The 57,671-nt window shown below is 35.1% G+C and carries 53 protein-coding genes, 2 pseudogenes and 1 riboswitch; of the genes and pseudogenes, 21 read left to right on the plus strand and 34 right to left on the minus strand.

Annotated features, from left to right (window positions below):
* Positions 1 to 245 precede the first annotated feature (245 nt).
* Positions 246 to 1,469: an IS110 family RNA-guided transposase gene (locus tag AC1DCY_RS02400; RefSeq protein WP_477347117.1), complete on the plus strand. Its 1,224-nt coding sequence runs from the start codon at positions 246 to 248 to the stop codon at positions 1,467 to 1,469.
* Between the two features lie 530 nt (positions 1,470 to 1,999).
* Here AC1DCY_RS02400 and ltaS read toward each other — a convergent pair.
* From ltaS to AC1DCY_RS02415, 3 genes are all read right to left on the minus strand, one after another.
* Entirely contained in the window at positions 2,000 to 3,955 is a 1,956-nt protein-coding gene (ltaS, locus tag AC1DCY_RS02405; RefSeq protein ID WP_477347119.1) for a lipoteichoic acid synthase, read from the minus strand.
* A gap of 1,001 nt (positions 3,956 to 4,956) precedes the next feature.
* On the minus strand, positions 4,957 to 6,498 hold the full coding sequence (locus AC1DCY_RS02410) for a thiol-activated cytolysin family protein (RefSeq protein WP_477347121.1): 1,542 nt from the start codon (positions 6,496 to 6,498) through the stop codon (positions 4,957 to 4,959).
* A gap of 753 nt (positions 6,499 to 7,251) precedes the next feature.
* Positions 7,252 to 8,424: a PepSY-associated TM helix domain-containing protein gene (locus AC1DCY_RS02415; protein ID WP_477347122.1), complete on the minus strand. Its 1,173-nt coding sequence runs from the start codon at positions 8,422 to 8,424 to the stop codon at positions 7,252 to 7,254.
* A gap of 548 nt (positions 8,425 to 8,972) precedes the next feature.
* Between AC1DCY_RS02415 and AC1DCY_RS02420 the strand changes: the two are divergent.
* From AC1DCY_RS02420 to AC1DCY_RS02430, 3 genes and pseudogenes are all read left to right on the plus strand, one after another.
* Positions 8,973 to 9,065 (plus strand): annotated as a pseudogene (locus AC1DCY_RS02420) (YjcZ family sporulation protein); the annotation flags it as partial.
* Positions 9,066 to 9,288: 223 nt separating this feature from the next.
* Positions 9,289 to 9,396: a YjcZ family sporulation protein gene (locus tag AC1DCY_RS02425; RefSeq protein WP_376070299.1), complete on the plus strand. Its 108-nt coding sequence runs from the start codon at positions 9,289 to 9,291 to the stop codon at positions 9,394 to 9,396.
* 649 nt (positions 9,397 to 10,045) lie between these two features.
* On the plus strand, positions 10,046 to 10,228 hold the full coding sequence (locus AC1DCY_RS02430) for a gamma-type small acid-soluble spore protein (RefSeq protein ID WP_477347125.1): 183 nt from the start codon (positions 10,046 to 10,048) through the stop codon (positions 10,226 to 10,228).
* Positions 10,229 to 10,824: 596 nt separating this feature from the next.
* Here AC1DCY_RS02430 and AC1DCY_RS02435 read toward each other — a convergent pair.
* Both AC1DCY_RS02435 and AC1DCY_RS02440 read right to left on the minus strand, forming a co-directional pair.
* Positions 10,825 to 11,169, minus strand: coding sequence for a DUF4097 family beta strand repeat-containing protein (locus AC1DCY_RS02435; protein WP_477347428.1), 345 nt, complete (start codon positions 11,167 to 11,169; stop codon positions 10,825 to 10,827).
* A complete protein-coding gene (locus tag AC1DCY_RS02440) occupies positions 11,070 to 11,402 on the minus strand; it encodes a hypothetical protein (RefSeq protein ID WP_477347127.1) in 333 nt (110 codons plus the stop codon). The genes AC1DCY_RS02435 and AC1DCY_RS02440 overlap by 100 nt, the downstream gene beginning before the upstream one ends.
* Before the next feature lie 274 nt (positions 11,403 to 11,676).
* Here AC1DCY_RS02440 and AC1DCY_RS02445 point away from each other — a divergent pair, with 274 nt between their 5' ends.
* From AC1DCY_RS02445 to AC1DCY_RS02455, 3 genes are all read left to right on the plus strand, one after another.
* Positions 11,677 to 11,820, plus strand: coding sequence for a hypothetical protein (locus tag AC1DCY_RS02445; RefSeq protein ID WP_477347129.1), 144 nt, complete (start codon positions 11,677 to 11,679; stop codon positions 11,818 to 11,820).
* Positions 11,821 to 11,885: 65 nt separating this feature from the next.
* Entirely contained in the window at positions 11,886 to 12,644 is a 759-nt protein-coding gene (locus AC1DCY_RS02450) for a MerR family transcriptional regulator (protein WP_477347131.1), read from the plus strand.
* Between the two features lie 10 nt (positions 12,645 to 12,654).
* Positions 12,655 to 13,314: a GAP family protein gene (locus tag AC1DCY_RS02455; protein ID WP_477347133.1), complete on the plus strand. Its 660-nt coding sequence runs from the start codon at positions 12,655 to 12,657 to the stop codon at positions 13,312 to 13,314.
* 298 nt (positions 13,315 to 13,612) lie between these two features.
* Here AC1DCY_RS02455 and AC1DCY_RS02460 read toward each other — a convergent pair whose 3' ends face one another.
* The gene (locus AC1DCY_RS02460) at positions 13,613 to 15,583 is read right to left on the minus strand and encodes a S9 family peptidase (protein WP_477347135.1); all 1,971 of its coding nucleotides are present in this window, start codon (positions 15,581 to 15,583) and stop codon (positions 13,613 to 13,615) included.
* Positions 15,570 to 16,055 (minus strand): DinB family protein, encoded by a 486-nt coding sequence (locus tag AC1DCY_RS02465; protein WP_477347137.1) that lies wholly within the window; start codon positions 16,053 to 16,055, stop codon positions 15,570 to 15,572. The genes AC1DCY_RS02460 and AC1DCY_RS02465 overlap by 14 nt, the downstream gene beginning before the upstream one ends.
* A gap of 159 nt (positions 16,056 to 16,214) precedes the next feature.
* On the opposite strand from AC1DCY_RS02465, the pseudogene AC1DCY_RS02470 reads away from it, so the two are divergent.
* A pseudogene (locus AC1DCY_RS02470) lies at positions 16,215 to 16,697 on the plus strand (CatB-related O-acetyltransferase); the annotation flags it as partial.
* Positions 16,698 to 16,919: 222 nt separating this feature from the next.
* On the opposite strand, the gene add reads toward AC1DCY_RS02470, so the two are convergent.
* The 13 genes from add to AC1DCY_RS02535 all read right to left on the minus strand — a co-directional run bounded on the left by add (position 16,920) and on the right by AC1DCY_RS02535 (position 33,212).
* A complete protein-coding gene (gene add / locus AC1DCY_RS02475) occupies positions 16,920 to 17,912 on the minus strand; it encodes an adenosine deaminase (protein ID WP_477347139.1) in 993 nt (330 codons plus the stop codon).
* A 65-nt stretch (positions 17,913 to 17,977) separates the two neighbouring features.
* Positions 17,978 to 18,076: riboswitch (purine riboswitch) on the minus strand.
* Positions 18,077 to 18,850: 774 nt separating this feature from the next.
* Positions 18,851 to 19,603, minus strand: a complete 753-nt coding sequence (locus AC1DCY_RS02480; protein WP_477347141.1) for an iron ABC transporter ATP-binding protein — start codon at positions 19,601 to 19,603, stop codon at positions 18,851 to 18,853.
* Positions 19,600 to 20,664: an iron chelate uptake ABC transporter family permease subunit gene (locus AC1DCY_RS02485; protein WP_477347143.1), complete on the minus strand. Its 1,065-nt coding sequence runs from the start codon at positions 20,662 to 20,664 to the stop codon at positions 19,600 to 19,602. Before AC1DCY_RS02485 ends, AC1DCY_RS02480 begins: the two co-directional genes overlap by 4 nt.
* Positions 20,661 to 21,677 (minus strand): ABC transporter permease, encoded by a 1,017-nt coding sequence (locus AC1DCY_RS02490; RefSeq protein ID WP_477347145.1) that lies wholly within the window; start codon positions 21,675 to 21,677, stop codon positions 20,661 to 20,663. The genes AC1DCY_RS02485 and AC1DCY_RS02490 overlap by 4 nt, the downstream gene beginning before the upstream one ends.
* Positions 21,678 to 21,696: 19 nt before the next feature.
* Complete coding sequence (locus AC1DCY_RS02495; protein ID WP_477347147.1) at positions 21,697 to 22,728, minus strand: siderophore ABC transporter substrate-binding protein; 1,032 nt, start codon at positions 22,726 to 22,728, stop codon at positions 21,697 to 21,699.
* A gap of 397 nt (positions 22,729 to 23,125) precedes the next feature.
* On the minus strand, positions 23,126 to 23,803 hold the full coding sequence (locus tag AC1DCY_RS02500) for a response regulator transcription factor (RefSeq protein ID WP_477347148.1): 678 nt from the start codon (positions 23,801 to 23,803) through the stop codon (positions 23,126 to 23,128).
* Between the two features lie 784 nt (positions 23,804 to 24,587).
* The gene (locus tag AC1DCY_RS02505) at positions 24,588 to 25,856 is read right to left on the minus strand and encodes an MFS transporter (protein WP_477347150.1); all 1,269 of its coding nucleotides are present in this window, start codon (positions 25,854 to 25,856) and stop codon (positions 24,588 to 24,590) included.
* A 359-nt stretch (positions 25,857 to 26,215) separates the two neighbouring features.
* Positions 26,216 to 27,403 (minus strand): MFS transporter, encoded by a 1,188-nt coding sequence (locus AC1DCY_RS02510; RefSeq protein WP_477347152.1) that lies wholly within the window; start codon positions 27,401 to 27,403, stop codon positions 26,216 to 26,218.
* 624 nt (positions 27,404 to 28,027) lie between these two features.
* On the minus strand, positions 28,028 to 28,897 hold the full coding sequence (locus AC1DCY_RS02515) for a metal ABC transporter permease (RefSeq protein WP_427559470.1): 870 nt from the start codon (positions 28,895 to 28,897) through the stop codon (positions 28,028 to 28,030).
* Positions 28,894 to 29,766 (minus strand): metal ABC transporter permease, encoded by an 873-nt coding sequence (locus AC1DCY_RS02520; protein ID WP_477347155.1) that lies wholly within the window; start codon positions 29,764 to 29,766, stop codon positions 28,894 to 28,896. The genes AC1DCY_RS02515 and AC1DCY_RS02520 overlap by 4 nt, the downstream gene beginning before the upstream one ends.
* Positions 29,767 to 29,777: 11 nt before the next feature.
* Positions 29,778 to 30,506, minus strand: a complete 729-nt coding sequence (locus AC1DCY_RS02525; protein WP_477347157.1) for a metal ABC transporter ATP-binding protein — start codon at positions 30,504 to 30,506, stop codon at positions 29,778 to 29,780.
* A gap of 9 nt (positions 30,507 to 30,515) precedes the next feature.
* Positions 30,516 to 31,430, minus strand: a complete 915-nt coding sequence (locus AC1DCY_RS02530) for a metal ABC transporter solute-binding protein, Zn/Mn family (protein ID WP_477347159.1) — start codon at positions 31,428 to 31,430, stop codon at positions 30,516 to 30,518.
* Between the two features lie 834 nt (positions 31,431 to 32,264).
* Positions 32,265 to 33,212, minus strand: coding sequence for a bile acid:sodium symporter family protein (locus AC1DCY_RS02535; protein ID WP_477347161.1), 948 nt, complete (start codon positions 33,210 to 33,212; stop codon positions 32,265 to 32,267).
* Positions 33,213 to 33,423: 211 nt separating this feature from the next.
* On the opposite strand from AC1DCY_RS02535, the gene AC1DCY_RS02540 reads away from it, so the two are divergent.
* Positions 33,424 to 34,449, plus strand: coding sequence for an S-layer homology domain-containing protein (locus tag AC1DCY_RS02540; RefSeq protein WP_477347162.1), 1,026 nt, complete (start codon positions 33,424 to 33,426; stop codon positions 34,447 to 34,449).
* Between the two features lie 366 nt (positions 34,450 to 34,815).
* On the opposite strand, the gene AC1DCY_RS02545 is transcribed toward AC1DCY_RS02540, so the two are convergent.
* The 5 genes from AC1DCY_RS02545 to AC1DCY_RS02565 form a co-directional block, all read right to left on the minus strand.
* Positions 34,816 to 35,052, minus strand: a complete 237-nt coding sequence (locus tag AC1DCY_RS02545; RefSeq protein ID WP_477347164.1) for a hypothetical protein — start codon at positions 35,050 to 35,052, stop codon at positions 34,816 to 34,818.
* Entirely contained in the window at positions 35,052 to 35,372 is a 321-nt protein-coding gene (locus AC1DCY_RS02550) for a YbjQ family protein (RefSeq protein ID WP_402758604.1), read from the minus strand. Before AC1DCY_RS02550 ends, AC1DCY_RS02545 begins: the two co-directional genes overlap by 1 nt.
* 734 nt (positions 35,373 to 36,106) lie before the next feature.
* The gene (locus AC1DCY_RS02555) at positions 36,107 to 36,451 is read right to left on the minus strand and encodes a YxlC family protein (RefSeq protein WP_477347167.1); all 345 of its coding nucleotides are present in this window, start codon (positions 36,449 to 36,451) and stop codon (positions 36,107 to 36,109) included.
* Complete coding sequence (sigY, locus tag AC1DCY_RS02560) at positions 36,438 to 36,968, minus strand: RNA polymerase sigma factor SigY (RefSeq protein ID WP_477347169.1); 531 nt, start codon at positions 36,966 to 36,968, stop codon at positions 36,438 to 36,440. The genes AC1DCY_RS02555 and sigY overlap by 14 nt, the downstream gene beginning before the upstream one ends.
* A gap of 613 nt (positions 36,969 to 37,581) precedes the next feature.
* Complete coding sequence (locus AC1DCY_RS02565; RefSeq protein WP_477347170.1) at positions 37,582 to 38,472, minus strand: LysR family transcriptional regulator; 891 nt, start codon at positions 38,470 to 38,472, stop codon at positions 37,582 to 37,584.
* 113 nt (positions 38,473 to 38,585) lie between these two features.
* Between AC1DCY_RS02565 and AC1DCY_RS02570 the strand changes: the two genes are divergently transcribed.
* Complete coding sequence (locus AC1DCY_RS02570; protein ID WP_477347172.1) at positions 38,586 to 39,143, plus strand: flavodoxin family protein; 558 nt, start codon at positions 38,586 to 38,588, stop codon at positions 39,141 to 39,143.
* A 286-nt stretch (positions 39,144 to 39,429) separates the two neighbouring features.
* Here AC1DCY_RS02570 and ade read toward each other — a convergent pair whose 3' ends face one another.
* Positions 39,430 to 41,190: an adenine deaminase gene (ade, locus tag AC1DCY_RS02575; RefSeq protein ID WP_477347174.1), complete on the minus strand. Its 1,761-nt coding sequence runs from the start codon at positions 41,188 to 41,190 to the stop codon at positions 39,430 to 39,432.
* A 104-nt stretch (positions 41,191 to 41,294) separates the two neighbouring features.
* Positions 41,295 to 41,717 (minus strand): pyridoxamine 5'-phosphate oxidase family protein, encoded by a 423-nt coding sequence (locus AC1DCY_RS02580; RefSeq protein ID WP_477347176.1) that lies wholly within the window; start codon positions 41,715 to 41,717, stop codon positions 41,295 to 41,297.
* A gap of 159 nt (positions 41,718 to 41,876) precedes the next feature.
* Here AC1DCY_RS02580 and AC1DCY_RS02585 point away from each other — a divergent pair, with 159 nt between their 5' ends.
* From AC1DCY_RS02585 to AC1DCY_RS02595, 3 genes are all read left to right on the plus strand, one after another.
* Complete coding sequence (locus AC1DCY_RS02585) at positions 41,877 to 42,503, plus strand: YczE/YyaS/YitT family protein (RefSeq protein WP_477347178.1); 627 nt, start codon at positions 41,877 to 41,879, stop codon at positions 42,501 to 42,503.
* A 145-nt stretch (positions 42,504 to 42,648) separates the two neighbouring features.
* The gene (locus AC1DCY_RS02590) at positions 42,649 to 42,936 is read left to right on the plus strand and encodes a PadR family transcriptional regulator (RefSeq protein WP_477347430.1); all 288 of its coding nucleotides are present in this window, start codon (positions 42,649 to 42,651) and stop codon (positions 42,934 to 42,936) included.
* A complete protein-coding gene (locus AC1DCY_RS02595; protein WP_477347180.1) occupies positions 42,923 to 43,528 on the plus strand; it encodes a DUF2812 domain-containing protein in 606 nt (201 codons plus the stop codon). The genes AC1DCY_RS02590 and AC1DCY_RS02595 overlap by 14 nt, the downstream gene beginning before the upstream one ends.
* 47 nt (positions 43,529 to 43,575) lie before the next feature.
* Here the strand turns inward: AC1DCY_RS02595 and AC1DCY_RS02600 are convergent, their stop codons facing one another.
* Both AC1DCY_RS02600 and AC1DCY_RS02605 read right to left on the minus strand, forming a co-directional pair.
* Complete coding sequence (locus tag AC1DCY_RS02600; protein WP_477347182.1) at positions 43,576 to 44,211, minus strand: 50S ribosomal protein L25/general stress protein Ctc; 636 nt, start codon at positions 44,209 to 44,211, stop codon at positions 43,576 to 43,578.
* A gap of 187 nt (positions 44,212 to 44,398) precedes the next feature.
* Entirely contained in the window at positions 44,399 to 45,100 is a 702-nt protein-coding gene (locus AC1DCY_RS02605; protein ID WP_477347184.1) for a YjjG family noncanonical pyrimidine nucleotidase, read from the minus strand.
* 266 nt (positions 45,101 to 45,366) lie between these two features.
* Here AC1DCY_RS02605 and yfkAB point away from each other — a divergent pair, with 266 nt between their 5' ends.
* Positions 45,367 to 46,479: a radical SAM/CxCxxxxC motif protein YfkAB gene (gene yfkAB / locus AC1DCY_RS02610; RefSeq protein WP_477347186.1), complete on the plus strand. Its 1,113-nt coding sequence runs from the start codon at positions 45,367 to 45,369 to the stop codon at positions 46,477 to 46,479.
* A gap of 109 nt (positions 46,480 to 46,588) precedes the next feature.
* Here the strand turns inward: yfkAB and AC1DCY_RS02615 are convergent, their stop codons facing one another.
* The 4 genes from AC1DCY_RS02615 to AC1DCY_RS02630 all read right to left on the minus strand — a co-directional run bounded on the left by AC1DCY_RS02615 (position 46,589) and on the right by AC1DCY_RS02630 (position 49,804).
* Positions 46,589 to 46,972 (minus strand): hypothetical protein, encoded by a 384-nt coding sequence (locus AC1DCY_RS02615; protein ID WP_477347187.1) that lies wholly within the window; start codon positions 46,970 to 46,972, stop codon positions 46,589 to 46,591.
* Positions 46,973 to 47,174: 202 nt separating this feature from the next.
* Positions 47,175 to 47,672: an Rpn family recombination-promoting nuclease/putative transposase gene (locus AC1DCY_RS02620; protein ID WP_477347189.1), complete on the minus strand. Its 498-nt coding sequence runs from the start codon at positions 47,670 to 47,672 to the stop codon at positions 47,175 to 47,177.
* Positions 47,673 to 48,297: 625 nt separating this feature from the next.
* Positions 48,298 to 49,305 (minus strand): LLM class flavin-dependent oxidoreductase, encoded by a 1,008-nt coding sequence (locus AC1DCY_RS02625; protein WP_477347191.1) that lies wholly within the window; start codon positions 49,303 to 49,305, stop codon positions 48,298 to 48,300.
* A gap of 73 nt (positions 49,306 to 49,378) precedes the next feature.
* Entirely contained in the window at positions 49,379 to 49,804 is a 426-nt protein-coding gene (locus AC1DCY_RS02630) for a hypothetical protein (protein WP_477347193.1), read from the minus strand.
* Between the two features lie 215 nt (positions 49,805 to 50,019).
* On the opposite strand from AC1DCY_RS02630, the gene AC1DCY_RS02635 reads away from it, so the two are divergent.
* From AC1DCY_RS02635 to AC1DCY_RS02665, 7 genes are all read left to right on the plus strand, one after another.
* Positions 50,020 to 50,787 (plus strand): TSUP family transporter, encoded by a 768-nt coding sequence (locus AC1DCY_RS02635; RefSeq protein WP_477347195.1) that lies wholly within the window; start codon positions 50,020 to 50,022, stop codon positions 50,785 to 50,787.
* Positions 50,788 to 51,306: 519 nt separating this feature from the next.
* A complete protein-coding gene (locus AC1DCY_RS02640) occupies positions 51,307 to 51,825 on the plus strand; it encodes a sigma-70 family RNA polymerase sigma factor (RefSeq protein ID WP_477347197.1) in 519 nt (172 codons plus the stop codon).
* Entirely contained in the window at positions 51,818 to 52,705 is an 888-nt protein-coding gene (rsiV, locus tag AC1DCY_RS02645; protein ID WP_477347199.1) for an anti-sigma-V factor RsiV, read from the plus strand. Before AC1DCY_RS02640 ends, rsiV begins: the two co-directional genes overlap by 8 nt.
* Before the next feature lie 242 nt (positions 52,706 to 52,947).
* Complete coding sequence (locus AC1DCY_RS02650) at positions 52,948 to 53,118, plus strand: hypothetical protein (RefSeq protein ID WP_477347200.1); 171 nt, start codon at positions 52,948 to 52,950, stop codon at positions 53,116 to 53,118.
* Between the two features lie 272 nt (positions 53,119 to 53,390).
* A complete protein-coding gene (locus tag AC1DCY_RS02655; protein ID WP_477347202.1) occupies positions 53,391 to 54,515 on the plus strand; it encodes an endospore germination permease in 1,125 nt (374 codons plus the stop codon).
* A complete protein-coding gene (locus AC1DCY_RS02660) occupies positions 54,515 to 55,975 on the plus strand; it encodes a spore germination protein (protein WP_477347203.1) in 1,461 nt (486 codons plus the stop codon). The genes AC1DCY_RS02655 and AC1DCY_RS02660 overlap by 1 nt, the downstream gene beginning before the upstream one ends.
* The gene (locus AC1DCY_RS02665) at positions 55,972 to 57,129 is read left to right on the plus strand and encodes a Ger(x)C family spore germination protein (RefSeq protein WP_477347205.1); all 1,158 of its coding nucleotides are present in this window, start codon (positions 55,972 to 55,974) and stop codon (positions 57,127 to 57,129) included. Before AC1DCY_RS02660 ends, AC1DCY_RS02665 begins: the two co-directional genes overlap by 4 nt.
* Before the next feature lie 116 nt (positions 57,130 to 57,245).
* On the opposite strand, the gene AC1DCY_RS02670 is transcribed toward AC1DCY_RS02665, so the two are convergent.
* Positions 57,246 to 57,455 carry a hypothetical protein gene (locus AC1DCY_RS02670; protein WP_477347207.1) on the minus strand — a complete coding sequence of 70 codons (210 nt, stop codon included), beginning with the start codon at positions 57,453 to 57,455 and terminating at the stop codon, positions 57,246 to 57,248.
* Between the last annotated feature and the right edge of the window lie 216 nt (positions 57,456 to 57,671).

A 57,671-nucleotide genomic window follows, 5' to 3' on the forward strand; every position in this document is an offset into this window, starting at 1 on the left:
AAAACATACTAACATTAGTAGTACAAACCAAGGCCATGGTTTGTGCTACTATTTTTTTATAGTAGAAGTGAAGAAAAGCCGACCAGCCTCTGGGACCATTTGTGAGTCCGTATATAAAACCGGCTAACTTCATGCCCTTATATGAATCAGTTTAGTATGTTGGATCCAAGAGATCGTGTATAAGAAAGTGGAATCGATAAGGTACTGTGAAGGCTTCTATGATTGGTCAAAAGGAGAAGAATGAGATGAAACATGTCATTGCGTTAGATGTCAGTAAAGGAAAAAGTACCGTTGCGATTTATGATGGTCACCGCCAATGTGAGTTTGAAGGTGTGCTACATCATACACGGGGTGATTTCGAGCGATTACACGAACGAATGGAAGAGATGACAAAGCAAGATGGACAAGCGCCAGATATCGTATTTGAAGCAACAGGCATCTATTCAAAATCTATCGAAGCGTTTTTCAAAGAGTACGGCTATGCATACTGCCGCATGAATCCACTTGAAGCGAATTTACAGATGGCAACGATGCGTCGCAATAAAACCGATATCAGTGATGCCCATGAACTCGCGAAGACACATTTCAAAATGGAACGCAAAACAACGTACATACAAGACGATTATTATGAACAGATGCGTGCACTGACTCGTTATTACGATGAAATTGACGAAGAAATCATTTTACTCAAAAGTAGAATGCATGCCATTTTACAGTTGAGTTTTCCAGAATTAGAAAAACTGGTTACACCGAGTTCAGCACTATTTTTAAATATTGTACAACTATATCCGCACCCAACACTTTTACAGGCCCATTCAAAAACGATTATTAAAAATCGTTTAAAGGGCAATACGCGAAAAAAACTATCGCTAATGCGTGCGGAGGCTAAAGCTATTACATTATTAGAAGCAGCTGAAAATAGTTACCCAGCGATTAAACCCACAGATATTCGTTGTGATCAAGCACGAGATTACGCAGCTCGCATTGCGGATTTACTAGAGAAGAAAGATGCGCTTGTGAAACAGATGGTGGAATTGTCGGAAGGAAGAAAAGAATATCTAGTATTTCGTTCGATTCCTGGGATTGGCGATTCAACGGCGTGCCGATTAATTGGAGAGATTGGTGACATCCGCCGCTTTCAAAATGCGAAACAACTGAATGCTTACGCAGGCATTGATATTATGCGGTACCAGTCTGGGAATACGCAATATCGAGACAGGATTAATAAACGAGGAAACAAACATTTACGGAAGATTTTATATTTTATGGTGTGCGCCATGCTTATGGCTAAAGGAAAATCGAATCATTTTGTGGACTATTACTACAAATTAAAAAAGCAACCTCAGAGGAAGCCTCATAAGGTTGCGATCATCGCCTGCATCAATAAGTTTCTGAAAGTGACATTTCAGTTACTGACGCATGGCATTCTTTACGATTATGAGTCCGCACTACCAGCTCAAAAATCGTAATCACCTACATAGAACTATATCATAATGACCTTTCGAAAAAAATAAAAATCGTCAGGTCTTTTTGGCGTATCTAAAAATGAGTGTGAAGTGGTGAGGGATATCCCTCACCACTTCACACTCATAAAAATATAAATTATTCTTTAAATAAGGTTGACTAATCGTAAGAAAGAGGCTGGGAYAAAACTGGTTAAAACCTTAAAAAGCACGAGAAATCAACTTTAGAAACGTTGATTTCTCGTGCTTTTGTGATGTGCAATTTTCTAATTTCGTGGCGTTCTTAGATTGAGTTCCCCTATTTCAGTGGATGTTTGTACACCAGCTGAAAAATAACTTAAATTCGCATTCAACTCACCACCTATAGAGGTGGGAGATTTCTGTAACTGCCGTTTTCACTTACGTTACAAAAGACATTTGCTGAAAGAAATTAAAAAATCAATATAACATATAAAAAGACAATTCAAGATAACGGTAAGATACCAACTCTTTGATATCAAACACATTTTCTTGAATTGCCCAGCAAATTGCAGCAATTAATTAGATTCTACATTCGCATCTTTCGAGTAATTATACTTAGAACGATCAACTGGAGTAAAATCTTTTGGCGTATAGAATCTCAATAAGTCACCATTCACGACTTTATCAGATAATTCTAATTTACGATCTACATTATTTTTAAGAGTTTTCGCATACTCTAATTGATTATCATCATCTAGTAGTAAGCCTGTTTTATTATCATAAAATTTCCCATTCACCGAATAAATAGTAGGACTGACAAAACCGCCATTTCTAAATGGTACAACTTCATCATGGTCTTTTGATAATAAGTCGGAACCAAATTGAACAAATTGTTGCGTATCAATTCCTAGTAAATGTAATAACGTTGGAAGAAGGTCTGTTTGGCCACCATAAGTATGGTTAGTTCCACCTTCCATTCCTGGAACATGTATAAATAATGGTACGCGTTGCAAACTAGCATTTTCATACGGTGTAATTTCTTTTCCAATGACTTGTTCCATCGCAGCATTATGATTATCTGAAATACCGTAATGGTCACCATAAAGAACGATCATCGAATTATCATATAATCCTGATTCTTTTAATTGGTCAAATACTTGTTTGATCCCTTCATCTGCATAACGTGCTGTTTGGAAATAATTATCTACACTTGAATCTCCAGTATTAGCTTTATCAATTGTAACTAAGCTTTGATCCATTTTATATGGAAAATGGTTCCCTACTGTAATCAATTTCGTATAAAAAGGTTGTGGTAACGAACTTAACATACTTTCAGATTGTTTAAAGAATGGTTTATCTAACAAACCATATTCAGCCATGTTTTCTGAAGAGCCCGTGTCAAAATAACTAGCATCAAAGAAGTGATCGAATCCAAATGATTTATAAATCTCATTTCGATTCCAGAAGCTTCCGTTATTACCATGGAATACCGCCGATGTATAACCATAATCTTTTAAAATACTAGGCGCTGCTTGGTACGTGTTTTGTGCTTTTGTAATATAAGCAGATCCTTGTGGTAACCCAAATAAAGAATTTTCCAGCATAAATTCTGCATCAGAAGTTTTACCTTGACCTGTTTGATGGAAGAAATTATCAAAATACAATGTATTCTTATCTTTTGTTAATGAATTTAAAAATGGTGTAACTTCTTCACCGTTTAATTTATAGTTGATAAGGAAGTTTTGGAATGATTCTAAATGTAAATAGATGACGTTCATCCCTTTTGCTTTACCAAAATATTCTGCATTAGGTTTGGCGTAGTTAGATTTTGTATAGTTCAACACTTCTGTAATATCACTACTATCTGCCAAAGCTCGCTGTGAAGATGCTTTCATCGTTTCTACTGAATCATAAATCGTGTAGTTATACATTCCTAGATATTTCACAATATAGTTTCTATCAAAACCTCGAGATAAAAGTTGCGGACGATCAGCTTCAGCTAGTCCTAAATTTAGGATTGATATTGCTAATGCAAAAGTAATGATTGCCGTTGCTTTTTTATATCCAAAACGATTACTATCTTTTTGTATTTTTTTAGAGAATCGTAAGTAAAACATTACAAATACATCCACAAAGAACAATAAATCAATAGGTTTTAGTAAAGTAAGAACACTACCACCTAAATCTCCGAAGTTCTGTGTTTGGGTAACTGTAGGTAATGTAATGAAATCACTAAAAAATCGGTAATATACAACATTGGCATATAAAAGAATAGACATCAGAGTGTAAACTACAACTAGTGATGTATATTTTCTCTTTCCTCTAAATAAAAATGATATTCCTAGAAACAGCATTGCTGAACCTAGTGGATTTATTAGTAAAAGGAAATGTTGAAGGAATCCTTCTACTCCTAGTTTAAATTGTGTTGTTTGAGTGATGTATGTTTTAATCCATAACATTAAAACAGCTAATAAATATATTCCTAAAAAGTTGTTTAATAGGTTATCTTTTTTACTTAATAATTTTTTCATTTTTGCACCTCTTTTACTTACTTAAATTTAATTCTAGATATATATTAACTTAGCTAATAAGTATATATTGCATTTGAAAATATGTTATTTCACAGTAGCTTTTTCGTAGCTATTGTATACTACTCTCCATATAGACTTCTGTCAAGTTGTTAAATATAATTGAAGACAGTCAGTACATATCTTCCTATTTTTGTGAATCACCTTTCATAAAAACCCTCAGCATATGAGTTTTTTTCAACAATAGCAATTCTAAAACACAATTTTAGTTTTAACAATATAATTTTGTGACATGAAACTTATAATTTTGTAAGTTTTAGTTTCAATAAATTTAAACAAGTGTTATTGACCATTGAAGGTTAAACAAATCCCGGAGTAAATCTTTTGATAATAAGTCCATAAATGGCAAATGCATGGTTTCGAATAGACATAGGTATCATTGAACTCATTTCCGCAGTCGCTCTAATTATCGGTTATTGGGATGCAAGTTGGGTTGCAAGTTGGGTTGCAGTGGTGCGCTTCTAATTATATGTACAGCTATCGGTGGAGTTTTGGCACAAATATGTATTAAAGATTCTTTTAAAAATATGTTAATGATTATAGTAATAGGTTTAGTGGCAATTTTCTTATTTTCAAACAATATGTCGTCATAATTGCGTCCGGAATCGGCTTTGTGCTTAGACCTGCTTGATGCATCAGTTAGCCGTTATCGCATGGATGCGATGATTTTAGACTAACATCCATTATTAACTCCTTTCCGATTCAGTGACATCCGCCGAAGGCTATAAATAACAATCATTAAAAATTAAATAGTGAAGATACTATCAGACAGTCCGTTCTCAGTAGAGTTGGACTGCATTTTAATGTCGCCATTATGGTGGCATCGCACGTGCTGGAGTCATTGGCGTTCATAAATCCTGCTAGTTGTTTGAAGAAAAAAAAAACGGCGGAAGTTCTTGTGTACAAGAGCCTCAGCCGTTTTTTTTTCGTGTGGAAGTTTAAACCTAATTAATACTACCTGTTGGGTATAATGTAGTTCCTCCAATTGAAACTTTTATTTCATTAGATAATGGAACATTGTATTCATCGATAACTGTTCTCCACCATTCCCATGCAAGACCTGTACATTCTCTTGCATAAATTCTTATATTTTTTGAATTAGGTGGAAGTGGAATTACTGTAGAGAAATGAGCTGTTTTGTCTTTCCAGCTTCCATCCCAAGTTTTATGGGTTAGTACTTCTTTCCCGTTTTCATCATATGAAAATTCATCCCAAGCTATTTCAAATTGAGCAACATATGCACCATAATGATCAAGGATGATTTTGCCTTTAGAATATTCTGTAGTTGTCGTCTCGATATAATCTGTATTGTTATGAACAGCAGCAATTGAATTATCCTTTAAGAAAACACTTGTATATGATAGTGGGTATGCTGGATTTTTAAGACTAAATTCTGCATTATCCTGAATTATCTTTCTAATATCATTAAAGTCTTTTGAGACAACTTGATTATGCTTTTGTGAATCTCCACCTAATACTACAGCAGTAAAGGAACTTTCTTCAAAAATATCTTTGTACTGTCCACTAGTTTCTACATTAGTATTGACATCCTTCAGTAAGGCTTTAAAAGCAGCTTGTACATCCTTACTCTTAGAGCTTGTTTCTAATTTCACATAAATTGTTCTGCCATACGCTACATTTGATACCATAACGGGAGGAGCATTATTACTTACCCCTTTACGAGTTAACTCTTCAAAAGAAACACTATCATCAAAAAGGTCTGATGGATTGTTAGGTAGTTCTGCACTTACGGTATAAAATATTTGTTTATATGCCGCAACCATCACTTTTTTCTCTCCATTCGCAATTGCATTAAAGTCAATTCCCAGTGAATTATCAAGAACTTGGGCGTTAACATTCAGAGCGCTTGCTATTTGAGATTTGCTATAAACCATAGATTCTGAATATTGTAGTCTTGCGGGTAAAGTATGGGTTGTTGAATATTTTTCACTCCAAGTAGAAACTAACTCATCCACTGCCCCAGACACATTACCATATGTTGGATTATCCACAGTGATAGTATTTTCCCTTTTCATACCAGGTAAATCTATGCTAATATTTAGCGGTTTTCTTTTTGCCACCAATAAACTAGGTTGATTGTCTACAAAAGCTTTGTTGGCAAGTTGTAATGCTCCTGGATATGTACGATGCGCCATAGAATCGATAATTGAAACATCTACAGGTGAAGTTGTAAGTGATTTTTTGTTACGTTCAACCACTATAAATTTATCATTTGAGTTAATACCTTCTTTTGGGACAAAACTATCAACCTTGTCACCATTCACTGCTAAAACTTCGCTGTTATTGTAGTTCAAGTTTGCTATACCAGTATCAATGTCATTAGAGTTGCTTTTTTCACCAGCTGCATTAGTATCAAGTGTTGCAGCAAAGGAAATAATCGGGTAATTAATGATGCATAAACTAACAGATAAACATACTAGAATTTTTATTACTTTAAAATAATTTCGAATTCCCAAAAACACCACTCCTTTTTTAGGTAATTATACCACAAAAATACTTTGTGCAAATATAGTAGTTTAGTTTCGTGTTCAGCTTGTTAAAGAGTACATATATAGTAAATATAGTATAATCTAATTTTCAATTTTAACTACTATAGCCTTAACAATTACTGTGATGCCATCTAATGAAATGAAATGAAATGAAATAATTAAATCTTCCGGTGCGGATAGGTAGTCACTTTCCTGTTACGTACATATCCGCCAGTACTTGGTGTACCTAGCGCCAACAAAGGAATCTTTTTGAATAAATAAATAACCCATACTATATTCATAACGTTTCTTTAAAGAGGACAAAATTCGCTCTGATATATGGACCTACAACAGCACCAATGGTTGTTGTTTAGTTACGCTTTTACATATAGAAATAAAATTTTACTGATGTGGCGTTTGGGGCTGTCTGTTGCCTGTAACTTTTCTTTCATTGAAACATTTCAAAAGGCCTAGGGAGATCTCCTAAGCCTTTCAATCATTCTATTATTGTGTAACACCTAAAGTATCCAGTTAGGTAACTTTAATTTCTGGAGGTTTCTCATTACAAAATGTTTTTCGATAGTCATAAGAACTTCATCATTCCAAGTTATAGAACTATTTCTATCGTTTCATCAAATGATAACCATTAATAATCGCTATGTTAATAGTTTAATTTTACATCTTGTTGCTCTTCCACATATCTAACAAATACAGGTAGGTTACAAGGGATTTCACATTGTCGCCATGTGTTTATACTACAGCTCTGTCGATTTTCTGTTTCCGTTTGTTCTTTTTCTTTTTCTTATACCACCACATATAGATTCCAGTGAACATCAGTATAGATGGAGTAAGACCACCGATAGCATACAAAATTTTAGTAAATAAACCACCAAAACTACCGGTATGTAATGGGAGGTGCCATGTTTGATACATAAGCCCACTATTAACATGTGGATCTAGCTTGCCCACTACTTTTCCGCTATACTGATCTAACCATACTTTTACATTTCCATTGCCTGGATCAAATGAATTGCTGATACGAAATTCCACTGCACCTTCTGGGTTTCCTCTTTCCACCTTTTTGGGCATTCTAACTTGCATAAGTGTTCCCTGTGGTACTTCTTTTTCAGCACTACTGAACAATTCATCAAGTGGTAGCTTACCACCGGGAAGGGCTTTTGAGATAAGCTGCTCTTCTGGAGGCATCACCTTTGCTTTTGCACCAAACCAACCAAAAATCATTTCATCATACGCAAAAAGTGCTCCTGTTAATGAAACAACCAATAAAAACGGAATGGAAACTCCACCAATGACTTTATGTAGATCATATTGCCGTACATAAGGGTTGGCATTACGTCTTAAAATAAACCCACGTGCCCATTTTTTAATCCCTGGCCACCATAAATATAATCCTGATAATGTAATGAAGAAGAAAATAAATCCAATCATACCGATGATTTTCTCACCATTGAAATCTTTTAACAGCAACTTTTCATGAAACTCCGTTATTAGGTTGAATAATGCTTTTTCCCCTAATGTTCCGTTTATGTATCCTGTTCCTGGATCTACAAATACTTTTAGTTGTTCTTCTCCTTCTTTAAGGCGAAATAAGTAAACTCCTCGAGCGTTAGGTTCACTTGGAGTGTATACACGATCAATTTGACCTTTTGGATGTGCTTCTGATACAACCCGCAATGCTTGCTGGTAAGTAACTTTTTCACCTTCCGTTACTTTATACAGATTAGGATGCAACATGCTGTTTAGTTCAGGTTCAAACACTAGCAAACTTCCTGTTAAGCCAATGAGTACTATAAAAACCCCTGCTAACATACTAAGCCATAAATGAATTTTTGAGATGATTTTACGTGTTTTAATAAAAATGCCTTCTTTCCAAAAGTAATATGAAATGATGAATGTAGTCAATAATATAAAAGAGAATGATTATCATTGTCAATTAGAAATGTAAAAACTATTAAAAATATGCTATTATATTTATCGGTATTTATATTTAATAATTATGAATATCTAAATTAATAATCGATATACTAGTAAATTAGTATCAGCACGTACCTTTTTCGTTAGGTTAGATATGCTTAGTCACAAAAATCGTTCTCTAAATACATTTTTTTCTTCAAGTTATAGTCTATCTAGATTGAAGTAAAAGGTCATATAGTTATGAAGGATTATCATACACGTCATGATATTTTATTCGTACTGTTGAAATGGTGTCCTATATTACATAATAAAAGGCCATACCCGATTGGATACGACCTTTAATTAACATTATTTTCAACCTATTATCTTTTGAATTTTTTAGTCTGCTCACTATACAAAAAACAACCCCATCCTAATTCTATAAACTTTTCCAATAGGAAGAATACCTCCTTAGCTTTCTAAACTGTACATACAATAGAAAGGTGGGAAATTTCATGGGATACTACGGTAATATGGGTAATTACAATAACAATTGATATTGCGGCGGCGGTTCTGGTGGCACAACATTCGTTCTAATTGTCGCTCTATTTATTCTTTTAATTATTATTGGCGCAACTTTCTTGTATTAATCTTAGGAGCATTTGTTAAAATATTTTAATGATAAAAATGTCACTCTTGTAAAAGTGACCCTTAAATAAGGTGAATTAATTCTAAATAAGCTTTACACATTTTTCTCGCTATTTGTGATTGGTAAAAATTATTTTTTAAATTATATTTAGTAAGTAGATAAATATCGCAATCCCTTTTGAAAACTTTACATATTATAAAATTATAGGAAGGAGGGAAATTACTATGTCAGAATACTATGGTAGTGGTACAGGTTCAGCATTTGCGCTAATTGTTGTTCTATTCATTCTTTTAATTATTGTAGGCGCTACTTTCATGACTAAAGGTTATTAATACCTAACACCGCCTCTAATGCTCATAACTATTGTAAGGTAATACTAATTAAACCCTTCACCTTCAAATCGGTACTAAGGGTCACAATCCTCCGGTGACCCTTTAATATTTCCTCTTTCACTATCATTCTCAACCTCCCAAGACATAATAAAAAGCCACACTTTATGCGATTTAGTTTATAGTTCTCCTTATGATCTTTACTTGTTCAAGTACATACTTTTAAATACAACTCATTGTCCCCCTTTGTGTTAATCATATTTAAACTTTAGATTTTTTAGCTTCATGAAATTTACTAATGATTACTTTTTCAATGGATTCATATTTAGTAATTACGGTTGTTATTAATGTTAATTTTGAAACTGTAAAGTAAATTATTACTGCAGAAGCAAGACCAATAAATGCACCTACAAGAACATCTAAAGGATAATGAACTCATAAAATGATTTTCTTAATAAACATGATTTCAGTTTAGGCCAGCTGATAGTAACTCTGCCCTAACTTATTTTTTTCGCAGAAGTCCAAAATGGTTGAAAGTTATATATCAATCAAAGATGATACCGCTATTAAATAATGCTTGGTGAATACTACTTCATTATTAAAACTAATCTACGGATAATAAATCATCTTCTGTACAGACTAATTTCAGGAGGTGAAATCCATGAATAACAACAACCAAAACTTTAACAAAAAAACCCCAAATGCAATGAACTCGATGAACCAAGAATTCGGGAATGAGACTGATGTTAATCAAATTAAACAACAAATCCAACAAGCAGAAGCTAACAAAAAACAAGCTTCTGGTCAATATGGAAACGAAAACGGTACAAAATAAGTCAAATTATCATCCTCAACCGGCATCCTTTTATTGCCGGTTTTTTTCTATTTTACTCATCATCCCTATATCTACCCGAAGAATATTAATTTTTCTGTTTAATTCAGTATGGATAAAATGAAATTTTTGTAATGCCTATCCTTAACGAACTCGCCGTAAAGTATTATTATTTTTTATTTTTTTATAGTTGTAATCTTTTTTTACATACTCATTAGCTTCGGGATAGCCTGCTTCCACCATTTGCAGACATTTTTAATTCATATTGTTTTACCGATAGCATGAATTAGGCTATCGAACTTTATACAATATCCAATTTTCAATGAACGAGCGTGTTTTAAAGACTTTTACTTGTCTATACATGGGGTATAACTCCCTTTAAGACAATTAAGATAAGTCAAAGCTACCTCTTGTCTGACCTCACTTTCATCCTAAGTTTAAAGACGGGCTACACCTGCATGGGCTTTCTCATTCAGAGCTCGGTCAAACCAATTTCATTTAATTTCTCACTTACACTTATAGTGTCCTCTACAAAATGCACTTTATTCGAAGGTCTCATGTTATTTATCTATGCATTAACTTTGAAGTAGTATCAGTATTTATTTCAATAATATATTTCCTGAAGAGGTTTCCAGCTGCACTTCATAATCCCCGGTCCCAGACGTTCCTTTTGTTTCTTTTTTACTTTGTTGTTTATCATTTAATACAATGCCGACTGAACGTCTTCCGCTGTTGGATTTGAGAAGGAGCGTGGCATCAGGTTTAACCTCATTCAATGAAATGTCCACATTTCCACTTGTTGTCGTAACGTGAACCTCGCTATGAAAGTCAAGGAAGTCAAGTTTTACGTTACCACTGCTACCATTAACTTGGAGATCGTGCGTTTGCAGATCCTTACCAACGACATTACCAGAAGAGCTCTCACAATGATTTCCCCTTTGAATTCAGTTGGAACTCGAACTTCCAAATGAGGCATTCGGTCGATTTTAAACAGACGGCTTATATCATTTTTTAATCGAATCGTTAATTTTTGTTGCCCTTTTTCCATTACAATTCCCGGACCATTGTCGTATAAAAGTAAGTATGCTTCCAATTCTTCTATTTCCGCTGATACTACATCTATATTGGTGCTTCCATTCTCTATATAAATGCTATCTATATCTTTAAGGGAAGCCATTTGAAATGTCTTCTCTTTCCTCCCCTCCCGAACAGGCTCTTAAAAACACAATAGTAAGAATAACCGACATAACCATATAGTATTTCTTCATTTTCACCACTCCTCTCTTTGGATTCCATTATAGAAGTTGACCCCTCGTCAGTTTCAAGGTTTCTATAAATTAATTAATAAAAGTCTAAAAAATCCTTGAAGCTTACGTTACGTCATTTTGTATACTGTTAAGTAACTACTTTTTTGCAATATCTAAATAAATTAGAAAAATAAGGAGGATTAGATGAAGCAAGGAGATATAATTATTTATGGATGTGTCATTATAGGTGCAGGTGTTGGACTGGCTCTGGATCATGCATTTCCTGGTGTACTAATTGGCTTGGGGACAGGTTACTTACTTAAAACACTTTTTAGTAAAGAAGAATAAAAGTGGAATGAATACAACAGTTGTTAACGATAACGTATTAACGTACAGGAAGGTAGGTTTATCAGTTGATACACATTAACAAAGTGGCAGAGCTGACAGGTGTTACAGTAAGAACACTACGTCACTACGATAAAATCGGATTATTAAAACCACCATCCAAAACAGAAGGTGGTCATCGTTTATATACGAATAATGAAATAAAAAAACTACAGCAGATTCAATTTTTAAAAAAGATTGGATTTCGCTTAAATGAGATTCAGAGCATGCTCGCTTCCAGTGAGTGGGATTGGTCGGATAGTCTAAAGAGTCAATTATCTTTTGTCATAAAAGAACAGGAAAATTTAAAGAAAATAGAGCAATCCTTACGGGAATTGATACATGGAATTGCTATAGAAGGTGAAGAAAACTGGGTTGCGATTCAGAAGATCATGCAATTGTCCAGTAAAGATAAAGAAATACAGCAAAATTATAGAGAATCTTTATTTAAAGAAAGAGAAATAAAGCTATGGAAAAAGGTTCCCAATATGACAAGTGACAGTTCTGATTCACTGGAATGGATTGCTCTGATAGGTCAGTTAAAGCGTTATATTAAGGACGGTCCAAAATCAACCAAAGTTCGAAATATTATTAGAAGAATGGATGAAAAGCGTTTAGAGGAATTTGATGGTGAGGATGAATTTTTAGATAAGCTATGGGAAATAAGGATGTCACAAAAGCAGTCAGAGAAACTGGGATTATATCCGATTGATCAGGATGTACTTGAGTTGTTGAACGAGGCATATGTAGTTTTTATGGCTGAAAAGAATAATCCTCAACAGGAGTAAGGGGGAAAGAATGGTGAGTATAGAACTACTTCTCCTGATAGGTGGTTTGGCTATACTGGATACATTAAGCCCTGCCACATTAGGGGTAACGGTGTGTCTACTTTTAACAGATAGAGAAAAACTTACAAATCGTTTATTGATTTATTTATTGACGGTTGCAGGATTTTATTTTGCTGTTGGAGTTTCACTCATGTTAGGATTAGGTTTTTTGCTTGAGATTATTTCTGGCGTATTTCAAAATCGAATTGTAAGCTGGATAGTCTTTATTATTGGAGCAATTTTGTTCATCGCAAGTTTTTATGTTCCAACAAAGAATAATTCAAACCTGCCTTCTCCAAAATCAAAAAGCATTCTTTCAATTGTGGCTCTGGGATTCACTACTTCATTAATCGAAGTAGGTATGGCATTCCCTTATTTTGCAGCAATTGGAATAATGGCTACTTCTAATCTATCATGGATGGAATGGTCTTCTATTTTAGCTGGATATAATTTTATCATGGTGATGCCTTCCCTCTTACTGTTTCTCCTTTATCTCCTGTTTGGTCGGAGGATGCAAAAACCTCTTAAGAAACTTCGGGTAAAAATAGCTAATAATACAGGGTCAGCCCTTTCTTGGATAATGTGTATTGTTGGAATCATTCTAATTTTCAATAGTCTGGATTTTTTGTAAGGCGTTTAAAAATGTTGGCTTTTCTTTAATTTCATGAATTGTTTTTAATAAAAAAGATTACATTGGTTACTCCGAAACTATTCCAAGTGTTCTTGTTTAGTTACCATATAATAAATAAAAATAAAATCTTCCTCTGCCTGACAGGTAGTCTTTAGCCTGTTGAGTTTCGTATATTCGGTGCATCAATGCATATAAAGGAATCTTTTTAAAACATACATTTAACAATAACTCTATAATTACAATGTGATAAAAAAATCAGGTACTCAATATCGAGTACCTGGTTTACTGTTTTTAATCATTAAACCCTAAAATCTTTCATACTTTCTCCAAGAATATAGTGTGAAAACCACATCAAATTCTGCTTCATTATAGCCAAATTAATTCCTGGCTGGTCAGAACTATATGCCATTCCTTTAAATATAATTAATTCTGTATCAACTTCCATATCCTTTAATCCTTGATATAGCTCATATGCATGTGGTGTTGGGATTCTTGCATCTTTTTCGCCATGTTGGATTAAAGTGGGAGTACAGGCTGATTTAATATATGTCATTGGCGATGTTTTAGTATATATTTCTGGATCATTCCATGGATCATTTCCTAAATACATCCTAATGAAGTAAGGTATATCTGTATTTACATAATGGGTACTCCAATTAGTAATTCCACCTCCAACTGAAATAGCTTTAAATCTACTACTAAATGTAGAACAGAAAGCTGATATATATCCACCGTTGCTCCATCCCATAACCCCTACTCTATCTTTATCTACAATCCCTTTATCAACTAGTTTATCCACTCCAGATATAACATCATCGTAGTCTGCAATTCCCAGCTTTCTATAGTTTGCTTTTAAAAATTCATTACCGTAACCAGAGCTTCCCCTGTAGTTTGGTTCTAGAACGATAAAGCCTTTTTCGATAAACTGTTCAATAGGATATTTCCCATTAAAACAGTCTGAAAATATTGGAAATGATGCCCAAGCTGGACCACCATGGATTACCACTAATAAGGGATATTTATTATTTGCGTCAAACTCTACTGGAGTTGATAAAACTCCCTCTATTTCAAGCCCATCACTACTTTTCCATGAGATTATTTCCCTGTTACTTTTAAGCTTTCCTTTGAAAAAGCTATTTTCATTCGTTATTTTTTTATCGTCTAAATAGATTTCAAAGGTTTCATTTGTTAAAGCCTTATTATAGGATATATGATTTCCATCTCTTGTTATAGAAGCATCCATTATAAAGCTATTTACTTTATCGCTTAACATTTCCACAGTGCCATTTTCAGATAACAACCCAATTAGATAATTAGTTTTATTCTGCCATCTAATTAAAATTCCTTTAGCTGTCCACCGTAATGGAATAACCGTACTATCAAAATCTGTTAAAGGTTGAATTAGCTCTCCATTATTAATATCAAATATCTCTAGTGTACTGTCTTGTATATGAGCCTTATAGTAATCTTTCTCCATTATGCTTGCTGAGTAACATATTTTGCTGCCTTCAGGAGAAAAACAAACGCTCCCTCCCAACAACTTATTAATATTCATCTTTTGTAGCTCTCCAGCTTTAATATCTAATATGTATAGATCTCCATTAATATAATCTCCCATATTTGAACTTGGAGTAGCCATTAATACAACCTTTTTCCCACAATTTGAAATATCAAATTCATGGACATGAAAATCCTGACCATCAGTTAATTGATAAACAACGCTATTTTCGTATTCATATTTATCGTTTTGTATCACTTTTTCTATTTCAATGTAATATAAACAATTATTTTGGTATTCCTTACCTATATGTTGGAAATCTCCATATAGTTCCTTACGTTTCTTTATCGCTTCAGACTCTTTTGACTGTGCAACATAATACAAACCCTTTCCAGTTGGCTCCCATTTGAATTTACTAACCCCTTCTTTCTCATCAGTAATTTGAACCCCATTATAACCATCTATTGACTTAACAAAGATCTGATTTTTCTTATTATCCCCCTCACCAACTGGGCTAAGGTAGGCGATATTTCTAGAATCTGGAGACCATAATGGATATGTACTATCTATATCACTAGTTGTTAATGGGTAACACTGCCCCTTATCTTTTTCATATATCCATACATGATTCCTATATGTATTGTCTTTCCAGTTAGCTGTCTTCTTGACAAATGTTACTTTTTTGCCATCATCACTTATGTTTATATCTGATAAGGTTGGTAATGAAATAATCTCTTCTATTCTTAGATATGTTTTTTCATTCATTTTCATTAATAGCCCCTCTCGTTAACTCTCTTCCAATAAAGTTAGCAGGTACAGGGCTTAGTTCTAATTCTCTCGCCCAAACAGAAAGTTGACCTATGTGGTGAATTTCATGAGTAATAATATGGTGTAATATTTCATCAACAGTGTATTTATTTTCATCCCAGGAAACACTGACTAATTTTTCTTTTAAACCTCCTACATTTGTTTTTATAAATTCAGCTATTTCATTTCGTGTTTTATCTGAAAGTGATTTAAGCTTCTCAAGTGTATGATAATCAGCAAACTGAAATACTATATCTTCTTTGCCTCGAATACCACGAATCCAACTATATTCCACATCAATTATGTGAAAAAGTGTATATAATATATTTCCTACTCCACCCCTGCGATCTTTTAACAACTCTTCAATTGTCAGTTGATTGCACCAGTTAAACCATTCATCTCTTACCTGCCAGTTGTATTCAAAGAATTTAATCATTGTAAGCACTCCCATCTAGCTTAATACATTATATTTCGATGAAAACCCAACTATTTCCTTCTTCAACTAACCAGTTACGACGCCAATTAAAAGAGCAACTTTCCCCATAGTTTTTACTATATTTGGACCTGTGACAGCCCCAAGTGTTTTTTTAAAATTAATCCTATTAATGATTTTGGTTGGCATTTGGATAGATTAATTATTGGAAACTATGTTTGTATCGCAAGCGGTGTGATCATTTTAATGGGTGGTAATTATAATCACCATTCTGAATGGATAACGGTATACCCATTTACAGAACAAATCGAACGCTCTTATGAACCTAAGGGATATACTGTTATTAAAAGTGATGCTTGGATTGGTATGAATGCTATGATAATGCATGGGGTTACTGTTGGTGAAGGTGCGATTGTTGCAGCAGGATCTGTTGTTTTAAAAGATGTTCCTCCTTATACTATTGTCGGCGGAAACCCTGCAAAAGAAATAAGAAAACGTTTTTCAGATTCAGAAATAGATAAATTATTAGAATTACGTTGGTTTGATTGGGAAAGAAATAAAATTGAAAAAGCTGTCCCTTTGTTGTCAAGTGGTTCCATCAATCAATTGTATGATTTCTATTTTAATGAAGTAAAAATAAAATAATAAACACTGAAACTACATTCTATTTGGAGTGTAGTTTTTTAGCTTAATCAAAACGTTTAACTTTGATGAGTAGGCACAAAAAACCAGGTACTCTCTTTTAATGAGCACCTGGTCATTTGTTTTGTTACCGTCTTGGCTGACAAGTTAAGTTTTATGTTAGTTAAAAATATGTTCAAGTACAAGTATTGTTTTCTTGTTTTTGTTGGCTAAATCTAATTTTCTTTAGTATTGCGCCAAGCACCATTCTTTAGTTTCTTGGTCAGCAAAGGATGATTCTACACTATTTATATAAATTTGCCGATAATCTTCTTCACTTAGATTAAATTCATTGTTAACTAAATGGATTTCTTTTGCCATTGTAGTATCTGATACTGTTCTGTTATCCGTATTAAATGTCACTTTTATTCCATCTTTATGAAACTTATAAATCGGATGTTCAGAATAATGATGTACAGCTTTCGTTTGGACATTACTTGTTGGACACATTTCAAGCACTATCTGTCTTTCTTTCACAATCTTATAAGCCTCGGCACAGTCTTTAATAAATACTCCATGTCCTATTCTTTCAGCACCTAACATTTCAACAGCCTCTAGAACGTTTTTACCAATTCCCGTTTCACCGGCATGAATAGTGACTCTGTAACCATATTTTTTGGCTAATGCGATTGGATCTATGAATTTTTCACAAAAGCCTTCTTCTTCGGATGCACATAGGTCAATTGCCACCACACCTTTTCCAAGGAACTGTTTCCCCTTTTCTACCACCTCAAATGCACTTTCTGCAGACATCGTCCTCATACAAGACAGGATTATATTTCCCTTTATTTCGTAACGATTTTCAGCGTCCCTCATCCCCTCTATAACAGATTGAATAACTTCTTCAACACCAAGACCTTGTAATGTGTGAAGTAACGGGGCAAATCTGACTTCTAAATATTTCACATTTTCTCTTGTTGCATCCTCAAATAGCTCGAAAGTAATTCTTCTTAAGTTCTCTTTGGACTGCATGACCAAATTAGGAAGAGAAAATCTTTTTAAATACTCATCAAGAGATTCACATTCTAACGGAGCAATCAGCTCCTTTTGCAGTTCATCCTTATCAAAAGAAGGTAGCTGAATCCCTTCCTTTTGTGCAATATCGATAATAGTTTCAGCTCTTAAGCTTCCATCCAAATGACAGTGAAGTTCAATTTTGGGTAATGCTAAAAAGTTCATTTTTGACCTCCTGAAGTAAATTTTTAGATTAAAATACAAAAAAATTCCTGACTACAAAGAAAATACAAGTTTTGTACTTTCTTCGTAATCAGGAATTTCGGTTCCTGGTAGAGACCCCCAAACCATATTATTGGGGTTATACGAAATATTATTGATTTCTTAACGGCTTTTAAAATAATAATAAAAAAATAATTGATTGTCAATATGGTTCCTAACATCGATAAATTATTTTGATTATTGTAAAAGCATATTCTACAATAAAAAATTTTCATTTACCTTTTTCAACAACACTGCTTTGTTAGTAAGAGGAAAAGGTTCTTTTGATATACATTTCGGAGTACGGAATGCCAACAAAAAAACCTTAAATTAAGTTGTTTTTTTATAAAGTTTTATTTAAATTCACTCTAAGATTGTATTTGTTACTTTGAAACTATTTTAGTAACCATTAAAAATTAGATCATATAATTTATCTCAAGCTTTTCTAGACCAAATAATATTGATTTTAATTCAATTCCCTCTTTTAATGCTTTTCGTACTGTCTTTATGTTATGTTTTGTTTTATTTCAGACATAATTTAATTTACAAAAAATGGTCAACAACTAGTTTATCTTGATTTTCAAGAATAGTCCTCTTTAGCATTTCAAATTTTATTTCTTCAACTAACTCAAGAACTTCATTTAGTTTAGGTTTAATTGTATCAAATAGATTGAGTATTTCTTGACCATGGTCATTAAGATCACTAAATTTCTCGTTATGACATACTCCAATCATTATAGAGGGCAATGGTATTTGAAAAAGCTGCCGCCTGTAAAATACAGACAGCAACTTTCAACTAGAGTAGCTGTTATGATCTGTGCAAGCTACAGTAATAATTTAATTTTCTATTAGTTTTTTTGGCATACTCATTTTTTGGATGTTCTTCTTTTTTTATTTTGTAACTAATAAACAGCGATTGGCCCATAAGGACCTTCAATAATTTCTATTTTTGTTTCAAAAATATCTGTCAAAATTTTCGAGTCCATAACCTCTTCTACTGTTCCAAAAGCGGCAATTTGTCCATCTTTCATAGCACAAATTCTATCAGAATATTTGGCTGCAAAATTTATATCATGCATAACAGTCAGAATTGTTCTTCCAAATTCATTAGCCGCACGTCTCAAATGCTCCATCATCTGAACAGAACGAGCAACATCAAGGTTGTTCAGAGGTTCGTCCAAAAGTACATATTCAGTCTCTTGGCATAAAACCATTGCTACATATGCCCTTTGTCTTTGACCACCTGAAAGCTCATCTAAATATCTATTCTCTAAATCAGTTAAGTCTAAAAAATCGATATATTTAGAAATAATAACCTCATCCTCTATAGTTAATCTTCCCTTTGAATAAGGAAAACGTCCAAATCCAACTAGTTGTCTAATAGTAAGCCTAGTTACAAAATGATTTTCTTGGCGCAATATAGTCAAAATTTTTGATAAGTCTTTTGATTTGGTTTCTGAAACATCCATATTTGCCACCTGAATTTGACCTTCCTCCATATCCAAAAGTCTTCCAATCATCAAAAGTGTCGTAGACTTTCCAGCGCCATTTGGTCCAATTAAAGAAGTAAAACCCGCTTTTGGTATTTCAATATCCAAAGGTCCTATTTTTACCTTATCCGTATAGAACTTTTTAACATTATCAATTTTTATCATAAAGCCCTCTTCCTTAAAACTACAGTTAAAAATATTATTCCACCAAATAATTCGATAATAACTGAAACTACACCTTGAGCATGGAATACATGATACATTAAAAAGTATGCACTCGTTATTATCAAAAATCCTATAGCAAGAGCCATTGGAAAAATGTATCTATGATCATAAGTTGACGCCGCCTGATAGCTCAAAGTCGCTACTAAAAAGCCATAGAAAGTAAGTGGTCCAATCAAAGCTGTTGAAATTGACATCAAAATAGCAACCAATACAAGCGTATAAATTACATTAGATTGATATTTAACTCCAAAAGAAGTAGCAACATCCTTCCCTAGTGACAATATATTTAGATTCTTAGAATGAGCAAGAAGTAATATTGCTACAATTATTACCAGAGGAATTACAATAGGAAAATATGCAGAATCTGCATTATTAACAGAACCAAACAATCTTGCCTGTAAAATATCAAATTCAGAAGGCGCAAGTAGTCTTCTCATGAAAGTTGACACAGAATTTAGCCCAGTGCCAATAATAATTCCAACTAAAAGCATAAGTTGTAAGTTCCCATATTTACCAGAAAGTAACCATCCATAAAGTATCAAACTCATCAAGACCATAACAACAACTTGAAATAAAAATGATCCAATCCCAGTAAAATTTATCAATGCACTAGCACCAAAGAAAAATATTGTACTAGTATGAATTGTTGAGTAAAGTGATTCGAAACCTAAAAGCGAAGGAGTTATAATCCTATTATTCGTAATCGATTGGAAAGCAACAGTCGACAAGCTCTGACAAACTGCAGCAATAATCATTGCAACAAGAGCTACTATCCTTCTCTTAACAACTGGGATAAAAGAAGGTGAATCAAATGGAACTGGATTGTTATAAACTAAAAGTCCATATGAAGAAAGGATGCCCAAAGCAATCAATGTTATCAGCAAGATCCAATAACGCCTCTCTTCCTTCTTAGAACGAAAAGCCCTAGCTGATCTATTTTCATTATGAAGGCTAGAATCGATTTCGACATTTTCTTTATTTCTATATTCCAATGTGCTCATCGTAGCCTCCTTGGTTTTCTTTGTCTTAATAAGATAATTATAAACACGACTGACCCCACTGTTCCCAGTATTAAAGAAACAGGTACTTCAAAAGGCATTATAATTGTTCGAGAAATTATGTCACAGGCAGTTATAGTCCCCATCCCTATCACACATACCCAAGGTAAATTACTCCTAAGATCATCGCCTCTATACATCGAAACAATGTTTGGGACAATTAAACCTAGGAAAGGTAAGTTTCCAATAACAGCTGCAACAATTCCAACTGCAAGAGAAATAAGGGCAGTCCCCACAAGAACAATCCTATTGTAATTAACGCCAAGGCTTGTTGCGACATCTTCTCCTAGTCCAGCTAAAGTCAATCTATTAGCATAAATAAAAATAAACAAAGTAACGATAACAATGAGCCATAAATATTCATATCTACCCACCTGAACAGGCGCAAAAGAGCCTACAAACCAAGTTTCAATACTTTGTGTCTTTTGAAAAAGAAGTCCTAAAAAAGTGGACACTGCAGAAATAACTGCTCCAAGCATCAATCCAATAATCGGGACAATTAAAGACGAACGAAGTTTAACTCTTCTTAAAAATAAAAAGAAAATCATAGTTCCTATAAAAGAAAAAATGATTGCACCAGTCATTCTTAGTACTAAAGTCGGGGCAGGAAATAATAAATAAACAAAAAGCAGCCCTAAACCTGACCATTCAATAGTCCCTGTTGTAGTAGGTTCAACAAAACGATTCTGTGTGATCAGTTGCATTACGAGTCCTGCCATTGACATTGCAGCTCCAGTAAGCATTAATGCAGCTGTTCTCGGAACACGAGTTATGAAAAACATCTCCATTCCATCCTCTTGTCCACGTATATCATACACACCAGTAAACAGTGATATAATGCCTAAAATAATAACAACTATAATCGCTAATATAAAAGGTTTTGTCCATATCTTATTGTAGTTATAAAACTGGGGTTGAGAATTTATCTCAACCCTAGAAGTTACATTTTTCAGCACTATTTTATACTCCTTTACACTACTTAGCTTTAGCTAAAGTATTTGCAAGGTTTTCAAACAACTCTATATAAGTTTGAATTGATTCATTTGTGTAAGTATCTGCTGGTGCATAAACAATATGTTTTTTAGAAACAGCAGTTGTTTTTTGAAGAGCAGGTGCGTTAGCAATAACATCCTGAGCAGGAACTGAATTCTCTTCACCAGATATTGCTGCATCACGATCTAATACGAAAAGCCAATCAGGATTACTTTGTGCAATAGCTTCAACAGAAACTTCATCACCTTTATGATCTGAAGTAGAATCGGCAACATCTAATGCTGAAGCCCAACCGAAAATTTCATACATTGGTCCCCAAACACGTCCAGAATGCGGAGCTGAGAAACCAATATCCCCACCACCAACGATAACACTCATAACTTTATCTGTTCCATTATAAGCAGATTTAGCATCTTCGATAACTTTGTCAAAATCAGCTACCACTTGTTTAGCTTCTTCATTTTTATCGAAAATTTTTCCTAAAGCAATTGTAGAATTTTTAAGTCCATTTACTAAGTTTTCCCCAGGCGTAGCAGCTTCCTCCGAAACATCTACATTAAGATCAATAACAGCTGCATTTGGCACTAATTTTTTGATCTCTTCGTAATAACCAGCAAATCTTTGACCGACGATTACAAGTTCAGGGTTTGCAGCTGCAATAATTTCAAGATTTGGTTCGCGGTGATTTCCAATATTTTTAACTGAATCGTCCTTTACATATGGTGAATCCGCAGGCATTACATCCTTTGGAACAGCTACTAAGTCAATGTTCCAATCAGCTAAAGTTTCAAAAGTTCTATTATCCAAAGCAACTACATTCTTTGGGTTTACAGGAACAGTAACAGTTCCATGGGCATCAGTGATTTCAACTGTCGTAGGCTTAGCAACCTCTTCGCTTCCTTTATCTTCATTAGACTTTGACTCTTGATTAGTTTTATTACTTGAGCAAGCTACTAACATCAATGTCAAAACTGCCATAATACCAACAAATTTTAAAAACATAGATTTCTTCATACATATACTCCTTATGTAATTTATTTTGAAAACGATGAAGTCTATAGATTGAATTGGATAGTAATTGCTAACCACCCCAATTGCTATTGATAATCATTTTCATTTGGTCGTTCTGTGAATCAGTATAGTCTTTAATTATGTGAAAATCTTGTGAAAGATATAAGTTTATAAAGAAAGTTGCTTTCAAGCATAAATTGTCTACAAAAAAGTAATACGTGAAGTATTCTTTTTATAGTTTCCGTCTCTTTAAAATATCTTCCAGAAACTGTTTGATTATCAGATTTAATAGAACAAAAAAACGAGCAAAACAGGATGAAACTGTTTATACTCGTGTTTTCTCGATTATGTTAGATTGATTACTGTGACAAATTGTACTTTACCTATTATCTTATTTTTACTATTCAATCATTGAATAGCCCCTACCATGGATTGTTTGAATATATCGGTCTTTCTTCTCGCACTTTAGCTTTTTTCTTAAATACCCAATATATAAATCCACTACATTTGGATTGACTGCTACGTCATATCCCCAAACCTGATTCAAAAGCATTTCACGGCTCAATATTGTATTTTTATTCTTGATTAAAAATACAAGTAAGTCATACTCGCGCTTAGTAAGCGGGAGATTTTCCCCACCTTTTGTCACAATATTACTGGATGCATCAACGAAGAGATCTTTAAACCGAAAGTAATCAGTCACGATTGGCTGGATAGAGTCCCCTCTTCTTAAAATAACTTTTATCCTTGCTACTAATTCTTCTTTCACAAATGGTTTTCTTATATAATCATCTGCTCCTGCTTGTAATCCTGCTATACAATCCTTGCTGGACACATTGTCGGTCACAATTATTATTGGTGTCGTTTTAACAGTCCTTATTTGTCTGCAAATTTCCGGTCCAGATATACTTAACGAATCCCAATCCAATACGATAATATCCCAATCTTGCTCATATACTATATTTAAACCTTTGTTTTCATTGTGAAGTGTTAAAATGAAATAGCCTTCTTGCTTTAGACCGCTTACGATTTTCTTTGCTAAAGACCGTTCATTCTTAATTACCAACACCTGCTTCACCTATGGTTCACCTCTACTTCATTACATAATATTTATCACAAAAAAGAATATCAGATTAATAAATCTTAAATTTCTAAAAAACTATTATAACAACTTGTCAGGATAAATTTGAGTGATTTTACTATAAATATGTAAAAATACTAAAAAAAAGATCTCCGCCATTGATACTTTTGGAACATCAGTAAACATAGTTATGGAAAACGAATCTACACTGCATGTTTCCGATTCCAAACATTTCTATTTTAGATTGCTCAAGGAAGAACAACTCAGCCGAAGTGGACAATTTATTTTTTGGGAGTGAATACTTTGCCGCAATTGCTGACAATTAGATAAAGGCATATATGGGATTCTGGCCGACAGTAACTATGTATTTTTCATCTGGTGAGTAGCCTTTTTCGACTTTTTTATAGATGAATACTCTTTAAAGCTAGATATGTGTGGTCTATTACACTTTCAATTAACAAAGTCAATTCCCCCTTCTCGACATCAAGTAGAATGAAAATGATACTATACGGTCGAGTGACAGTCAAACAGAAGCAGAATGATAAAACAAATAACTAATTACATAGTTATTTGTTGTTATTAAGAGAAAAAGGTTCTTTTGATTTACATTTCGGAGTATCGAATGCCAACAAAAGAACCTTAAATTAAGTTGTTTTTTTATAAAGTTTAAATTAAATTCACTCTAAATTCTTGATTTCACTGCATCATTAAAAAAGATTGTATTGGTTACTTTGAAACTATTTTAGTAACCCTTAAAAGTTTTAGTATCATATAATTTATCTCAAGCTTTTCTTGACCAAATGACAACTGGAATAAGGATTAAAGATAATAGACCTCCAGCTAAAGATAATGTTGCATAGCTTGCATTAGCTACTACCATGCCTGAGAGAGCACCACCAGAAGCCCCTGCTAGGGCAACTAAAACATCAATTTTCCCTTGCGTTTTTGCTCGAGTGGAAGGTTCAGTTGAATCAACTATTTGGGCAGTACCACTAATTAAGCCAAAGTTCCACCCTAATCCAAGTAAAGAAAGAGCTACGATTAATAGAACCATAGAATCACTCGGTGCAAATGCCGCTAATAAACCAGCTAATAACAACGTCACTCCTGAAGCAATACTCATGGCTGTTCGTCCGATTTTATCAACAAGAACGCCTGTTACGAGCGACGGAAGATACATAGAACCTACATGAAATCCTATAACAATCCCTACTTCCGATAAACCATGACCATGGTGTTTCATATGTACAGGTGTCATCGTCATTATTGCAACCATTACAATTTGTGTAAGTACCATAACCGTTGCACCAACTGTAAGACCTCTTTTATTGATAGCTTTTTCACTAAGAGATACCGACTTAGTCCCATATTCATTCTCTCGTCTGTCCGCTTCTATCATTTTTGCAATTTCTAATGGATCTGGGCGTAACATAATAAAAAGGACAAGACCTGCTAAGATAAATGCTGTTGCAGATAAGATAAATGGACCTGCAAGCGCCGGAACCCCTATTGAAAGAGCAACTTTCCCCATAATTTCTACTAAATTTGGACCTGCGACAGCCCCGAACGTTGTCATCACCATTGTTGTGCTGATAGCCTTTGCTCGTTGTTTATTATTGGCTAAATCTGTCCCTGCATAACGTGCCTGTAAATTTGACGCAGTCCCTGCACCATAGATAAATAGAGATGCAAATAATAAAATGACACTATTCGTAAGAGCCGCAATCACAACTCCGATTGCACCAAGTCCACCGACAAAAAAGCCTGTCGATAAACCTGTACGACGCCCATAACGTTGTGATAGTTTCCCTACAATTAAAGCTGCACCTGCCGACCCTAAAGTAAATAAAGCGGACGGCACTCCCGCATAGGCATCTGTCCCAAGCATTTGCTGAGCTAAAAGTGCCCCTACCGTAATACCTGCTGCTAGCCCTGCCCCACCAAAAACTTGTGAGAGACTAACAACGATTAGCACTCGCTTATATAAGTTCTTTAGCTTTTCGGGTGAATCAATATATGTGTCCATAGTTTCTTGTGCTTTTCCAAGCATCTTGCAACACCTTCTTTCTACTTTCCTCTACCTCTGCACGAAGAAAAATCTTTCTTCTGTACTAGAGACAAAAAACAAAATGATAGTTAATTAATGATACGGTTGTGTTTGTTCGTCTATATTCGTTATATACACAATGTATCAGTTTTTTTATAAACTGCAACATACATATAAAAAAGAGTGGAATTTTCGAATGCTTGAAGCACCACAAACCTTCTAGTTATAGTGGCACTCCCGACATCCCTCACCTGAAGAATTAGGTTTCCCGTTCGGAAAACCAATAAAAATGTAGACTTAATTAAGAAATAAGAACTGTCAAAAACCGTTTACAGATTTGACAGTTCTTTTTTTATTTATACTTAATGAGCATGCATAACAACATTCTTTTTCTTTGAATATAGTAAAAAAGTGATGGTTAAACTTAAACTAATAATACCAAAAACAAGCCCCAATCCACTTAAACCGACTAAATCCAGCATCATGCCTGTTGACAATAAGACGACCTGAAAGATGACAGAATCAATCATATTACGGAATGAGAAAAATCGCCCATGAAAATCTTTTGGCACTTGCTTTTGAAAAATCACCATTGTCGTCGGGAAAAAACAGCCTACTGAAAAACCAAAAACTCCAAAAGCCACTAATGCTAAAAATTTAATATCCGAGAATATTAGCATTAGCTCCATCGAACCGATGATAAATGCTAATATAAAAAGTAGTGTTTTAGTGTTCAGCCGTTCTGTAATCAATTTCAAACTAGCTGCACCTAACATAAAACCTATGCCTTCAACTGTATATAATAATCCTGATATGGTCGTTGAATGATGCATCTCAGAAATTTTCATAATAACTAAATTAAAGGAACCTAAAAATAATGTTGGAATTAACATTAAGACAAGTGTCATTAATACAACTGGGTGCTCCTTCACCATCGGTAACACTTCTTTAAAGTCGCCCTTTTCTTTAGTTGCTGACGATTGATTTGCCGTTTCATCTAATTGTAGGAAGTTCGTAATAACAAACATCATTATATAGACAATAAATGAAATGATGTACAACCATTTTAGCTCAAAGAAACTTAGCATGAATCCCGCTGCAGCAGTGCCAATAATCCTTGAAATCGTTCGAGCATTCATTTGCCAAGCATTTAATGTGATTAAATCCTTATCCTTAACAATCATTGGAATAATAGATTGTAGAGCAGGCATATAAAAGGCAGCTGCTATTTGCAACGTAATTAAAAAAAGAATCATCCAAATAACCGAATTTGTATAAAGTGCCATAAACATAAATAAAACACTTATTATTCGCCCTACACTCGCCCACTGTATAACTGTTTTCTTCATTGACCTGTCAATAATACGCCCTGCCAGCGGACCTACTACTAAACCAGCCAATATACCGCTAGAAATAATTAATGATTTGTGAAAGTCGGACGGAACGACCTCTTGCATAAAAGCTAGATTCCCTATAATCCCAGCCCACAAGCCAAGACCTACAACAAATTCACCTAATAAAATTATCCATACATTTCGATTACGCCACATGCTGTATCTCCTCGTTGTTTCATTTATTAATTAATAAATAGTAACAAAATTATAAATATTAGTACATAGAAGTTTTACAATAATTGTATTTTTATGAATGTTAAAAAATATTCCTTACTTTATAAATATGTATTCCTTTTAGACCTATCATTATGTTTTCATGCCTTTTCGAATTGCTTTAAACAGTATACTATTTTTGTAGAAAGTAAAAATCCGGCAAAAGTTTGAAATAATCAACAGGCAAATGACAAAAAACATCGTTTGATTCTATTATCAAACGATGTCAGACTGTAGATAAACGTTACTTTTTTTGTATAAAACTTTTATGATAATTTTATTCAGCAAACCTACCATTTAGCATTTTGTGAGGAGCGTCGATACTGTCACATTTTCCACCAGAAATTTATGTAGTAAGCCTAGTTTAATATAATGTAAAGCATAGCCATCATATTATTTTGGTTTCAGCTTGTCGACTCTTACTGTTGATGTGGAGATTGAAGCCAAGCCCGCGGAAAGCGTCACTCGGAGTAAAAATCAACTATTTACTGATACACACTAATTTATATTTATTCTTTTGTCGACAAGCTGACATCATTCGATACATGATCAAACAATGTTTTATCTTTACATAGCTTCTAATTTACTAACGAGCGATTTCCTTCGGCGCTCGGCGATTTTTTGACCTACTAATACAATAATAAATATTAAACCCACGGTTGTTGCCATCATCCCTGCAATGGACGTATCCCAAAGCTTCGCTAAATAATAGCCTATTACCGATGCTGAAGCCCCAAATAGCATACTATACATAAACATTTGTTTAATCGTTTTGCTTATTAAATAGGAGGTGGCAGCTGGTCCTATTAACATAGCGACAACTAAAATCGCGCCGACACTATCAAATGCAGCAACGGTTGTAAAGGAAATGGTTGTCATAAAGCCATAATGTAGAAAAATTACTGGTAATCCGATGGAAGCAGCATAAACTGGGTCAAAGGTTGTTAACTTCATTTCCTTAAAGAATAAAAGAAGGAACCCAATGTTAACTATCAGTACAAACAATAGCATCCATACGGCCTTTGGCATTGTGATTGATAGTAATGTCCATCTATCCCAAGGTACAAATGCAATTTCACCCATCAATACATGCTCAACATCTAAATGTACATTACCAGCAAATAATGTGATGAGTAGAACACCTGCAGCAAACAAGGACGTGAAGACAACGCCAATCGCAGCGTCCTCCTGAATGCCAGAGGAATTTAGTAATTGCACAAGGTAGGCCGTTAGAATTCCCGCGCATGCCGCACCAATTAACATCCAAAAGCCATTTAATGTTTGAGTAATAATATAAGCCATGACGATACCAAACAATACTGTATGACTAATCGCATCTGCAATCATCGACATTCTACGTAAAATTAGAAAAACCCCAGCAATTCCGCATGTAACCCCTACTAAAATGCCTGTAAAAACAACCCAAAACTCAATCATCCTAACTCACCTTGCTTTCGAAACCGCATTTTCCTACGATATTTATTAATTTGACCATTCGGACTAATAAGATAGGAAATAAAGAATATTGCAGCTGCCACTAATACAATAATTGGACCTGTCGATAATCCTGTTCGAATTGAACTAATAAAAGTTCCAATAATACCGGAAATACCTCCGATTACTGCACTAAGCACGAGCATTGAACTCAATTTACTTGTCCACAATTTAGCACTTGCGGCTGGGATGATTAGTAAAGCCGACATTAAAATAACACCCACTGCCTGAATGCCTGTTACAATGGTCATAACAATTAAAATTGTTAGTGTGACTTTCAAAGCTTCAATTGGTAAACCAATTCCTTTAGCATAAACAGGATCAAAGATTAGGAGCTTCCATTCTTTATAAAGAAGCAGACTTACCAAAATGATAATCATCGCACTTATAAACAACCACATTAAATCAGCTCTTGTCATCGTCGCTGCTTTCCCAAAAATAAAATTGTTGAGACCGCTTTGATTGCCTAATGGACTACGGTTGACAACTGTTAAAAATACGACACCCATTCCGAAAAATACAGTCAAGACCAGTCCTATCGCTGCATCTGCTTTCATTTTCGAAAAAGAGACAATCCATTGTATGCAATAAACAGACAGAGCCGATGTGATCCCTGCCCCAAGCATTAATATAGGTAATTCCTTTTGTCCTGTTAATAGATAAGCAATGGCGATCCCTGGCAATGCAGCATGTGCCGCTGCGTCACCTACTAAACTTTGCTTTTGTAAAAAGGAGAAGGTGCCAGTTATGCCAGCCGCGATCCCAAGTAACATCGTACCGATTAATACCCACAGTAAGTTACCACTTAACATATTGACCCTCCTTACACGTTTTGCATGATGAATAGTTTACCTCCATATGTTTTTTGTAACTGTTCTGGTGTAAAAACTTCCTCTGTTGGGCCTGATGCTAAAATTGTTTTATTTAAAAGAATTGTATAATCAAAATATTCTTTTACTGTTTGTAAATCATGATGGACGACAAAAATACTTTTTCCTCTAGTTTTCAAGTCTTTTAAAATATCGATTATCGTCTTTTCTGTCGCAGCATCTACCCCTGCAAAAGGTTCATCTAAGAAATAAATATCCGCATTTTGGGCTAGGGCTCTTGCTAAGAAAACCCGTTGTTGCTGCCCTCCGGATAATTGGCCGATAGAACGTTCTGCAAAGTCTTGCATGCCCACACTTGCAAGAGCTTGTTCCGCTAAAGCTTTATCCTTTCTAGACGGTCTTTTAAATAATCCCGTATGACCATAGCGCCCCATCAAAACAACGTCAAGGGCATTTGAAGGAAAATCCCAATCTACTGCATTGCGCTGAGGAACATACCCAACTACTAAGCTTTTTGGTTCAAAGGCTTTTCCAAGAATTTCAACTTGTCCTACTTTATTCGGTAATTGATTTAAGATGGCCTTTAAAAATGTAGATTTTCCAGCCCCATTTGGACCTATAATTGCTGAGAGATGACCCGTAGGAACCGTTACACATGCGTTTTCTAATACTATTTTCTTATCATATGCAACTGATAAATTTTCAACTGTTAGTGCATTCATATTTCTCACCTACCTCAATGCATCGACGATTGTGTCGATGTTATGTTGATACATACCAATATATGTACCTTCTTTTGTTCCCTGTGCACCCATAGCATCCGAGAATAGTTCCCCACCAATCACTATGTCATGACCTTTTTCTTTCACCCCTTCAATAACAGCCTGCATTGCTTTATCAGAAACGCTTGATTCTATAAAAATAGCTTTTATTTTGTTTGCCGCTAAAAAGTCTACCATTTCCTGTACGTCTTTTACTCCATATTCGGAATCTGTACTTAGCCCCTGTAAGCCACGCACTTCAAATCCTTGGCTTCTACCAAAATAATTGAATGCATCGTGAGCAGTGACTAAAATACGCTGCTTTTCTGGGATTTCGTTTACTCTGTCCTTCGCATACGTTTGTAATTCATCTAGCTTTTTCAAGTAAACTTCTTCATTTGCTGCAAAATCCTCTTTGAATTGCGGGTATTCTTCCTGAAGCTTATCTCCGATCACTTGAACAACTCCTTTCCAAAGCTCAATATCAGACCAAATATGCGGATCATGTAACATAGCTTCATTATCACTGGCAAGTAGATCTTTTTTATCTAACTTTTCTCCAACGGCGAGCACTGTTTTGCTTTTGGACATCTGTTCAAAAATATCAAGCATTTGTCCCTCTAAATGTAAGCCGTTATAAAAAATAACCTCAGCTTTGTCCAATTTCGACAGATCACTTTGTGTAGCTTTGTATAAATGGGGATCTACTCCTGGCCCCATTAAGGCTGTTACCTTTAAATGATCGCCACTAATTTCTTTAATAGCATCCGCAATTTGTCCAGTTGTTGCGACAACTACTCCTTCCTTTTCACCGTCTGTTTCAGCAGCACAACCGAATAACAAGAGTAAAAATGATAAAACAAATACACCAATAAAACGTTTCATGCTAAAAACCTCACTTTCACTTTATATTTAAGACATGGTTTTTGTTGATACTTTACGCGGGCCATAACAACCGTTCTCGCAATATCTTATCGGGAAGCTGGTGTTTGTTATGCCCGCTCAAATACTATTGTTAAAATCTAGTTAATATCAACATTACTTTAGTTTATATTGATTTTCTGATAAGGCGGCGCCAGACTATCCAGAAAATAACTACCATCATTCCCGCACCAACAGACTCGGTCAGTTTCCAAAAAAGTATAAGAATCAGCAAAATAATTAATGGAAGAATCGTCAACTTCAAGTCATCTAACTCTTTCATTTATACACCATTCTTTCTAAAATGACATTTTGTTTCCTTAAGGAAACTATAAGCTTAAAACTAAAAAACTTCAACTCTTTTACGAATTCTTCTTAGATAAAGTGTGATTTCACGAGAGAAATTAACACTCAAAATACTTTCAACTAATGCAAAACACCAGCATTTCTAGTACAAAAAGTGCTGGTGTTTACGCTCAAATTTATATTCTTGTATAATTTATTATATGCAATTACTCCCCCCCATCCTACATATAAATAACATGGATTTCCTTATCTTCATCGTATTCCGAAGGTAGCATATCGGTAACCTCCCCCTTGTTCTTTTTTCACTTGATGATATTGCATCAAAATATAGTGCCTCTCCTTCTTTTTGTACAGCTCTCCACAATTGATACGCATTAATTGTCACATCATGATTTGGCGTTCTAATTACGATCAGTGGTAAAAGCATAGTAAGTCTTACAAATATATTCGCATCCTCCCAAAGATTCACGACTTTTTTTATTCGACAAATATTTAACCTTCCACATATTTCAACTGATACTTTTCCATTACTCGGCTAAAGAACGAGGCTAAAACTTGCTGAAATAGCATACCAAACACTACAGGCATAACCGTTTTTGCAGGAAAGTATGTAGTCGCTATTACTACCCCTACAGCAATATTACGCATCCCTCCTGTAAAAACGAACATCTTAACAATACTTATATCCTTCCAAAGTATATGCCCTAATACTAAACAAAAAGCATACCCTGATACAGCAAGTAGAAATACGATCAAAATAACACTAACAAGTTCCCCGTTAATATTTTTAATGTACGGGGCAATTGCACTACTATTAATCATTACAATACTAAATAAGCTAAGTTTTGAAAAAGGAGCTAATTTCTTACCTAGTGTCAGCTCAATTTTACCTTTAGTAAACTCATTTAACGCTACACCTATTAGAGACGGCGCAACAATCATCCAAAGTAAATCTACAATGAGACCAACAGTATCAATTTCGATTGTTTGCCCTACAACAATATGAAGTAATGCAGGAATGACAACGGGCGAAATGAGTGTATCGATTAAAATAATTGCAAGACATAATGCAAGATTCCCCCTACAAATACTAACCCAAATAAAGCTCGTTACTCCTGTTGGCACAGCGACTGCTAAAACAAAACCAATTGTTAGTAGTTGATCGTGAAAGATGACGGTCGATACAAAATAAGCCCAAATTGGCATGAGTAGATGTAAAAATGCGATAACAATTAAAATAACTTTTGGATATTTTTTAAGACTTTTTATTCCTTCAAAATTCATACTTAAACTACCTGCAAATGTCATAAAAGCAAATAGCCACGGCACTAAAAATAATAGCTGCTGCCCTACGTTCTCAAACAACACACCAACAACTAAGCTAAGCGGTGTTAAAATAGGCATCCATTTTTGGAGGTATTTATTTAAACTAATCAACATCTCTGTTTATTCCTTCTTTCTTATAAGAACAGTTTTCTCCAGCCTCTTTATAGTAAAATCGAATTAAGCCTCGGTATAATTGTGTCCAGAGGCTTTAACTTCTTTCAGAAAAAAACATTTGCTGAAAGAAGTTAAACTAGAAAAATTTGCAGTTTTTATCCATATCCTGCAAACTATTAATATAACTAGCTAGAAAGGATGACTAAGACTAATGAAAAAATTAGTGTGCGCTTTATTGCTTCCCCTACTTGTTGTGGTAAGTGGATACACTGTACAAGCTGCAGGTTTTAAAGATGTGCCCGAAGATCACTATGCGTATGAAGCCATCATGTGGGCGGAGGAATATGATATCGTTAATGGCTATGCAGATGGTACATTTAAGCCCAATGCTACAATTACAGAGCAGCAATTCGCAAAACTACTGGCTAACTTTTACGAGCTTGAATCACCATATGACGAGCTAAAAAAACAGACTCCTGCTGCAATCTGGTCTGATGAATTTTACAATCGACTTGCAAGCTATGGTGTTCCATTAAACGGATATTTCGATAACACTATTCGAGCAGCTAGTGTGAAGCGCGGTGTTGTGGCACAGGCAATTACCCATTTAGCTAATGGTAAAAGTGGATTAGATCAATCTATACAGTTTTTACTCGATTATTATATTTCCACTGGTCAAAATCCCCAGTATGAAAACCGTAATTTACAGAAGTTTTTTGGTGTAACTAACAATATGACACGAGCGCAAGTCGTGACAATGCTCCATCGTATGGATAAAAGAAATTTTTACGAAATTTCAGAAGATGCACAAGCACTTCATGAAAATAAGAGTAACGCTTCTTTAAATACAAGGGCGAAAAATGGCCAAAATCAGCTTGATAAAACTATGCAGCTAACAGCACCTTCTAAAAGTGCTTGGGATGGTACCTATTCGTATTACTATAAATGGGGTACAGGCTCAACTGATTTTAATCGCCGTGATGCCTATATTACAAACGCAACAAGCAAAAGCTTTAATATATTCATAACTGCCAATGATGGAACAGCTACTGGGAGTGTCGATGGGACAGCAACGATCACTTCTAGCACTAAGGCCGTGATGAACAAATCCTCAAACGGCAATCGATGTGTATTAGAATTTGAACGCCTTAATAATGCGCTTAAAATTACCGAAGTAGATTGTCGGACAGTGCATGATGAAGGAACTAATTTTTCTGGGACTTTAAAGAAACAATAAGTTCTCCATAGGTCCGACTAAGAATCTCCAAACTTATTAAGGAACATCCTTGAGGTACTTTTATATTCACCACAATATCCTTCCACGGTGAAAAGAACTAAAAAGTGCGAAATGAATTAAAAAGAATCATTCGCACTTTTTTAAATTATTTTGACCTTACTTCCTCACCTTTCCAACACTATGATTTTTCCCTTACTAAATATGCAAGAGTACTGTCTACATAACAAAGCGTTTTTCGTGTAACGGGTTCTGTTTTGAAGTACAAAAAGCAAAATCGCAGGTTAAAAAGACAATTAATTAGCATATTAAAAGGTACTGCAATTCGCAGTACCTTTTTTGTACAACTTGGTTTGATATTTCGTGAAACTACTTTTCTTTTCTATAAAATCGTTCACCTGTTTCTGCATTATAATATACTCTTTTTTTTTCACCCGTAACAGGGTCAAGATTCACCTCATTCGTTACCTCAAAACCTTTAGGAACTTCCTTTCCATGATTGCGTTTATATCGTTTGTCATATATAAAGTAACCAAGTAAGATACAAACGAGAGCAATACTAATTTGAAATATCAAATATATACCTATCCCCAAAAATGTCGTCATTATAGCTTTTCCACAACAACTGCCGTTCCGTATGCAACAATTTCACTCATGTTTTTACCCATTTCACCAGAATCATATCGCATCATGATAATAGCATTCGCTCCCATTTCGTTGGCATTCATAATCATACGGTCTATAGCTTCTTTTCTAGAATCTTCAAGCATGGCAGTATATTGCTTGATTTCCCCTCCTACTAATCCCTTTAAGCCCGCCATAATATCCCCGCCTAGCCCCCTACTTCTTACAATCAGACCAAATACAGAACCTTTTACTTCGACAACTTTATACCCTTCAATGTGTTCTGTTGTTACTACTAGCACATTCATCATCTCCTATGTTCTATTTATTATGTTAGACTCCGAAATCAATTATCATCTTTCATCTGAATTATAAACAACCATACAAATTATTCTACCGTCTATTTAAATAAGTTATTTGGAAATCAATTGTTTTCCGGAATTATCAAATTGAAAAATAGTCATTTGTCCATCAAATGTTTCCCCATTTTTCTCAGTGTAAGATCCATGCAAAAACATACATTATCTTTTTACCTTTTTTCTTTTTAATTTTACTCAATATGATTACTCCTTTTCTGTGGGGGAAGAGGTTATTGAATTATGTATCTTTGTTTCTTTTGTTGTATTAATTATTGTTTTCTTCTGTCTCAATATTATGGATATAATTCCCTAATTGTAAGACAAGAATTGGCGCAACGCTCCCCATGGGATTCCATTTAACAGTTCATTCATTTTTCTCCCCCAAATTGTTTATTTACCCTTAATACGATTACGTTCGTCTAATCGTTCACTCACGAAAAAATAAATAAAAAAATCTCAGGAATTTGAACCTGAGACCTTTCTTTTAAATATTTTTCTTGCAAAAATAAGATAGATAATAAGATACGTTGGAAATTGAATAAGGCCTAAAATGCCCCATAGCCAAGCATTATATCCCCTCTTCCGTGCATCCCAAAACATCCATGAGCTCTGGCAAATCAGAATGAATGCAATCACGACGCATAACCAAAACGGTGTGCTACTTAGTTCGTTTGAGATCATTCATTACTGACCTTCTTTCTAGTTTTGTTAAGAGCTAAGGGCAGTAAGATAATCCCCACAAGCTGAAAATAAAGAAAAAGAATTGGCTGACGATAAACGACAGCAATTCCAACCGAAAGCACAAATACTGCAACAGACATAAACGTGAGGAGGTCTTTCCATTGTTTTTTTCGTATTCTTTTTTTCTCTAATTCAACATTCTGTTGAAACCATTGTAAGTTTGGAGTAGATACTGGATTCCATTGATCCAGTTTTTCTAAACCATCTATTAATTGCTTAACCGTTAATTCATCTTCATCGTCCAACATAAAATTACTATTTTTAGAATCATACTTCTTCAAGTTCAGCCAACTCCTTTCGTACACTTTTTAGACCATTTGAAACTCGAGATTTTACTGTTCCTTCTGCAATACCCATCATTTTTCCGATTTCCTCATATGAATATCCGTAATAATGCTTTAGCACGATTGGCATACGTATTTCTTCATTAATTTGAGCAAGTACATCAAGTACATCAGTCCATTCTTCGTTCATATTGGCTACATTCCATTTCATTTTTCGGAGTGCTTGTTCCTGCTCTAGCCAGTTTTTCTCCCGCTTCTTTCTACGCTGTTGATCGATAAAAAGGTTCGTTGCGATTGTGATGAGCCATGAGGAAAACTTGGATTCACCATTATATAGTTGGATTTTTTCAATACACTTCATCATCGTCTCTTGCGTTAAATCTTCTGCGATTTGTGGATGAAGGGTAACTTTCATTAAATACTTTACGAGGAACGAATAATTCTGTTGTAGCAGTTTCGAAAGAGCCAATGTATCTCCTTTTTTTGCCTTTCGAATTAAATCCTTTTCATCCATGAAATCTACTCCATACAATAATGATTTATATGTAATACGACTAACTGGGAAAAATCGTTCATTTTCAAAATAAAGAATTACAACAAAAACGTTTAGCCACCTATTAGTATTTATTAAGTTTACTTGAAAGTTATATATTTGACCAAAAACTAAAGTATTGCTCATTCAACGAGTTCAGAATACTTGTTTAATTATTTTAGTATTATCAAACTACTTACATGATTTGTTTAAGTATGTCTTCTTTAACTAACCTGCCTCGTTAGTTGAATATAGTTCTTTGCCATTTAAATTATCACGTTAACTAATTCGAGCGAAAAAAGATTATGTATTCGCATCGTTATAGAACTTTCTATAATGTAACCTTATTAATGCGATTTGATATACCAATTCGAATGAAAATTGTTAAAAAGCCGCTTTATATCAATAATAAAAGGACATCCAAATCATTTCGATTTGATACCCTTTTTATAGTGTTTTTTTAAGTTTTGTACTCGAAAACAGAACCCGTTATTTTTCGTGTGCTTTTTTGATAAGACATTGCATAGTCTTAGATTAATCAAAATGGATTCTATACAGTTTTAATTATAGATGTCTGGGTACAATAATTATGCTCTTAAAAATTCATATACATCTTCTTGGCGATCTCTATAAAATCAGCGAGATATGGAGATATGTGCTTATCCTTATGCCATGCGATATCCGTAAAAATATCTGCTAAATTCATTGATGTAGTCAGTTCTTTTAAATTATTGTTTTCTAACTCCTTCTCCACCACCATTTTAGGTAAGAATGTAATACCTAAGCCTGCCATCACGCATTGCTTAATAGCTTCAATACTTGCAAATTCAATCATTTGTATCGGAAATGCACCTTCCTGCTGAAGATGGACTTCCAATTGATTACGGTAGGAGCAACCACTTTCTGTCAGAAGCATCGTTTCATTTGAAAGTTGCTGTAAAGAAAATACCTCTCTATCCGCGTTGCTATCAGTAGATGCACTGACAAATACTAATTGCTCTTGAAGAAGTCGCTCACGATGTAACATTGGTGTTTCCTTGTATGCATCTGTAATAAAAGCTACATCGAGATCGCCTGATTGTAATAAACCTTTGGCTATTTCCGTAGTATGTACGGGCTTAAAAATTATTTTCACCTGTGAATGGACTTTCTGAAATTGTTGTAAAATACTCGGCAGACGGTAGACACATTGACTTTCCTGAGCACCTATTTTTAACACAGCTTGTCCTTGTTCGTTTAACACAGCTTTTTTCATATCTACATTTAAATCAAGCATTTTTTGAGCATACTGTTGTAATCGCTTGCCCTCCTCCGTAAGGGTAATGCGTTTTCCCAGCCGCTCAAAAAGAACAGCACCTAGCTCATCTTCAAGTGATTTAATCTGTGCTGTAATACTGGACTGAGCATAATCTAATAGCTGTGCTGTCTGCGTAAAACTTAACGTTTCCGACGCTGTTAAAAACGTTTTTAGCTGTTTCATATCCATCTTTTTCACCCCTAAATCGGTTTTTTCGATACATTTCATCGAAACATTCATCTTTATCGATAATAAAAATAAGTTTACACTAGTTATAACTTGAAAGACAGAGGAGGATTCTCATGAACATTACCACATTTATTGGAAGTTCTAGAGCTGATAGTAATAGTGAACAACTAGCTGATTATGTGTTAGAGGGCATTAGACATCAAAAAATAGATCTAAAAAAAATAGCGATCGAACCCATCAACGATTTACGTCATGATGACAATGGCTTTCAGTTAGTAGATGATGATTATGATCAAATTATCCATGCGTTTTTAACAAGTGATATCGTTGTTTTTGCAACACCTATTTATTGGTATAGTATGTCAGGAATAATGAAGAACATGATAGATCGACTAAGTCAAGCTATTCGAGATGAGCGTTTTCCACAGCTTAAGGAAAAACTACAAACTACCGAGGCTATTGTTCTTGCTGTTGGTGGCGATGAACCCTATATAAAAGGTCTACCAATGATTCAGCAATTCCAATATATCTTTGATTTCTTAAAGATGCCGTTCTCATCTTATATTATCGGAGAAGGAAACAAACCTGGTGAGATTGCTCATGATGAACAAGCACTGATGCAGGCATCCATATTAAATAAACAGTTAAAAGCACGTATCTATCCCATTTAAAAAAACGACCTAAAAGCGGCTATGCTTTTAGGTCGTTTCATTATATTGAAAACAAAATGATAGAGGAAATCATGGTGATAATTGTGGCACTTTAAATGAAGAAGTTTCCGTTCCAGCCTACTCGCCATAAATCAAAACAACTAATAACTGTGTCTGCAATTTTACATCTGTTATTGCTGACTACGTTGCAACTTTGCTAAAGCGCTCAGTCGGACGGAACGGAAATCACCCCCTCGCTTTGTCGAAACCGGTACACTTTATCAAATAAGACACCTTCACTTCGTTATCATGATAGTTTTTCTTCCACTTCTACCGGAATATGTTGAAATGTTGTAACATCAAATAGCCCTGTATCTGTCAACTTTAACGCAGGGATAACAGGTAATGCGACAAATGAAAACGTCAATAAAAAATGGAAATCTAGTGTTGGGTTTAGTGCTTGTAAGGCGTTATGTAGACTTGCTAATTGCTTCTTAGCCTCATCAGCAGGTGCCTCCGTCATTAACCCTCCAATTGTTAATGGCATTTCCGCTAAAATCTCTCCATCTGCTACTATGACAAAACCACCTTGAATTTCTTGAATACGTGACAGAGCTAGTAACATATCTTCATCATTCGTACCTACTACTAATGCATTATGCGAATCATGAGCTACAGTAGTGGCCACTGCCCCTTTTCGTAAACCAAAGCCCTTCACAATGCCAAGGCCTGTCGTATGTAAATTGTGATGACGCTCAATCACTGCTAACTTTAGTAAATCCTGTTCAACTGAAGGTACAAACACACCATCTTTCACAGGTACATCTATTACTAAATGGTTCGTAATAAGCTGATTTGGTATAATTTCCATAACATTCGCCTTCGTACCTTTATGGAATGGAATGCTGAGCTGGGCCTTCGTTACAGTTGGTAAATGTACAGAGTGATGAATATGTGCAGGTACATTAGGCTCTATACGATTCGTTAACATTACACCGTTTTCAGCAACTTTTTCACCATTTTTCCAAACTGCCTTTGCACGCATACTGTCGATGCTTTCAATTAATACAAAATCCGCCTTATAGCCTGGTGCTAAAACACCTCGATCATATAAGCGATAACACTCAGCTGTATTAACAGTTGCAAGCTGAATGGCCTGCAACGGCTCCATCCCTTCCTCAATAGCCATTGCCACATCGAAGTTAATGCTGCCTTCATCCATTAACTCGTCAACGTATTTATCATCGGTACAAAAGCCAAAACGACGAGCATTTGTTGCATTGACAGCAGGTAATAAATCACGTAAATTTTTTGCTGCTGAGCCTTCACGAATTAGTACATACATCCCTTGCTCTACACGATCCATAGCCTCCTGTGCGGTTACACATTCATGATCTGTATGAATACCAGCTGCGCGATAACCTGTAATTTGATGACTATTTAAGCCCGCACAATGCCCATCTATAACTAAATTAGCCTGTTGTGAAAGGATTATCTTTTCAAGCATACCTACTTCCCCATTTAAAACAGCAGGAAAATCCATGACCTCCGCCAATCCTCGTACATCTTCATGCTTTAAAAACGGCTCTAAATCTGCAGCTGTCAGCGTTGCTCCTGCATTTTCAAAATGGGTACCTGGAACGCTAGATGGTAGCATAACAAAGATATCCATTTCTGCTTTTTTAGCATCGTCTAGCATAAACTGAATGCCCTCCACACCTGCAACATTTGCAATTTCATGTGGATCTGTAATGACTGTTGTAATGCCATGTGGAATCAGTATACGGCTAAATTCTGCAGGTGTTAGCATCGACGACTCAATATGTATATGTCCATCAATCAGACCAGGTACAACATATTTCCCTGCGGCATCTTCTTCTTTTTTAGCTTTAAATCTATTCATAGTATCAAGAGCCACAATTTGTCCATTGTTAACGACGATATCTGCTTTTTTCCACGTCAAAGTAAAAACATCTGCAATTTGTGCGTTACGTAAAATAAAATCCGCCTCAATTTTCCCTTGCGATATTAAAATATTTTGTGCAAGCTGTTGTAGTTTGTCTGTCATTCTTTGCACTCCTTTTTTTCTTTTTGAATTATCATGCATGAACACTCGTCTAATTTCAAGTAATGGTTATCATTTAGCAATTATCTAAAAAAAACGACCACATCTTAATGGTCGTTTGTAAATTCGAGTTCTTTAGGTGGTTCCCCTTTTTTATTCATCAAGCGCATACGAATTGGTTCGATTTTTAGTGTGACCATTTCATCATGATTACCAACAAAAATGCTTGTAAAAAATTCAGCTAACTTATTTTTTATTCCATCCTCTAGAATTTCTGTTAGCTTTCCTTCAATTTCAACATACGTATCACCAAAGCCTCTATTTTCGTATCCAAATAATATATGTGTATACGGGTTTTTGCGAAGCTCATCCATTTTTTCAGAGTGTTTATTCGTTACTGTGTACAAAATAAAATCTTCATGTTGGAATGTCATATAGCGTGAGAAAGGTTTGCCATTCGCAACTGTTGCCATCGTTCCTATTTTTTCCCGATTTAAAACTTCTAATATTTCATCTCGTATAGAGGTCATGTCATCTCATCCTTTCTGATTTCCTTTTATTTTGTCCTTTTTTAGCGAGCCTAACCTTATTTTTCGAAAAGTGTGAATTGACAATCTTCGGCTTATTTATAAATTTATTGCTATAATATTTTGTTAGACAACACGAATTTTTAGAATGAGGTTATAATGATGAAGCAAGCTTTTTTCACACGGTGTCTGTTCTTTTTAACAGGTATTTTAGTTTTATCCTTAGGTATAACGTTAACAATTAAAGGTCAGGTTTTTGGTGTTGGTTCGTGGGATGTGTTACATATTGGGCTAGCTAAAACATTAGGATTAACCATTGGTACTTGGTCAATTCTCGTCGGACTAGCCATTTTAGCATTTGATATGGTTTTCACGAAGAGATTTCCACTGCCAGGCACATTTATAGATATGTTTTTAGCAGGTATTTTTATTGATATATTTAACTTTTGGATCCCAGATATAGATGGTTTTTGGATGCAGCTATTAGCTTATGTATCTGGCTTAATATTACTTGGCTGGGGCTGCGGAATGTATATGGTGGCAAATTTAGGCATTGGTCCTCGAGATACTTTGATGCTTCTATTGGTAAATAAGCTGGGCTGGAGTGTCACTCGTGCACGAACAACTTTGGAAGTATCTGTTGCTATACTCGGGTTTTTCCTTGGCGGGCCAATTGGAGTTGGAACAGCTCTAATGGCTTTTGGTCTTGGGCCAATTATACAATTTGCATTAACATTCAACCAAAAATTATTTATGAAATGGACTGGCGTGAAAAGTGCTGTAATATAGGCTTAAAAGACAATGCAAATAGTGCATTGTCTTTTTTTATTCAGTTGTAATATACAGTTCAACTATATATAATCAAACTATATAGTTAAACTGTATACGGGGTGAACTTGTGAAAAAACATAAATTATTACCTTTATCTGAAACAATGCATTATATTCTACTCGCCTTACGTGAACCTTTACATGGCTATGCAATGATGCAAAAAATCGAGGAAATGAGCGCTGGTAATGTAAGGATTGCTGCTGGTACTATGTATGGAGCAATTGAAAATTTGTTGAAATATCATTGGATTTCGCCTGTAGAGACACAGGATACAAGGCGCAAGGTTTATCAAACAACAGCAGAGGGACTAGAAATTCTAGCGGCCGAGCAACAAAGATTGCAGCGGATTTTATCTTTATATGAGGGAGTTGATGGACATGATCAAGTTTAAAATCTTTTTTGATATCGAAAAGGAAGAGCAATGGTTAAATCATATGTTGTCCAAAGGATGGGTTTGTACAAAGATAATTTCCGCCGGTTTTTATACATTTAAAAATACGGCTGATGTTGAACAAGTTATCCGAATTGATTTTCAGCAAGATCTTCAGAAAGAAGAGCGAGCTAATTATAAACAATTGTATGAAGATTTTGGGTGGCAATCTTTTAAAGAAAAATCGTATGATGGCACTTATTATTGGTTAAAAAGAAAAGATGGCAACGATGAATTATTTTCTGATAATGATTCGCAAATTGCTAAATATAAACGATTGATGAAGCATGCCAGCAATTGGGCAATATTCTCTTTTATATGGTTAATGTTTATTTACTCCAATGATAACTTTTACTTTTTCAATATAAAAGATGCTTATTTTACGCCAGGTTTATGGGATGCAAGGGGTTTTGCTTTTCTATTTTCTTTTTTATTCGAAACACCATTTGCCATCATGCGCATTATCCCACCATGGCTATTTTTAGCAACTGGCATTATGTACCTTTTTACGTATTGCCGTTATCGCCAATCCATACAGAAGCTTATAGAATAAACTGCAAGGAGCCACTTACCGAGTGTAAGTTGGCTCCTTTTTTGTTTCTATTTTTCTGAATCAGATGGATTTTTACCTGTAGCCTCGATTACTTCTGGGGTTCCATCCACTGTATCTTCTTCTTGCACATTTTCAGCAGCAGGTGGTGTAATCGTCACTAATGTAAAATCGTCCTCTTGTAAAATTTCAAAGGAAAATTTTTGACGAATATCTCCGACATAAAGCGATGTCCCGATCGCTACATCAGTCACATCAACCTCTATTGTTTCAGGGATTTCTGTTGGATTTACTTTTATGCGAACTTCACGATTAGGCTGTAATAGGAATCCACCATCTGCAACTCCAATGGCTTTACCGCTAACCGTTACTGGAATATCAACCTCTAGTTCCTCTGCCATATTAATGGACTTAAAATCAACATGCTTAACATTGCCCTTTAACGCACAGCGTTGTACTTCTGTTAATACTGCGTTGATCCGTTTACCGTCAACATCTAATTGAAAGACATTTTTATTGCCGAATTGAGCTAACATTTTTGCAAATTGTCTGGCATCCAGTGATACCGCTGTCGATTCCATTTGATAGCCATATACAACGCCCGGAATAGCACCGTTCTGTCTAAGTTGAGTTAATGATGATTGACGCCCTTTGTCGCGTTTTTTTACAGTTAAAAAAGTATTCATCGCATTTTCCCCTTTCATGGAAACTAGTCTCATAAAAGGTTTTGCCCGTTCTATAGATTTTTATACATGAGCACTATGTGTAGCTTTCTCTGGCATTCGCTTTGTCGTTTCAGAAGTTTATCAAAAAAACTACACTTCAGTTGTTCGGGCTTACGAACAGTTGAAGTGCAGTTCAAACATATACTTATCAAATTGTTACTTTGTTATCTAACAATAAATGTAAATCATGAAGTTTTTTAATTTCAAAATGTGGTTGAATATCGCTTGTATTTTCAATATTACGTATATTAAACCAGCATGTATCAATTCCCGCTTGTAGTCCGCCTTTAACATCAGATGTTAAAGAATCACCAATAATCAAGGTTTTATCCTTATTGATAGTATCAATACGTTCAAAAACATAATCGAAAAAAGCTGGCATTGGTTTTTGATAGCCTGTTTGCTCCGAAATAAAAATGCCTTTGAAAAATTGTGCTAAATTTGCATCCTTTAGTCGTTTATTTTGAGTAATTGTTTTACCATTTGAAACGACATATAACTCATAGTTATCTGCAAGCTGTTCGATTACTTCGAAAGCACCATCTACATAATGATGCGCCTCTTTCAAATATTTTTGAAAAATCGCTTCAAAGTACTCCCCATCAACATCTAAGTCGAATTCCTTTAAAGCAATCGAAAATCTAGTGTTATGTAGTGTATCTTTAGACACCTCACCACGTTCAAAAGCACGCCACATGGATTCATTAATCTCTTTATAACGCGCGATCATCGTTGGAGTTGTTGCAATATTTTCCTGCTTAAATAAACGGTCAAGTGCTGCATTTTCTGCTAAGTCAAAATCTAATAATGTGTCATCCACGTCAAACAATAATGTTTCATACTTAGTCATGTCATTTCCTACTTTCTTTGGTGCTGTATTACCATTTTCCCCATTCTATCATAACGTCTTTTGAGAAAAATAACAGTAAATATACCTATCACTCTCTTTTACAGAATTTTGGAAATCTTATATGAAGGTAAGTTATTAAAAATATTTCCTTCATTGAGTAACAAAAATGATCATCTTGCCTAAAAATAGCCCTTTCGATAATTTCATATTTGAAAATAACAGCGAATATGAGACAATAGAGTGCTAGAAAGGAAGATGTACCAATTATGACAACCCTACAAAAAATTACGCCTGTCTTTGATCCATGGGAAGCGTATTTAGATGTTGAACAACATGGGCATATGACCCTATCAAATATTGAATTTACTACAACAACTCTTTGTAATATGCGCTGTGCACACTGCGCCGTTGGATATACATTACAAACTAAAGATCCAGATGCATTACCTATTGAGCTAATTATAAAGCGTCTTGATGAAATTCCACACCTTAAAACAATCTCGATTACTGGTGGAGAACCGATGATGTCTAAGAAATCCGTTCAAAACTATGTATTGCCTTTATTGAAATATGCGCATGAACGTGGCGTGCGAACACAAATAAACTCCAACCTAACGTTGGAACCCGAACGTTATTTACTGATTGCACCGTATTTAGATGTACTACATATTTCACATAACTGGGGTACTATCGATGAATTCGTTGAAACAGGCTTTGCCATGATGGAGCGAAAACCTACTTATGAACAACGTGCAGCTTTGTTCCAACGCATGATTGATAACTCAAAAATGCTAGCAGAACATGGCGTAATGGTATCGGCGGAAACAATGTTAAACAAGAAAACTCTACCGTATTTAGAGCATATCCACAACCAAATCATCAATGAAATGAAATGTGCACGCCACGAGGTGCATCCGATGTACCCTTCAGATTTCGCAAGTGCCCTTACGTCTTTATCACTTGAAGAAACTCGCGAGGCGATTCATCATCTCCTTGATGTTCGTGATGAAAACACTTGGATGCTATTTGGTACGCTACCTTTTTATCCATGTAGCATGAATGAAGAAGATCAAAAGCTCTTAAAACGACTAAGAGAAGAAAAAAACGTTACGATGCGTAATGATCCAGATGGTCGCTCTCGCCTAAATGTCAATATCTTTACAGGTGATGTCATTGTAACGGACTTTGGCGACACACCTGCGCTTGGCAATATTGCGAACGACGAGTTACCTGCGATTTTTGATAAATGGATGGCAACAGATTTAGCGAAATCACTTAACTGTCACTGTCCAGCAGTAAAATGCTTAGGTCCTAACGTTCTTGTGCAAAATATGTATTATAAAGATACGGAGTTTGTTAGTGGCTCTGCTAAAGTGTAAAAAGAAAAAATGTCCGATGCATACATCTGCATTGGACATTTTTTATAGGATTTATGATATTTTTACTTTAACAATAAATGTTCTGTTAAGCTTTATCTGTTGCTTCTTCTTATTCCTGATGTAAATTTAGACTTTTTATTCTTTCAATTTCTTCTCTCGATAAACCTAATAAATCCATGATTTCTTCAATCGGTTCATGACGTTTTAATAGTTTTTTCACTAACCCTATTTGCTCTTGTTTACGTCCTTGTTCTAATCCTTGCTCTAATCCTTGCTTTAGTCCTTTTTCCAGTCCTTTTTCCAGTCCTTGTTCCAGCCCTTCTTTCATCCCCTCTGCTTTCCCTTGTTCTCTTCCCTTATTGATTCCATCAATATAGCGAGCTTCTTCATCTAGGATATACTTTAAGCGAGACTGGTAAGCAAGAATAGATTCAGGGGATTGACTGATTTCTTCCCATGTATCAAATGCTGCACGTAAGTTTTCATCTTTCATCGCTAACTCCTCCAATTCACGATATATATCCGCATAAACTTTCTTTTTGCGACCGTCGACCATACCAAGTAATAACAGCCATCTATATCAATTATGCCTCGGCATAATTGCGTCCGGAATCGGATTTGTGCTTACACAAAGAACTCCTTTCCGATTCCGTGACATCCGCCGGAGGCTTTAACTTCTTTCAGCGGATGTTTGATCATCCGCTGAAAGAAGTTAATATGTTATCAAGAGCATCCAGCTTTTCTTCATGCCAAAAAGTAATAAACTTATTGATCTCGATAAAATGAATTTCCAGCACATCTTCTTCTGGCATTAACCTCGATAATGTTGTGTCTTCACGAAGATGATACGTACTATGATAAGCTTTATTATCTCTAAACATCGTAAAATTACAAATATTGATCGTAATGGTTGGGCGTAACTCACTGTAGCCCATCCCTCGAACTAGCTGTGACTCATACATTTTTGACCAATAATATAGCGTTCTCTTTGTCATATCTTGCTGATTGGATAGTTGAATTTCCACATTGATAAAGTCACCATTTTGTGTTTTTACAAGAATATCAAGCCGAGATTGTTTATCGTCCTGATATTCACCACCCAATTCATGCTGAATAAATGTTACTTCTTTAATAGTATCTCGTCCAGTAAGCTTTAAAACAGCATTCAAAAAGACAATAGTAATTATCTTCATTCAGTAGAAGCTCACCCTCTGTAAAGTGGTGAGCTGAATACAAATGTGATTCCTTTTCAGGGTGTATCCAAACCCCTACTGAATGAAGATAATGCCTCCGGCGGATGTCACGGATTTTGAAAGGAGTGAATTGTGCTCGCACAATTCAAAATCCGGACGCAATTACGCCAAGGCGAAATTGATTTTTATTTTTTCACTACCGAACAATTACTTGAAGGCAAAATCAACCTTTAAATCAAAAAATTTTCTAACGGAATTCTTCGTATTGCTTTTCGATTCATCAGAGATCACCTCTTTTTTATTACTATCATTATAGCACGGACAAACTACTAAACCTCTTTAAAACATTAAAACGTATTTTGATATTCATAAAATCATGAATTTCTTTAAAGACCTACACAAAGTCTTCGGAAGCAAATAAGTTTATATTAAAAAAGCGATGTTCTCGTTCTGAACATCGCTTTTTTTTTCTAATATTTATTTATATTTCTACCACCACATGAATACAACTCGGTTTTTCTTGATTATTTGCTGTGCATCTTTTTACAAGATTTATAGCGTTTTTTTGCTAGCAAATTTGAAGCTTTTCTTATTGTATAGTAGCTTTTGCGTAAGTACTCCTCCGCTAAAGCTGTGTATTTCCTATTAATTCCTTTGCAATTAGCTTATAAGTATTCATGCGACTTTCTAGTGCGTATTGATTGCAGTTTAGCATCACTTCGTTAAATCCATAATGCTCTTGCTCTGCTACTAAAAATTCAGCGATTTCCTTAGGAGTTCCGACAAGATTGGCTTTTCGATTATTGGCAATTGTCATTTTATCCAACTCCGTAAGTGGATAATCTTTTGCTTCCTCAGGCGACATCGCTTGAATGATTTGTCCTTTCATGAGATGAAGACGTGTAATATCAATCGGCTTTGCCAAATATTCCGCTTCCTCTAGCGTATCCGCAACTGTCGCCGCATAGGTAACGATAATTTGTGGTTTCTCCATGTAATAGGAAGGTATAAAGTAATCCCTATACGTATCAAATATATCCTTTGACATATTGCCAGTGAAAAACTGCGCATATGAATAACCCACACCTAATCGCCCTGCCTGCATAGCACTTTGACCACTAGACCCAAGTAACCAAGCCTCAGGTAATTGGATATTAACTGGTGCCGCTATCACTTGATCATAGACATCTTCACCTGTTTTTTGATTATTCATCAGTTTTAAAATTATTTCGAGCTTATCGTATTGCTCAGTAAAACGTTGTCTTCTTCCCTCTGCTAGCGCATAAATAGAGGCATGGTCACCACCAGGGGCTCTGCCGACGCCAAAATCTATACGATTCGGTGCCAAGCCACTTAATGTTTTAAAAACCTCTGCCAATTTATATGGAGAATAGTGCATCATCATAACGCCTCCCGTACCGATACGAAGACGATTTGTTTTCGCTGCTAAGAAGGCAGCTGTAACTTCGGGAGCTGAACTTGCCAGTGAATGACTATTATGGTGCTCTGCTAACCACATACGATGATAGCCAAGCTCTTCACCTAAAAGCGCTATTTGTTCTGTACGCTGAAAGGCTTCCTCAGCAGTATGATTTTTTGGAATAGGCATTTGATCTAAAATACTTAATCTCATTGAAAACACCCTCTCTGTCTAAACACTCCCCTCTACTGTAATATAGGAAGAACTTTTTACAAAGTAAAAAACCTTACTCATAGGCGAGCCGCTTTGAATGCCATGTTTCATAAACCATGCCAATAAGCAACCGGTTTTGTACGGGACTCAATACAACATCATTAAATTTCATCGCATAGGCAGTAAATTTCTTTGTTTGTTCATCCACTACGAACTGTAAAATAGCATGCCCTTTCTCACCTTCAAATGTAATATCACCTGATAATTCGACAACATGCTCACCTGTTTTTGCTTGGTAATATCGCCAGTACGGTTCAAAAAATGCGTAATTAAATGCATTACGAACAGAAACATCTGAAAAATTCCCCAAATATCCTTCTTTTACTGTATCGATATATTCATTATCAGTTATATCTTTTTTGGCATTATATACAAATCCGACAAGTAGCCCCATAAACACAACACAAATAAATACTCTTACATGATTCCCTAAACTCAAATGCTATCACGTCCCCTTTACGCAAAAAACATCATTACCTACATAATACATTAAAATATATACACAAAGTAGAATATTTTTGATTTTTGTAGAATTCGAAAATATTTAAAAATATGTAATTCTCAAAATTAATAGAGAAATACTATTTAAGCTATTTACAGTCAGGTTTCATTTCGCTACTATCAGATTATTATTATAGAAAAGAGATGACCACTGTGCCTTTTGATTTAGATGTAAACATTTTACTTATTCTTATCTTTTTTGGCTTTCTAGCCGCATTCATTGATTCTGTTGTAGGAGGCGGCGGACTTATTTCATTACCCGCTCTTATGTTTGTTGGTCTTCCACCATCTGCAGCCGTGGCTACCAATAAGTTAGCGGGCACTATGGGGTCATTAACGAGCACCATAACATTTTATCGCTCTGGAAAATTGGACATTAAAGCCGTTTATAAATTGTTCCCTTTTGTGTTTATAGGTTCCATGATTGGTGCATGGATTGTCCATCTTATGGACCCGAGCGTCCTAAAGCCGCTTATGCTTGTCATGCTAGCAGCTGTGGCTGTTTATACTATTTTCAAAAAAGACTGGGGTAGCATTTCTACCTATAAAAAATTAACACCTAAGCATTACGCACTTTTCGTAGTGATTATTACTTTAATCGGCTTCTATGATGGCTTTTTAGGACCAGGGACAGGCTCGTTTCTACTATTTGCCTTTTTAATAGTTGGCTTTGACTTTTTAAAATCAGCAGGAAATGCCAAGTTTTTAAATTTCGGAAGTAATATCGCTGCCCTTCTTATGTTTATATACTTAGGGCAAATAAATTATGCCTATGGTTTACCGATGGGACTTGCACAAATTGCTGGAGCTATTGTTGGCTCTAAATTTGCCATTAAGCGTGGCAGCGGGTATGTACGTAATTTATTTATCGTTGTGACAATTCTATTACTTTTGAAAAATACATATGACTATTTTTCATGATTGATTTTTTATATTTTTAAAAACCAAATTAAGCGGTGCAATTATATTGATTGCACCGCTTAATTTGGTTTTGTTGTTTTAGTGTGACACTACTTTACAAACCGAATAGTCAATTCTTGATTTATGTATAGATTTGAATATGTTACTTCCTTTTAGCCTTTCCTCTCTTCCTCCTGCTCCAAATAACACCCGCGCAATATTATTTCCAATTGTAACCAATTGTTTCTTTCCCCTTTCTAAGCAATAGCAAAAGGTTTATAATTTGCTATGATTTTTCACCAAAATAAAATGGACGGTAAAGTGAAACTTTAATCTACGGAGGTTTTCTTCATCCCCACTGATTTTTAGTCTTCACTGTCAGGTTTTTACGGACAGTTAATGCAGGATGAATTACCATCTTTCACCTTTGACATTAACTAAATAAGATAAGTTTTTTTATGGTATCAACTTTTTTCCCCATTTCACACGTCTAGTAGTTGTATACAATTTGAAAATGTTTATAAAGGAGCTTCTTTGGACATGAAAACAAGAAATGCATTTCAACATGAAGAGGTGTTTGTCCAGTTAATTCGCGAACAGAAAGAGCGTTTTTATTTGCTCGCGTATAGCTATACGAAAAATGAACAGGACGCACTTGATGTTGTACAAGACAGTATTCAAAAAGCAATGCTTTCTCTCGATCGACTAGAAAATGTCGAATATATGAAAAGCTGGTTTTACAAAATCGTCGTACGTACATCTATAGATTTTTTACGTAAACATAAACGCTTACAGGTAACAGACGATGATACATTGCAATATTTAACACCTGCACAAGAGGATGTCTACGAAAACGTTGACTTAGAGCATGCGTTAGATGACTTACCAGTAATGTATCGAGAAGTTGTTATTTTACATTATTTTGAAGATTTAAAGTTAGCTGATGTTGCAGATATCCTTAACATTAAGCTGAGTACCGCTAAATCACGTCTTTATAAAGCGTTAAAACTATTGAAGATACAGTTGGAAGATGTGAAGGGAGAAACAGCACATGGATGAAAAATTAAAAGAACTAGAAAAGCAATATAATGAGGTATCTATTCCAAAGGAGCTTGATTTTGTGGTTGAAAACGCATTAAAACAAGGTAAAAAGAAAAGAAAAAAACGAGCACCACAATGGTTACTTGGATCTGCGGCGGCTGCAATGCTTTTTACAGCTGGTTTAAATGTCAGTCCTGCAATGGCACGAACACTTTCAGATATTCCTGTTGTTGGTAGTGTCGTAAAAGTCCTAACTTGGACTGAATATGAAGTAAAAGAAGAGACATATGATGCAGACATTAAAGTACCTGCAATCGAAAACCTAGAAAATAAAGATCTTGCTAATACTTTAAATGAAAAATACCGTTCAGAAGGTAAAGCTCTTTATAACGACTTTATTGCCGAAGTTGGTGATTTAAAGGCTAACGGTGGAGGCCATTTAGGCGTAGATAGTGGCTACGACGTAAAAACAGATAATGACCAAATCTTGTCAATTGGTCGTTACACTGTCAATACAGTTGGATCATCTTCTACAACTATGCACTACGATACAATTGATAAACAAAATGAAATTTTAATTACACTGCCAATGCTGTTTAAAGACGATAGTTATACAAAAACTATCAGCGAAAACATTATTGAACAGATGCGTAAACAAGCTGCTTCCGACTCAGATAAGGTTTACTGGGTAAAAGGCGGAGGTCTTCCTGATGACGAGGTTATTGATGGCTTTACAGCTATTAAGGCAGACCAGCAATTTTATATTTCTGATAAAGGAAAACTTGTAATCTCCTTCGATAAATATGAAGTAGCACCTGGCTATATGGGTGTACTGGAATTCGAAATCCCAACCGACGTCCTAAAAAATGATCTTGTAAGCTCTAATTATATTCATTAATCATTTGCAATAAAGTGAAAATTTAATCCGTGTGGGTTTTCTATACCCCCACGGATTATTAGTCTTCACAAATCGGGCTTTTCCGGGCAGTTTTTCTCTCACCCCACTTCTTTATGATGGGAGAAAAACTGTCCGTTAGAATATAATTTTAAAACACGAGGTATTTGACAATTCAGCCGTCAAATACCTCGTGTTTTTCTGATCAATTATGCTTCGGCATAATTGCGTCCGGAATCGGCCTTGTGCTTTGGCCTAACAAGTGTTTTTTGCGCGAAAGCGAAGCGACAGCGGCAGTTGTTTTTTGCGCGAAAGCGAAGCGGCAGCGGCAGTTGTTTTTTGCGCGAAAGCGAAGCGGCAGCGGCAGTTGTTTTTTGCGCGAAAGCGAAGCGGCAGCGGCAACAGCACGAAGTTGATCACTCGGGCGTTTTCACAGGATGTGAAGTTCTTAGCCTGAATTCCTCTTTTCAGTGAATGTTTGGACACCAGCTGAAAAGTAACTTAAACCCGCATTCAACTTAGCATCTATAGAGGTAAGAGACTTCTGTATCTGTCGCTTTGCTTTCGCTACCAAAACACTTACTGAAAGAAGTTAAAATTCTTCTTTTCTGAGTAGTTTGTCACGCTTATAATCCTCTCACTTTTTGTCTAAGCTAAAGTGTATCAATTAACGTTAGAGGGTTTTTATATGAAAGGCGTAGGAACAATTAGTATTTTACATGTTGTTTTCTTATCTATGACTGTTATTGGTTTAAAAAATCACGTGACAATTATTCCCCCACTACTCGACGTTGGAGGGAGAGATGGTTGGGTATCTGTAATAATGGCCGCATTTATTATGTTCTTCTGGCTATTTCTTTTAGTTTATATACAGAAAAAGACGAATCAGGAACCTATTAGAGACTGGTTAGATGGGAAAATTGGAAAAATTGGCTCTACAATTGTCATTTATATAATCGTTATTTATTTACTCGTTCTTGCTGCTTTTACGATGGTTGAAACATTGCAATGGGTAAACACAACGTTTTTACCTGAAACACCGTCCATTATATTATTATTCATTTATACAATTCTTTGTATTTTACTTGTGACAACAAGCTTACAAACCATGGTTATTTTAAATGTCTTTGTATTATTCGGTGTAATAGTCTTTGGTTTTTTTGTAGCTTTTACAAACATACAGGTAAAAGAGTACGAGTTATTGCGTCCATTTTTTGAGCATGGATTCCAACCCGTTATAAAAGGGATGATTTACCCGGCATCAGGATTTATTGAATTAATAATACTGTTATTTTTACAGCACCAATTTAAAGAGCGCCTTCGTTGGTATCATTTTGGCATCATACTTTTCATTTTAATGGGGCTTACTTTAGGTCCACTCATGGGAGCAATTGCAGAATTTGGTCCATCCGAAGCCGCAAAGCAAAGATATCCTGCGTATGAGGAATGGGGACTAGTATCAATTGGTCGCTATATTGAGCATCTTGACTTTTTCTCAATATACCAATGGCTTACTGGTACGTTTATACGAGTTAGCTTCCTCTTATATGTTATAGCGGATTTATTGAAAATGTCCGGGGATCCGAAGCAAATTTGGAAAATGCTAGCTCCACCCTTTTTTCTACTTTGTCTACCGCTAATTATTTTAAATGAAAACATATTTTTAAAGGTGAAAGGGAACTATATATTAACAGTTACTTTTATTTTCTTTTTTCTTCTGTCAATTTTTTTCGTACTAGTAGCGTTCTTTTCAGGTAAGTCTTCTAAGAAAGGAAAATCTGAAAAACAAGAAATGGAAAGTGGTGAATCATAATGCCTCAGCAGGAGAAGGCGATAGACCTAAACACCTTAAAAAAACTATTTCAAAAATCAGCAGATATTCAATTTCAGGAATATACATTTAATCAAAAAAAGGTTCAATTCATTACCTGTGATGCGATGATAGACCAGCAACTGCTTAATGAAGTCATTATTCGGCGCATTCAATTTCTTTATGACCATTTAGCTGATACAACTTTAGAAGAAAATATTACAAATCAACTTCATATCCCAACTCTTCAAAAAATAAAGGATAAAGAAGAAGCCATTACCTTTGTATATACTGGTTTCCTATTGCTTTATTTTGAAGAGGAAGAACTATTATATGCTAGTAATATTGCTAAAAAGCCTAATCGAAATCCTGAAGAAACGAGGATGGAAGTTCTCGTTAAGGGGCCAAGGGATAACTTTATTGAAGACATTCGCGTCAACATTGCACTTTTGCGGAAACGTTTACCTACGAATTCATTTTGTGTAGAAAAAGTGGAGTTAGGAAAACGTTCAAAAACAACCGTGGCAATTCTTTATTTTGACGATATTGTCGATATGGATATTTTACACGGAATTAAAAAACAACTGGCAGCTGTAGATACAGATATTGTCTTTAGTGGGGATGTGTTAATGGAGCGAATCAATAAAAACTCCAAGCTTTTCCCAAAATTCGATTACACGGGACGACCCGATTATGCTATTCAAGCTCTAATTAGTGGACGTTTTCTCATTTTTGTCGATGGTGTAGCATATGGCGTCATCACACCTGTAAATTTATTTTTATTATTAAAATCCGCTGAGGATAATGAATATCCCATCATTTTTAGTTCTATAGAACGACTTTTAAGGATTTTTGGCATTTTAATCGGTTTGCTGTTGCCTGCATTTTGGCTCTCTCTGACGACTTATCATCAAAACCAACTACCATTCCAGCTTTTAGCAACAGTCGTCCAAGCAAAAACTGGCCTACCTCTCCCCTCCTCTCTCGAAATGCTAATAATGCTACTAATGTTTGAATTGTTTCGAGAAGCTGGCTTACGTTTGCCTTCTGTTATTGGAGGTACGATAAGTGTTGTTGGAGGTTTAATTATTGGTGATGCAGCCATTCGTGCAGGTGTTACAAGTCCAGAAATGATTGTGGTTATTGCGATCTCTACAATTGCATCATTTACTCTTGTGAACCAATCTCTTGTAACAACCATCAGTATATTGCGTATTACTTTCATTCTTGCCAGTGCTTTCCTTGGTTTATTTGGATTTTTCATCTCACTTTTCTTTACACTTCTTTACTTATGTAATATCCGGATCTACGGTTACTCTTACATGAATCTTGCAACAGATTTAAATTGGAAAACTATTAAAAAATCGATCTTCCGCTTATCACCCAAAGGATACACTGAACGTAATAAAGCACTTGCACCTCAAGATAACACTCGTACCTCTAAAAGCGGGAAGAAGCAATGAAGAAAAAAATTATTTTACTTTCAAGCTTAGCTACTTCACTGCTTCTGGCTGGATGTTGGGATGTTACTGAAGCCCAAAGAATGTATTATGTAGATGGACTTGGTATTGATTATAAAGATGGTCAGTATGAAATATACTTGCAATTAATTAACTTTTCCAATGTTGCAAAATCTGAGTATCCTAATCCTCAAACAGTACAGGCAGAAGTTGGACAATCTAAGGGAAAAACAATGGAAGAAGCACTTTTCAAATTATTTCGATCCATCGACCAAAAAGTTTTTTGGGGACATATGACATACATTATTTTCTCCGAGGAAGCGATGAAAGATAAAAATGCCCTTCCCGTTATAGATACTTTGTTGCGTTATAGAGAAACAAGGTATCAAATATGGACCTATTGTACACAAGAACCTATAAAAGACATCCTTCTTATAACACCGCTTTTGAATAAATCTCTTATATTATCAAAGCTTAGTACTCCTTTAGATACAGATGATCAAGAAACATTCGTCGAGCCCGTTAATTTCCGAAATTTAGTTATTGGTTTAAATGAACCAAACCACGAAATTGGTATCCCTTATGTAACGATCAATAAAAACTGGGAAACTGCAGAGCGACATGGTCAGGATACTACCTTATCAGGTGTCGGGGTACTTTCTAAAAGTGGATTTAAAGGCTTTATTAAGAATGATGCTGCAAGAGGCATGCAATGGATGCATAATAGAACACACAGAGGTGAAGTAACCTTTACGTTAGATGGTAACGAAACAGATTATTTAACGGCAACATTGGAAAAAATAAAGGTAAATATTAAACCACATGTTAAAAATGATCAAGTAACATTTGATGTCTATGTAAAAATAAACGCAACTATAAATGGTTTCAAAACGAATGTTTCAGAAGATGAAATAAGAAAAAAGATTATAAAAGAAGTGAAGAAAGAAATTAGAACAACGTATAAAGAAGCATTAGCGCAAGATATTGATATTTATCGCCTTTCTGAACATCTATATCGAAAAAATGTGAAAGTATGGAAAAAATTAGAGAAGGATGGGAAGATCCCATTAACACCTAACTCTATTAGTAAATTAGAAATAGACGTTAACCAACTAAATTCTGGTCGTAAAACATTTACAGGAACTATTAATGAATAATCTAAAAATATCCCCTCAAATGTACATAACTATTTGAGAGGATATTTTAATTATATTGATTAAATATTAATAAGACTTTATTTATTCATTTTCACATTCCAATTTATCGGCTATCATCAAAGGTTGTGCTCATCATAACGTGTGGTTGATTTCCATTCTGACTGGGCGCTTTCCTGGGGACGTCCGATGAGCCGCTGTCGCTGTTGTTGTTGTTGTTGTTGTTGCTGTCGCTGCGCTTTCGCACAGATAACCCCTGTTGCTGCCGCTACGCTTTCGCATCGACAAAACCCATTTGCTGCCGCTACGTTAGCACTACGCTTTCGCACAGAAAACCATCATCTTCGCTGCAGGGTCTCAGGCCAATACGATGTTGATCACGAAGGAGTCGTCCAGTCTCCACTCCGATCAAAATATGAAATATCCTGATATTGTCTTAATAGTTATTTTCATATTGAATGCTTATTTTTATCCAGCCCTCAAAAATCATGTAAAAAAGCTTTTCCTGACAACAATCATCAAAAACTTTACATAACTTCACATTT

Source organism: Lysinibacillus sp. 10T31, assembly GCF_056394365.1.

What these genes read in the sequence shown, in the direction of transcription:
- AC1DCY_RS02400 (WP_477347117.1), top strand. Translation starts at nt 246, where the DNA reads ATGAAACATGTCATTGCGTTAGATGTCAGTAAAGGAAAAAGTACCGTT.
- ltaS (WP_477347119.1), bottom strand. Translation starts at nt 3,955, where the DNA reads ATGAAAAAATTATTAAGTAAAAAAGATAACCTATTAAACAACTTTTTA.
- AC1DCY_RS02425 (WP_376070299.1), top strand. Translation starts at nt 9,289, where the DNA reads ATGTCAGAATACTATGGTAGTGGTACAGGTTCAGCATTTGCGCTAATT.
- AC1DCY_RS02440 (WP_477347127.1), bottom strand. Translation starts at nt 11,402, where the DNA reads ATGGCTTCCCTTAAAGATATAGATAGCATTTATATAGAGAATGGAAGC.
- AC1DCY_RS02445 (WP_477347129.1), top strand. Translation starts at nt 11,677, where the DNA reads ATGAAGCAAGGAGATATAATTATTTATGGATGTGTCATTATAGGTGCA.
- AC1DCY_RS02455 (WP_477347133.1), top strand. Translation starts at nt 12,655, where the DNA reads ATGGTGAGTATAGAACTACTTCTCCTGATAGGTGGTTTGGCTATACTG.
- AC1DCY_RS02460 (WP_477347135.1), bottom strand. Translation starts at nt 15,583, where the DNA reads ATGAAAATGAATGAAAAAACATATCTAAGAATAGAAGAGATTATTTCA.
- AC1DCY_RS02465 (WP_477347137.1), bottom strand. Translation starts at nt 16,055, where the DNA reads ATGATTAAATTCTTTGAATACAACTGGCAGGTAAGAGATGAATGGTTT.
- add (WP_477347139.1), bottom strand. Translation starts at nt 17,912, where the DNA reads ATGAACTTTTTAGCATTACCCAAAATTGAACTTCACTGTCATTTGGAT.
- AC1DCY_RS02480 (WP_477347141.1), bottom strand. Translation starts at nt 19,603, where the DNA reads ATGATAAAAATTGATAATGTTAAAAAGTTCTATACGGATAAGGTAAAA.
- AC1DCY_RS02485 (WP_477347143.1), bottom strand. Translation starts at nt 20,664, where the DNA reads ATGAGCACATTGGAATATAGAAATAAAGAAAATGTCGAAATCGATTCT.
- AC1DCY_RS02495 (WP_477347147.1), bottom strand. Translation starts at nt 22,728, where the DNA reads ATGAAGAAATCTATGTTTTTAAAATTTGTTGGTATTATGGCAGTTTTG.
- AC1DCY_RS02505 (WP_477347150.1), bottom strand. Translation starts at nt 25,856, where the DNA reads ATGCTTGGAAAAGCACAAGAAACTATGGACACATATATTGATTCACCC.
- AC1DCY_RS02510 (WP_477347152.1), bottom strand. Translation starts at nt 27,403, where the DNA reads ATGTGGCGTAATCGAAATGTATGGATAATTTTATTAGGTGAATTTGTT.
- AC1DCY_RS02515 (WP_427559470.1), bottom strand. Translation starts at nt 28,897, where the DNA reads ATGATTGAGTTTTGGGTTGTTTTTACAGGCATTTTAGTAGGGGTTACA.
- AC1DCY_RS02520 (WP_477347155.1), bottom strand. Translation starts at nt 29,766, where the DNA reads ATGTTAAGTGGTAACTTACTGTGGGTATTAATCGGTACGATGTTACTT.
- AC1DCY_RS02525 (WP_477347157.1), bottom strand. Translation starts at nt 30,506, where the DNA reads ATGAATGCACTAACAGTTGAAAATTTATCAGTTGCATATGATAAGAAA.
- AC1DCY_RS02530 (WP_477347159.1), bottom strand. Translation starts at nt 31,430, where the DNA reads ATGAAACGTTTTATTGGTGTATTTGTTTTATCATTTTTACTCTTGTTA.
- AC1DCY_RS02535 (WP_477347161.1), bottom strand. Translation starts at nt 33,212, where the DNA reads ATGTTGATTAGTTTAAATAAATACCTCCAAAAATGGATGCCTATTTTA.
- AC1DCY_RS02540 (WP_477347162.1), top strand. Translation starts at nt 33,424, where the DNA reads ATGAAAAAATTAGTGTGCGCTTTATTGCTTCCCCTACTTGTTGTGGTA.
- AC1DCY_RS02545 (WP_477347164.1), bottom strand. Translation starts at nt 35,052, where the DNA reads ATGACGACATTTTTGGGGATAGGTATATATTTGATATTTCAAATTAGT.
- sigY (WP_477347169.1), bottom strand. Translation starts at nt 36,968, where the DNA reads ATGGATGAAAAGGATTTAATTCGAAAGGCAAAAAAAGGAGATACATTG.
- AC1DCY_RS02565 (WP_477347170.1), bottom strand. Translation starts at nt 38,472, where the DNA reads ATGGATATGAAACAGCTAAAAACGTTTTTAACAGCGTCGGAAACGTTA.
- AC1DCY_RS02570 (WP_477347172.1), top strand. Translation starts at nt 38,586, where the DNA reads ATGAACATTACCACATTTATTGGAAGTTCTAGAGCTGATAGTAATAGT.
- ade (WP_477347174.1), bottom strand. Translation starts at nt 41,190, where the DNA reads ATGACAGACAAACTACAACAGCTTGCACAAAATATTTTAATATCGCAA.
- AC1DCY_RS02580 (WP_477347176.1), bottom strand. Translation starts at nt 41,717, where the DNA reads ATGACCTCTATACGAGATGAAATATTAGAAGTTTTAAATCGGGAAAAA.
- AC1DCY_RS02585 (WP_477347178.1), top strand. Translation starts at nt 41,877, where the DNA reads ATGAAGCAAGCTTTTTTCACACGGTGTCTGTTCTTTTTAACAGGTATT.
- AC1DCY_RS02590 (WP_477347430.1), top strand. Translation starts at nt 42,649, where the DNA reads ATGCATTATATTCTACTCGCCTTACGTGAACCTTTACATGGCTATGCA.
- AC1DCY_RS02595 (WP_477347180.1), top strand. Translation starts at nt 42,923, where the DNA reads ATGATCAAGTTTAAAATCTTTTTTGATATCGAAAAGGAAGAGCAATGG.
- AC1DCY_RS02600 (WP_477347182.1), bottom strand. Translation starts at nt 44,211, where the DNA reads ATGAATACTTTTTTAACTGTAAAAAAACGCGACAAAGGGCGTCAATCA.
- AC1DCY_RS02605 (WP_477347184.1), bottom strand. Translation starts at nt 45,100, where the DNA reads ATGACTAAGTATGAAACATTATTGTTTGACGTGGATGACACATTATTA.
- yfkAB (WP_477347186.1), top strand. Translation starts at nt 45,367, where the DNA reads ATGACAACCCTACAAAAAATTACGCCTGTCTTTGATCCATGGGAAGCG.
- AC1DCY_RS02615 (WP_477347187.1), bottom strand. Translation starts at nt 46,972, where the DNA reads ATGAAAGATGAAAACTTACGTGCAGCATTTGATACATGGGAAGAAATC.
- AC1DCY_RS02620 (WP_477347189.1), bottom strand. Translation starts at nt 47,672, where the DNA reads ATGAAGATAATTACTATTGTCTTTTTGAATGCTGTTTTAAAGCTTACT.
- AC1DCY_RS02625 (WP_477347191.1), bottom strand. Translation starts at nt 49,305, where the DNA reads ATGAGATTAAGTATTTTAGATCAAATGCCTATTCCAAAAAATCATACT.
- AC1DCY_RS02640 (WP_477347197.1), top strand. Translation starts at nt 51,307, where the DNA reads ATGAAAACAAGAAATGCATTTCAACATGAAGAGGTGTTTGTCCAGTTA.
- rsiV (WP_477347199.1), top strand. Translation starts at nt 51,818, where the DNA reads ATGGATGAAAAATTAAAAGAACTAGAAAAGCAATATAATGAGGTATCT.
- AC1DCY_RS02655 (WP_477347202.1), top strand. Translation starts at nt 53,391, where the DNA reads ATGAAAGGCGTAGGAACAATTAGTATTTTACATGTTGTTTTCTTATCT.
- AC1DCY_RS02660 (WP_477347203.1), top strand. Translation starts at nt 54,515, where the DNA reads ATGCCTCAGCAGGAGAAGGCGATAGACCTAAACACCTTAAAAAAACTA.
- AC1DCY_RS02665 (WP_477347205.1), top strand. Translation starts at nt 55,972, where the DNA reads ATGAAGAAAAAAATTATTTTACTTTCAAGCTTAGCTACTTCACTGCTT.